This window comes from Pseudomonadota bacterium, from assembly GCA_039028155.1.
Taxonomy (GTDB): domain Bacteria; phylum Pseudomonadota; class Alphaproteobacteria; order SP197; family SP197; genus JANQGO01.
Genome location: JBCCIS010000038.1, coordinates 1 through 47608, shown reverse-complemented (window position 1 = coordinate 47608; position 47608 = coordinate 1). Strand labels below are relative to the sequence as shown.

General features: G+C 61.6%; 42 protein-coding genes. 27 read left to right on the top strand and 15 right to left on the bottom strand.

Annotated elements, in window-relative coordinates:
• A partial coding sequence (locus AAF563_18075) for a betaine/proline/choline family ABC transporter ATP-binding protein (protein MEM7123194.1) occupies positions 1-1006 on the bottom strand: 1006 nt, incomplete at its 3' end.
• Positions 1007-1222: 216 nt separating this feature from the next.
• Positions 1223-2113, bottom strand: a complete 891-nt coding sequence (locus AAF563_18070; GenBank protein MEM7123193.1) for an ABC transporter substrate-binding protein — start codon at positions 2111-2113, stop codon at positions 1223-1225.
• A gap of 274 nt (positions 2114-2387) precedes the next feature.
• Between AAF563_18070 and AAF563_18065 the strand changes: the two genes are divergently transcribed.
• The 7 genes from AAF563_18065 to AAF563_18035 all read left to right on the top strand — a co-directional run bounded on the left by AAF563_18065 (position 2388) and on the right by AAF563_18035 (position 9431).
• On the top strand, positions 2388-3149 hold the full coding sequence (locus AAF563_18065; GenBank protein MEM7123192.1) for a DeoR/GlpR family DNA-binding transcription regulator: 762 nt from the start codon (positions 2388-2390) through the stop codon (positions 3147-3149).
• Positions 3150-3255: 106 nt separating this feature from the next.
• Entirely contained in the window at positions 3256-4011 is a 756-nt protein-coding gene (locus AAF563_18060; GenBank protein MEM7123191.1) for an ABC transporter ATP-binding protein, read from the top strand.
• A 127-nt stretch (positions 4012-4138) separates the two neighbouring features.
• Positions 4139-5419 (top strand): MFS transporter, encoded by a 1281-nt coding sequence (locus AAF563_18055; GenBank protein ID MEM7123190.1) that lies wholly within the window; start codon positions 4139-4141, stop codon positions 5417-5419.
• 91 nt (positions 5420-5510) lie between these two features.
• The gene (locus tag AAF563_18050) at positions 5511-6803 is read left to right on the top strand and encodes an MFS transporter (protein MEM7123189.1); all 1293 of its coding nucleotides are present in this window, start codon (positions 5511-5513) and stop codon (positions 6801-6803) included.
• Between the two features lie 95 nt (positions 6804-6898).
• Positions 6899-7606 (top strand): ABC transporter ATP-binding protein, encoded by a 708-nt coding sequence (locus AAF563_18045; protein MEM7123188.1) that lies wholly within the window; start codon positions 6899-6901, stop codon positions 7604-7606.
• A gap of 38 nt (positions 7607-7644) precedes the next feature.
• A complete protein-coding gene (locus tag AAF563_18040) occupies positions 7645-8250 on the top strand; it encodes a hypothetical protein (GenBank protein ID MEM7123187.1) in 606 nt (201 codons plus the stop codon).
• Entirely contained in the window at positions 8250-9431 is a 1182-nt protein-coding gene (locus AAF563_18035) for a mandelate racemase/muconate lactonizing enzyme family protein (protein MEM7123186.1), read from the top strand. The genes AAF563_18040 and AAF563_18035 overlap by 1 nt, the downstream gene beginning before the upstream one ends.
• A 44-nt stretch (positions 9432-9475) precedes the next feature.
• On the opposite strand, the gene AAF563_18030 is transcribed toward AAF563_18035, so the two are convergent.
• The 3 genes from AAF563_18030 to AAF563_18020 all read right to left on the bottom strand — a co-directional run bounded on the left by AAF563_18030 (position 9476) and on the right by AAF563_18020 (position 12866).
• Positions 9476-10570 (bottom strand): branched-chain amino acid ABC transporter permease, encoded by a 1095-nt coding sequence (locus tag AAF563_18030; protein ID MEM7123185.1) that lies wholly within the window; start codon positions 10568-10570, stop codon positions 9476-9478.
• Complete coding sequence (locus AAF563_18025) at positions 10567-11448, bottom strand: branched-chain amino acid ABC transporter permease (GenBank protein ID MEM7123184.1); 882 nt, start codon at positions 11446-11448, stop codon at positions 10567-10569. The genes AAF563_18030 and AAF563_18025 overlap by 4 nt, the downstream gene beginning before the upstream one ends.
• 128 nt (positions 11449-11576) lie before the next feature.
• Positions 11577-12866 carry an ABC transporter substrate-binding protein gene (locus tag AAF563_18020; protein MEM7123183.1) on the bottom strand — a complete coding sequence of 430 codons (1290 nt, stop codon included), beginning with the start codon at positions 12864-12866 and terminating at the stop codon, positions 11577-11579.
• Between the two features lie 414 nt (positions 12867-13280).
• Here AAF563_18020 and AAF563_18015 point away from each other — a divergent pair, with 414 nt between their 5' ends.
• Entirely contained in the window at positions 13281-14687 is a 1407-nt protein-coding gene (locus AAF563_18015; protein ID MEM7123182.1) for an acyl-CoA dehydrogenase family protein, read from the top strand.
• Positions 14688-14771: 84 nt separating this feature from the next.
• Here the strand turns inward: AAF563_18015 and AAF563_18010 are convergent, their stop codons facing one another.
• The 3 genes from AAF563_18010 to AAF563_18000 form a co-directional block, all read right to left on the bottom strand.
• The gene (locus tag AAF563_18010; protein MEM7123181.1) at positions 14772-14909 is read right to left on the bottom strand and encodes an entericidin A/B family lipoprotein; all 138 of its coding nucleotides are present in this window, start codon (positions 14907-14909) and stop codon (positions 14772-14774) included.
• Between the two features lie 32 nt (positions 14910-14941).
• Positions 14942-17296, bottom strand: a complete 2355-nt coding sequence (locus AAF563_18005; GenBank protein MEM7123180.1) for a DUF1989 domain-containing protein — start codon at positions 17294-17296, stop codon at positions 14942-14944.
• A gap of 261 nt (positions 17297-17557) precedes the next feature.
• Positions 17558-18352 (bottom strand): ferredoxin--NADP reductase, encoded by a 795-nt coding sequence (locus AAF563_18000; protein ID MEM7123179.1) that lies wholly within the window; start codon positions 18350-18352, stop codon positions 17558-17560.
• Between the two features lie 240 nt (positions 18353-18592).
• On the opposite strand from AAF563_18000, the gene AAF563_17995 reads away from it, so the two are divergent.
• The 4 genes from AAF563_17995 (at position 18593) to AAF563_17980 (ending at position 25293) form a co-directional block, all read left to right on the top strand.
• Positions 18593-20026 carry an aldehyde dehydrogenase family protein gene (locus AAF563_17995; GenBank protein ID MEM7123178.1) on the top strand — a complete coding sequence of 478 codons (1434 nt, stop codon included), beginning with the start codon at positions 18593-18595 and terminating at the stop codon, positions 20024-20026.
• Between the two features lie 397 nt (positions 20027-20423).
• Positions 20424-20984: a bifunctional precorrin-2 dehydrogenase/sirohydrochlorin ferrochelatase gene (locus AAF563_17990; GenBank protein MEM7123177.1), complete on the top strand. Its 561-nt coding sequence runs from the start codon at positions 20424-20426 to the stop codon at positions 20982-20984.
• Positions 20981-21754, top strand: a complete 774-nt coding sequence (locus AAF563_17985; GenBank protein MEM7123176.1) for a phosphoadenylyl-sulfate reductase — start codon at positions 20981-20983, stop codon at positions 21752-21754. The genes AAF563_17990 and AAF563_17985 overlap by 4 nt, the downstream gene beginning before the upstream one ends.
• Before the next feature lie 65 nt (positions 21755-21819).
• Entirely contained in the window at positions 21820-25293 is a 3474-nt protein-coding gene (locus AAF563_17980; protein MEM7123175.1) for an FAD-dependent oxidoreductase, read from the top strand.
• A gap of 7 nt (positions 25294-25300) precedes the next feature.
• On the opposite strand, the gene AAF563_17975 is transcribed toward AAF563_17980, so the two are convergent.
• Positions 25301-26131 (bottom strand): phytanoyl-CoA dioxygenase family protein, encoded by an 831-nt coding sequence (locus AAF563_17975; GenBank protein ID MEM7123174.1) that lies wholly within the window; start codon positions 26129-26131, stop codon positions 25301-25303.
• 142 nt (positions 26132-26273) lie between these two features.
• Between AAF563_17975 and AAF563_17970 the strand changes: the two genes are divergently transcribed.
• The 4 genes from AAF563_17970 (at position 26274) to AAF563_17955 (ending at position 29141) form a co-directional block, all read left to right on the top strand.
• Positions 26274-26861 carry an NAD(P)H oxidoreductase gene (locus AAF563_17970; GenBank protein MEM7123173.1) on the top strand — a complete coding sequence of 196 codons (588 nt, stop codon included), beginning with the start codon at positions 26274-26276 and terminating at the stop codon, positions 26859-26861.
• Between the two features lie 369 nt (positions 26862-27230).
• Positions 27231-27500, top strand: a complete 270-nt coding sequence (locus tag AAF563_17965) for a hypothetical protein (GenBank protein MEM7123172.1) — start codon at positions 27231-27233, stop codon at positions 27498-27500.
• Between the two features lie 29 nt (positions 27501-27529).
• Positions 27530-27796, top strand: a complete 267-nt coding sequence (locus AAF563_17960; protein ID MEM7123171.1) for a hypothetical protein — start codon at positions 27530-27532, stop codon at positions 27794-27796.
• Positions 27797-27899: 103 nt separating this feature from the next.
• Positions 27900-29141 carry a glycosyltransferase family 87 protein gene (locus AAF563_17955; GenBank protein MEM7123170.1) on the top strand — a complete coding sequence of 414 codons (1242 nt, stop codon included), beginning with the start codon at positions 27900-27902 and terminating at the stop codon, positions 29139-29141.
• Here the strand turns inward: AAF563_17955 and AAF563_17950 are convergent.
• Positions 29138-29878 carry a sulfite exporter TauE/SafE family protein gene (locus AAF563_17950; protein ID MEM7123169.1) on the bottom strand — a complete coding sequence of 247 codons (741 nt, stop codon included), beginning with the start codon at positions 29876-29878 and terminating at the stop codon, positions 29138-29140. The genes AAF563_17955 and AAF563_17950 overlap by 4 nt on opposite strands.
• A gap of 120 nt (positions 29879-29998) precedes the next feature.
• Here AAF563_17950 and AAF563_17945 point away from each other — a divergent pair, with 120 nt between their 5' ends.
• The 10 genes from AAF563_17945 to AAF563_17900 all read left to right on the top strand — a co-directional run bounded on the left by AAF563_17945 (position 29999) and on the right by AAF563_17900 (position 40524).
• Positions 29999-30301, top strand: coding sequence for a hypothetical protein (locus tag AAF563_17945; GenBank protein ID MEM7123168.1), 303 nt, complete (start codon positions 29999-30001; stop codon positions 30299-30301).
• Positions 30302-30616: 315 nt separating this feature from the next.
• Entirely contained in the window at positions 30617-30847 is a 231-nt protein-coding gene (locus AAF563_17940; GenBank protein MEM7123167.1) for a Flp family type IVb pilin, read from the top strand.
• 176 nt (positions 30848-31023) lie between these two features.
• A complete protein-coding gene (locus tag AAF563_17935; protein ID MEM7123166.1) occupies positions 31024-31593 on the top strand; it encodes a prepilin peptidase in 570 nt (189 codons plus the stop codon).
• Between the two features lie 241 nt (positions 31594-31834).
• Positions 31835-33433, top strand: a complete 1599-nt coding sequence (cpaB, locus tag AAF563_17930; protein MEM7123165.1) for a Flp pilus assembly protein CpaB — start codon at positions 31835-31837, stop codon at positions 33431-33433.
• A 25-nt stretch (positions 33434-33458) separates the two neighbouring features.
• Positions 33459-34859 (top strand): type II and III secretion system protein family protein, encoded by a 1401-nt coding sequence (locus AAF563_17925; protein ID MEM7123164.1) that lies wholly within the window; start codon positions 33459-33461, stop codon positions 34857-34859.
• Between the two features lie 10 nt (positions 34860-34869).
• Positions 34870-35553: a CpaD family pilus assembly lipoprotein gene (locus AAF563_17920; protein ID MEM7123163.1), complete on the top strand. Its 684-nt coding sequence runs from the start codon at positions 34870-34872 to the stop codon at positions 35551-35553.
• A 132-nt stretch (positions 35554-35685) separates the two neighbouring features.
• Positions 35686-36783 carry an AAA family ATPase gene (locus tag AAF563_17915; protein ID MEM7123162.1) on the top strand — a complete coding sequence of 366 codons (1098 nt, stop codon included), beginning with the start codon at positions 35686-35688 and terminating at the stop codon, positions 36781-36783.
• A 261-nt stretch (positions 36784-37044) separates the two neighbouring features.
• Positions 37045-38487, top strand: coding sequence for a CpaF family protein (locus AAF563_17910; protein ID MEM7123161.1), 1443 nt, complete (start codon positions 37045-37047; stop codon positions 38485-38487).
• Positions 38484-39476, top strand: coding sequence for a type II secretion system F family protein (locus AAF563_17905; GenBank protein MEM7123160.1), 993 nt, complete (start codon positions 38484-38486; stop codon positions 39474-39476). The genes AAF563_17910 and AAF563_17905 overlap by 4 nt, the downstream gene beginning before the upstream one ends.
• Positions 39477-39558: 82 nt before the next feature.
• Complete coding sequence (locus AAF563_17900) at positions 39559-40524, top strand: type II secretion system F family protein (protein MEM7123159.1); 966 nt, start codon at positions 39559-39561, stop codon at positions 40522-40524.
• 111 nt (positions 40525-40635) lie between these two features.
• On the opposite strand, the gene AAF563_17895 is transcribed toward AAF563_17900, so the two are convergent.
• Positions 40636-42150, bottom strand: a complete 1515-nt coding sequence (locus AAF563_17895) for a tetratricopeptide repeat protein (protein MEM7123158.1) — start codon at positions 42148-42150, stop codon at positions 40636-40638.
• Positions 42151-42374: 224 nt separating this feature from the next.
• Here AAF563_17895 and AAF563_17890 point away from each other — a divergent pair, with 224 nt between their 5' ends.
• Positions 42375-42911 carry a pilus assembly protein N-terminal domain-containing protein gene (locus tag AAF563_17890; protein ID MEM7123157.1) on the top strand — a complete coding sequence of 179 codons (537 nt, stop codon included), beginning with the start codon at positions 42375-42377 and terminating at the stop codon, positions 42909-42911.
• Positions 42912-43273: 362 nt separating this feature from the next.
• Here the strand turns inward: AAF563_17890 and AAF563_17885 are convergent, their stop codons facing one another.
• The 4 genes from AAF563_17885 to AAF563_17870 all read right to left on the bottom strand — a co-directional run.
• Positions 43274-44602, bottom strand: coding sequence for a pilus assembly protein TadG-related protein (locus AAF563_17885; GenBank protein ID MEM7123156.1), 1329 nt, complete (start codon positions 44600-44602; stop codon positions 43274-43276).
• Positions 44603-44714: 112 nt separating this feature from the next.
• Positions 44715-45242, bottom strand: a complete 528-nt coding sequence (locus AAF563_17880; protein MEM7123155.1) for a TadE/TadG family type IV pilus assembly protein — start codon at positions 45240-45242, stop codon at positions 44715-44717.
• 11 nt (positions 45243-45253) lie between these two features.
• A complete protein-coding gene (locus AAF563_17875; protein ID MEM7123154.1) occupies positions 45254-45796 on the bottom strand; it encodes a TadE/TadG family type IV pilus assembly protein in 543 nt (180 codons plus the stop codon).
• Positions 45797-45999: 203 nt separating this feature from the next.
• Positions 46000-47608, bottom strand: a 1609-nt coding sequence (locus AAF563_17870) for a hypothetical protein (protein MEM7123153.1), incomplete at its 5' end; no start/stop codon positions are given.

Genomic DNA, 47608 nt, shown 5'->3' with positions numbered 1-47608 from the left:
GGACGTCGAGCACCGCGTCGCGGTCCAGCGCGCCGACGGTCGTGCCGTCGGCATCGACGACACCAAGCGGTTCGTCGTGATCAAAGACCATGGCCGCCACGTCGGCGATGCGGGCGTCCGACCTGATGGTCGTTGTTCCGTGCGGACCGGATTTCGCTATGGCGCCGGCGGACAGCACCTTGGCGCGGGGAATGTCGCGGGTGAACTCTGCGACGTAATCATCGGCCGGCGCGGTGACCAGTTCCTCCGGCGTGCCGATCTGGATGATCGCACCGTCTTTCATGATCGCGATGCGGTCGGCCAGCCGGATCGCCTCGTCGAAATCGTGGGTGATAAAGATGATGGTCTTGTGCAGCACATTCTGCAGGCGCAGGAACTCGTCCTGCATCTCGCGGCGGATCAGGGGATCAAGCGCGGAGAACGGTTCGTCCAGAAACCAGATCTCCGGTTCCACGGCGAGCGAGCGGGCGATGCCGACACGCTGCTGCTGGCCGCCAGAGAGTTCGCGCGGATAGTAGGTCTCGCGGCCCTTCAGTCCGACGAGATCGATCATCTCAAGGGCCTTGGTTTCGCGCTCGGCCTTGCCGAGGCCCTGGATCTCTAGCGGGAACGCCACATTGCCCAGTACCGTCAAATGCGGCAGCAGCGCGAAATGCTGAAACACCATGCCCATGCGGTGGCGCCGGAGCTCCATGAGCTCCTTTTCACCCATGTCGAGGAGGTTGCGGTCCTCAAACAGCACCCGGCCCGCAGTCGGCTCGATCAGGCGCGACATACAGCGTACCAGGGTCGATTTGCCGGAGCCGCTAAGCCCCATGATGATGAAGATCTCGCCTTCGCGAACGGTGATCGTGGCGTCGCGGACGGCGCCGATGACCTCGGCGGCAGCCAGATCGGCATCGCTGGGCGCGCCGCCGGTGCGCTGAAGCACGTCCCCGGCGTTCTGCCCGAACAGCTTCCATACGTTCTCACAGGCGAGTTTTATCGGACACGCGTCGCCGGTCATCGCTCCTGGCCCTGAAAAGACGGATGGCCGCCGGGATCTTCCCCAGGATCCCTAGAGCGGGTCACGGTCAGGTGGAACCGTTTGACGGTTCCACCTGACCGTGTGAATCCGCTCTCTATCTATGAATAGAGCAGATTCACCTGCCTTGATGGGTTCGCGAAGCGATTCCATTAAGGCAGGATCTGCTCTAACGGCCATCATCCTAGCACGATGGGATTACTCGCAGGACGTCCAGGCCTGCCAGGTATCCTTGTTGGCATCCATCCAGGCGCCAACCACATCGTTCAGGTCCTTGCCTTCCAGATCGACCTCGGCCACCAGGTTGCCCATGGCGTCGTTCTCGATGTGGAAAGCGCGCACGGCGGAATAGGCACACGGCCACTTGCCCTCGCCGTCCTTCCAACCGACCTTCTTGATCCAACCGCGCGGCTTGCCGCAGTCATAGGCCATGTCTGGGTTCACGCCCCATGCGGGATCGCTGTAGCACTCGTCGGCGTAGCTCGGGAATTCCACCCACTCGCCTTCGAACTTGGTCGGCGCCCAGTGCGGGGCATAGACCCAGCCCAGGAACGGCGCTTCACGCTGATAGGCCGACTGCAGCTCGGCGAAGAGCGCGGCGTCGGTGCCCGCGTGTACGACCTCGTAATCCAGGTCGAGCGCTTCGGCGCGTTCATCGTCATAGCCGCCCCAGGTGACCGGACCGCCCAGATAACGGCCCTTGGGCGCGGTCTCAGGCGTCGAGAATGCTTCGGCGCAGTCGTTCAGCGCCTGCCAGTCCGGCAGCCCTGGGCACTTCTCTTTCATATAGCTGGGGTACCACCACTCCTCGATGGCGAACATGCCGGTCTCGCCCAGATCGAGGGTCTTGCCGGTTTCGAGCGAGGCCTCCATCGCGTCCTTGCCGGTGGTCTCCCACATTTCCATCGCGATGTGCAGATCGCCTGACTCAAGGCCGGCGAACTGGGCGATGTAGTCGGCCTGAACGTATTCGACGTTGTAGCCCATCGACTTCAGCACCTCGCCCATGATGGTCGTGGTGATGTACTGGCCCGTCCAGTCGTGCAGGGTGAGTTTGATGGGGTCGTCGGATTCCGGCGCTGCGGCCATCGCCTGGCCGGTCAAGAAGACGCCAAGCGCACCCGCCAGCGCCGTCGTACGCAAACTTGTTAACATTTCTTACCTCCCCGTTGGTGTTGTGTTGGACCCGCGCGGCTTCACGCAGCCGTCTGGTCACCATGAAAGCGGCAAATCTCCTGTGAAACAAGACAAATCAACAGCATCCCACACAAATGCAGACGAAACGCCGTTTGATTCCACATGTCAGCATTTGTATTGATTCTAGGTATACTGTCTAGATTAGTGGCCTCTTCGGAGAAGTTCCATGCATGCAACGGAACGACAGTCGGCCATCGTCACGGCGGTGCGCGAGCGCGGCCTGTGCGGTGTCGGCGATCTCGCGGAGCGGCTGCAGGTCTCCGACGAGACAATCCGCCGTGACATCCGCCGGCTCGCCGCGCGCGGTCTGGTGCGCAAAGTGCATGGCGGTGTCGCCTTGCCGGAACCGCTGCGCGAAAGCGCGTTTCGCCAGCGCATGGACGAGCATGCCGAGGCCAAACGCGCGATCGCCGAAGCGACGGCCGGCCTGATCGAAAACGGCGAATCCGTCATGCTGGATACAGGTACCACGACAGCCTATGTAGCGCGGGCGTTAGCCGGCCACCGCGACCTCTTGGTCGCCACCAACTGCGCGGACATCGCGCGCACGCTTGCCTCGCGCAACGGCAATCGGGTCTATATCGCCGGCGGCGAGATCCGCGCCGATGACGGCGCCGTGCTGGGCCATGAGGCCATCCGCTTCGTCGAGCGCTTCCAGGTGCACACCGCCATCCTGTCGATCGCCGCGGTCGATCTGGATGCCGGCCTGATGGACTACTACGTTGACGAAGCCGAGTTCTCCAGCGCGGTCATCCGTCATGCGCAACGCGCCGTTGTCGTTGCCGATCACGCCAAGATCAACCGGCGCGCGCCCGTCAGGGTCGCCGGCTTCGAGGATATCGACGTGCTGGTGACCGACCAGCAGCTGCCGCTCGACTATGCCCGACGTCTCGAAACCGCCGGCGTCAATCTGATCGTCACGAGTTAAGCCCAAGCACGCTGCAAGCGCATCATTCCGTCGCCATGCAAGTTTGCTATAAGGACCGCGTGCCGATCGTCCGCCGACAAGGACGACGGAACCAGGGGGCACGCTGATGACATTACTTGAAGTCGATCGTCTGACGCGCCGTTTCGGCGGACTGACAGCCGTCAACAACCTGACCTTCCAGATCGAAGCGGGCGCCATTCATGGCCTGATCGGCCCCAACGGCGCCGGCAAGACGACAACATTCAATGTCATCAGCGGTTACTACAAGCCGAGCGCCGGACGCATCGTCTATGACGGGCGCGACATTTCCGGCATGAAGACGAGCGCGATTACCGAACTCGGTCTGGTCCGCACCTTCCAGGCGACGACGCTGTTTCACGAGTTCACGGTCTTCGACAACGTCCTGGTTGGCTGTCACCTGAAAGCGCGCGTCGATCCGTTCAGCGTGCTGCTAGGTCTGAAGAAGGACCGCGAGGCGGACGCCAGAGAGAAGGTCGACGAGATCCTCGCGTTCATGGACCTCGCCGATCTCAAAGACGAGCTGTGCTCCAATCTGCCGCATGGTCTGCAGCGCGCCCTCGGCATCGCTGTCGCGCTGGCCACCGAACCGAAACTCCTGATGCTTGATGAGCCGTTCACCGGCATGAACCCGGAAGAGACCCGGCGTATGATGGATCTGATCCGCCAGGTGCGGGACTCCGGCGTCACCATTTTGTTGGTCGAACACGACATGCAGGCGGTGATGGGTCTTTGCGAGCACATCACCGTCCTGAACTTCGGCAGCCTGTTGGCCGAGGGCGCACCGGAGGCGATCCGCGCCAATCCGGAGGTCGTCGAGGCCTATCTGGGAACACCCGTTTAGGCCGGCTTCTGGCAAGGATGCTGCCTCTTGTCGGCGCTCCAAAGCCTGCTCGTCGAACGTCACCAATGACAAAGCACCGGCTCCTCCTATAGCGTCTTAGCTGGGCGCGTTTGCTGGAGGGGGCGGTGTGACAGGCTCGTCAAACAGCAGGGTTCGGCTGGCCAGCATGGTCGGCAATGCGCTCGAGTGGTACGACTTTGCCATCTACGGCTATTTTGCCGCGACCATCGGGTTTCAGTTTTTCCCCGACGACGATCCGGCCGTCTCGGTGATCGCGTCATTCGGCGTCTTCGCCATAGGCTTCCTGGCACGTCCGGTCGGCGCCGTCCTGTTTGGACATTTGGGGGACAGGGTCGGCCGGCGTCGCGTCCTCGTTTTGTCGATTGTTCTGATGGCCGGTCCAACCACGCTGATCGGCTTCTTGCCGACCTATGACGACATCGGTTTTTGGGCGCCTGCCATCCTCATCGCGCTGAGGCTCCTACAAGGTCTTTCGGTCGGCGGCGAGATGACCGGGTCCATCACGTTCATGGTCGAAGGCGCACCGCCATCCAGGCGCGGCCTGGCCGGCAGTTGGGCCTATCTGGGCGTCGGCATTGGGTTCCTGCTGGGCTCGGCCGCTGGCTCCCTGGTGACGTGGCTCCTGGATGGTGCGGCGGTCGATGACTGGGGCTGGCGGCTGCCATTTCTTTGTGGCGCGATTATCGCGGTGTGCGGCTACGTGATCCGACGCCATGGCCTGTCAGAGACATACCATCCCGAAAGCAGCAGCGCGCCTTGGTACCAAGGCCCGTTGCGCCAGGCGCTGGCCACCCACGGCCGCCAGATGATTCAGGCCATCGGTATCGCGGCGTTCTTTGCCGGCGGCTTCTATCTGATCTTCGTTTATCTGACGACCTACATAACCCGGGTGGTCGGCGATCCGGCGGCGGACGCGTTCGATATCAACTCCATCAACATGATCTTCTATACCGCCCTCTCGGTCGTTGGCGGCGTGTTGGGCGATCGCCTCGGATTCAGGCGGATGTTGCTGGCGCTGGCGGTTTTGGGCGTGGTCCTGTCATGGCCGCTTTTCTGGCTCGTCGACCAGAGCGATCCGGTGTTGTCGTTCCTCGGCCAGTTCGGCTTCGTTCTGATTCTGGCGCCTTATGGCGGTCTCTTCGCCACCACCATGGCGCTCCTCTTCGCCCCGAACGTTCGCATGAGCGGCTTTTCCGTCTCGTACAATGTTTCGTTCGCCGCCTTGGGGGGAACTGCGCCACTGGTCGCCGCCTATCTTATCGATCGCAATGCCGGAGATATGTCACCGGCTTATGTCCTGATGGTCTGCGCGGCGATTTCAATAGCGGCAATTATTTGGGCATGGCGCGACCTTCCGACTCGATCGGACAGGCCGCCGGAGACCTGACATCGGCTACGATAGCCGCCGCACGGCCGGTTACTGACAGGCAATCAGGGCATCGTTACCGTTAAGCCGCCAAACACCGATGGGGAGAGGCGTGAGCCAGACATCCACGCGCCGCCGGGTCCGCGTTGCCAGCATGGTGGGCAATGCGCTCGAGTGGTACGACTTTGCCATCTACGGCTACTTCGCCGCCACGATCGGCCTGCAGTTTTTTCCTGACGACAATCCGGCCGTCTCGGTCATCGCGGCGTTCGGCGTCTTTGCCATCGGCTTTGTGGCACGCCCGATCGGCGCCATCCTGTTCGGCCACCTGGGCGACCGCGTCGGGCGACGGCGCGTGCTTGTCATTTCGATCCTGGTTATGGCGGTTCCGACGACGCTGATCGGCGTGTTGCCCACCTATGCGGACATCGGAATCTGGGCGCCAGTCATCCTGATCGCGCTCAGGCTCCTGCAGGGCCTCTCGGTCGGCGGCGAGATGACCGGGTCCATCACGTTGATGGTCGAGGCTGCCCAGCCAGCGCGGCGAGGGCTGGCCGGCAGTCTGTCCTATTTCGGCGTCGGCATCGGTTTCTTGCTCGGATCGGCCGCTGGATCCCTGGTCACCAGTCTGCTCGACACGTCGGCGGTCGCCGATTGGGGCTGGCGCATTCCCTTCCTGTGCGGCGCGCTTGTTGGTCTATGCGGTTACCTCGTTCGCCGCCAGGGTCTGTCGGAAAACTACCAGCCTCAGGACACCGATCTGCCCTGGTACAACGGACCGCTGCGCCAGGCGGTAACAACGCACGGTCGACAGATGATCCAAGCAATTGGGATCTCGGCGTTCTCCGCCGGCGGCTTTTATCTAACCTTCGTTTACCTGACGACCTACGTGACCCGTGTTGTCGGGGACCCTGCTGCAGATGCATTCGACATCAACACGATCAACATGGTTGCCTACACGATCCTTGTGGTGGTCGGCGGTGTGCTCGGCGACCGTTTCGGCGTTCGTTGGGTGCTGCTGGTGACGACGGTCGCGGGGCTGGTCTTTGCCTGGCCTCTGCTCTGGCTCGTCGATCACCACGATCCCGTTCTGTCGTTTCTTGGCCAATTCGGCCTGGTGTTGTTCGTTGCGCCCTATAGCGGCTTGTTCGCGACGACCATGGCGCTGCTGTTCGCCCCGAATGTCCGCATGAGCGGCTTCTCTGTGTCATACAACATTGGCCTCGCGGCGCTGGGCGGGACCACGCCCCTGGTCGCCAGCTATTTGATCAGCCAGGACGTCGGCGATATGGCGCCGGCCTACGTCCTGATGGTGTGTGCGGTGATATCGATCGCGGCGGTGTTATGGGCATGGCGCGACCTGCCGGCGCGGCAAAAACCGCGCGGCGCGGCTGTCGACACATAGACCGGCGTTGGCCGGCGCCATGGCGCTTGCAAAGATCTAGTAGAGTGCGACGGACACTGTATAAGACAAGGTGACACGATTCTGTTGGGGCGATCATGCTGTTCGAGGTCAAGGACCTGGAGGTCCATTACGGCAAGGTTCAGGCGGTCAAGGGCGTCAGCCTGCATCTTGAGACCGACAGCATTGTCACCCTGATCGGCGCCAATGGCGCGGGCAAGAGCAGCACCCTGCGCACGATCTCTGGCCTGGTGCGCGCGTCCGCCGGCGAGATCCTGTTCGAGGGCGAACGTATCGACCGGTTGCCGCCGGAGAAGATTGTCGCGCGCGGCATCGCACAGGTGCCGGAAGGCCGCCATGTCTTCCCCGAGCTCACCGTGCTTGAGAACCTCATGACTGGCGCCTATCTGCGCAACGACAAGGACAAGATCAAGAGCGACCTCGACGAGGTCTTCGATCACTTCCCGCGCTTGAAAGAACGCCGACCGCAATACGCCAAGACGTTGTCGGGCGGCGAACAGCAGATGCTGGCCATGGGCCGCGCGTTGATGGCGGCACCCAAACTTCTGCTGCTTGACGAACCCTCGATCGGCCTGTCGCCGGTTCTGGTGCAGGAGATCGCCAAGATCGTGGTGGAGATCCATGAGCGCGGCGTTCCCGTGGTGTTGGTTGAACAGAACGCGGAGCTGGCGCTGAAGATCGCCGACTATGCCTATGTCATGGAGACCGGCCGCGTCGCTTTGGAAGGACCGGCCGCCGAACTGCACGAGCACGAACACGTCAAGCGCGCCTATCTCGGTGGCTGATGGTCTGGTGTTTGAGCGACCATCTCTGGGAACGATGGATGGAAAGCGCACGCACCTTGCTCAGCTCGGGCGCGCTGGATGATGCGGGTCGCCTGTGGCGCGCCGCCCTTGACATGACAGACGCCTTCGCGCCGAACGATCCGCGCCGCGCCGCCAGCCTCGATGCGCTCGGTACGCTGGCCGAAGCCGAAGATCACCGCGATGCCGCCGTGCAGTTCTACGATAAGGCGCTTCAAGCCTGGCACGCCGCCGACGACTGGGTCGCCGTCATGGGGACGGCGCAGGCGGCGCGCAGCTCGATGTTTCACCTGCGCCTTGAGTCGAGATACCCGGGCGCCTATCCGGAGATCACCCGCAAGCGTCATTACAAGAGCGCCGCCGCCGGGCGCGCCGGATGCGCGGCGAACCTGGCGGTGTTGCGCGGCGACCAAGACGGCCTGCGCGAGGCGATGACCGCGCGGCGCGACGCCTTTGGCATGCGCGAATCAGGTGCTGCCGCCATGGCCGCGGAACTTGTTGAACCCGTTGACGCCGATGTACTCGATCGGTGGAATGCGCGGCCGCCTCAACGCTTTGACGATGAGCGCCGCCTTTACGCCGCCGCGCTGCTGGCGCCCGTGCTCGCAACAACGGACACTCGATAATGAGGATCACCGCGATCCGCACCACTCCGGTCAACCTGCCGCTGGAAGCACCCTATATCTGGGCTTTGGGTGAACATCCCGGTTTCTCCAAAACCATCGTCGAGGTCGAGACCGATGAAGGCCTCGTCGGCTTGGGTGAGGCACCGTCCCACAACGAGGCCGCGACGATTGAGGGCTTCGCCGAACGCCTGATCGGCACCGACGCGCTCGACATCGCGGGCGCGGAGGCTCGCTGTTTGCCGGAGGTCAGAACCAGCGCCAACACCGATGACGCCAGTGCGCTGCGCGCGTTCGGTGCCATTGAGGTCGCGTTGTGGGACCTACGCGGCAAATGCTGGAATGTGCCGGTGTCGACCCTGCTGGGCGGGATCGTGCGCAGCGAGATCCCGTTCACCGAGTACTTCGCCTTTCGCGCCACAAAAGACGGCAAGGGCGGCGAAGCAAGCCCGGAGGCGGTCGCCGACTATTGCGCCGCCATGCACGACGCCCACGGCTCGACCTGGTTCGAAGGCAAGATCTCGTTTGCGGATCCCGCGCTGTCGGTCGCTGTCGTCAGGACATTGCGGGAGCGTCTGGGCGACGACGCCATGATCCGGCTTGATTCGAACATGGCCTATTCGGTTCCGACGGCGATCCGCATCGCGCAAGAGATCGAGCCGTTGAACATCCGTAATTGGGAAGAACCAGTCGGCAGTTTCGAGGAGATGGCGAAACTCAGACGCCACACCGCGATCCCGTTCTCGGCGCACCCGCCCGACCTGCGCCGCGCCGCCGCTCTTGGTTCCCCTGACGCGCTTGTCGTCAACATTGCCGCGCTCGGCGGTATCGCGCGAACCCAGCGCTTCATCGGCGCCGCCGAGCAGATGGGCATCGACGTGTGGTTCTACAGTGGCGACGGCGGCATCATGACGGCCGCTTATCTGCACATGGCCGCCGCGCTTCACCACGTCCGCGAGCCCAGCCAGTCGTTGTTCGCTTGGCAGGCGCTTGACGTGATAGAGGGCGGACCGTTCCGGCAGAAGAACAACGTGGTGCCGGTCCCGAGAGGCCCGGGACTGGGCGTCACCCTGGACCGCGACCGGATGGCGCACGCCCACCAGCAGTTCGCCGATGACGGTCCGCTGAGTTACTATATCGATCCCGCGCTCGGCGGACGCTATCGGCGCTTGCCGCTCGCCTGACTATCGCGTTAACCCAACGCCGCCACGCCGGCGCAGGCCGTATGTCATTGGGATGTCGTCAACTCCACAGCATCGGCTGCTTTCTTGTCTCGGCTGAAGCGCTCCTTGATCTTGCGCGGCAAGGTTTCCAGGCCGGAGGGCAGGAACAGCATGGCGAGGATCAGGATCGCGCCATAGAACAGCGGGCGCAGTTCATCAACATTCAGCTCGCGCAGAATGACCTCGTTGATGACGGTCAGAACGATCAGGCCGACGATCGGACCCCACAGCGTCGCCGTGCCGCCGACGATCACCCAGATGAGGACATAGACCATTTCGTCGACGTCGAACCGGTTCGGATTGATGGTGCCCAGATAGTGGGCCAGAAGCGCGCCCGCCAAGCCGGCGAACACCGAGGCGATGACGAATGCGAGCGTACGGTAACGCCGCGTGTTGACGCCCAGCGAGTCGGCGAGCTGGTCCTGCCAGTGGACGGCGTGAAAGGTGAGGCCGATGCGCGAGTTTTCGATGCGCCACAGAAGCCACAGCGACAGTCCGACGATAATCAGCGCGAAGTAGTAGAACGTGACGGGTTCATAAAACTCAAACGGGATGCCGAAGAGTTCAAACCCCGGGAACTCCGGGATCAGCTTGATGCCCTTGGGCCCACCGAAGGGCTCGCGAAAGCGCTTCCACAAGAGCCGGATGACCTCGCCCGCGGCGAACGAACCGATCAGGAAGTAGAAACCCTTCATGCGAAACAGCGGGAAGCTCAGGATGAACGCGACGAGACCGGCAATCGCCGCGCCCAGCAGCATGGCAATTGGCACGGGAACGCCGACTTGCTTGGTCAGTAGGGCCGAGCCGTAGGCACCGACACCGACGATGACGACATGGGCGAGTGAAAACTCGCCGGTCAAGGTCAGCAGCCGATAGCTGGCGACGATCAGGATGTTGATGACCAGAAAGACCAGCAGCTCCTGCTGGGAATAGGTCACCAGATGGGGCGCGATCATGAGTGCCGCGAAGCCGACCACGCCGGCGATCCAAAGCCACATCGTGCGCTGCGGGCCGCGGCCCGCCACCGCGCCGCCGGCCTGACTCAAACCCGCAAGCAGCAGCGGGGCGAGGATCAGGAGAGCCCAGATCAGATAGCTCATGCCCGCTCCGGTTTGCCGAACAGGCCGTGCGGCCTGACGATCAGCACGGCGAACATCAAGAGCAGACCGACAATGTCGGCGATGACGCCATCGGCGAAGGTGGTGACGAACGTCGCGACGAAGGCATAGAGGATCGAGGCGATAACGGCGCCTTCAAGGCTGCCGACCCCGCCGACGATGATGACGATGAAGGCGGCGATGATGACCGAGTGGCCCATATAGGGGCCGGTCGGCACGATGGTGGCGGTCAGCGCGCCGGCCGCACCGGCCAACGCCGCCCCCAGCACCATGGCGAGCATGGAAATCTTGCCGATCGAAATGCCCTGCAGCGAGGCGGCTTCTGGATCCTGGGCGACCGCGCGCAGCGCCCAGCCGAGTTTGCTACGCTTCAGAAACGCCCACAGCGCGCCTAACAGCACAACGGCGAAGGCGATCACGACCAGACGCTGGGCCGAGATCGTCAGGCCCTCGATGCCGAAGAGTTCGATGCTGCCGTGATAGGGCCCGGGTATGGATTTCTTGCGGACGCCAAAGGCTTGGACCGCGAGCGCCTGCAGCATCAACAGGACACCGATCGACATGATGAGGCCGCCGAGCGGGTTATCGCGCATCGGGCGGAACAGCGCGCGCTCCATGATGAGCCCGATCAGACCGACACCGACGATAGCGACCGCGACGCCCAGGAAGAACGGCAGCTCGTTCTGAGAGAACACCCAGAACAGCGCGTACGCGCCGACCATGTAAAGTTCGCCGTGCGCGAAGTTGACGACGCGCATCACACCGAAGATCAGCACCAGGCCGACGGCGATCAGCGACAGATAGCTCGCCGCATAGATCGCATTGAGACAGGTCTGAAGCAGCAGTGCGCCGTCAAGCATAAGGCATCACTCGGATTTGTTGGTGACAGGACCGCCACGATGACAACGGACCCTCCCCCGACACGCCGGAGGAGGGTCCGATTTGGTCAGTCACATAAGGTCAAGATGCGCGATGGTGCGCCGGCGCCCTAGGAGCGCTGGTACCACATCTCACCCATGTCCTCGAACTTCTTGATCATGATGTCCTTATGCTGGTCCCACCAATCGGGGATGCTCTTGAACTCCACGATCACGGCCTTACCGTTCTGGATCTGCACAACCGGCCAGTTGCCGACCAGCGCGTTGTCGATGCCGAACAACTCCTCGCCCCACCAGTTGGCTTCGCCGAAGGCATGGGCGCCGATGCCGCCGTCCTTCATGCCTTCCAGCACGGCTTCCGGCTCGACGCTGCCGGCCTTCTGGGCGCCGGAAAGCCAAAGATCCAGGATCGACGCGTACTCCCACGAGACCGCGCCCCATTCGCCGGGGTGCTTTTCGTTATAGGTTTTGAAGAAACCGTTGGGGTCGCCGAAGTTGATGCGCGGATCGTTCAGTGCCGGATCGTCGAAATCGGGGAACTGGAAGATCATGCCTTCCATGAACTCCTCCGACGTGTTGGCAATGATGTCGGCATAGAAGTCGGCCGTGCAGGAAATGATCTTGCCCTTGTAGCCTTGCTCATAGGCCTGCTTGCACAACTCGTTGACGAACTCCGCATAGGCCGTATCGAGGCACAGACAGTCCGGATTGGACGACAGCATCGACGTCACCACCGGCGCGAAGTCAGTGGTCGAGATGTCGAAGAAGATGGTGTCGTTGACGGTGATACCGTGGGCCTCGAACGCCGCCTGATAGGTCGCAACGGACGGACGGCCGATGGCGTCGTCCTGGCCGCAGATGACCGTGGTCTTCACGTCCGGCATGTTCTCTGCCATCCACCACACGCCGGTGACGTTGTAGATCGGATGCACCTCCGCCGGGGCGACCAGATAGGGTGTATCCGGCGACAGGTCCGACGGCAGCAACGTGGACACCAGCATCTTTTCGCGGTTGGCGATCGGCTGCACGGCGGGCCAAGTGTCGCCACCCAACATCTGGATGAACTTGACGCCGTCTTCCTTGATCAGCTTGGTAGCGCCGGTCTTTGCCTTATCGGGCAGGTACTCGTTGTCGAACGAGACGATCTCGATGTTGTACATGGTGCCGCCGATTTCGACACCGCCCATGGTGTTGTGGTCGTCGGCCCAGATCTCACAGCCGTAGAGGCCGGGCAGCCCCCAGGCGGCGACGTCGCCGGTCAGTGGCGCCAGGAACCCGATCTTGATTGTTTCGTTATCCGCGTTCGCCTTGCCGGGACGGCCAACACCGGTCAGCGCCGAGGCACCGACGGCAGCCGACGTGCCCAGGAAGTGACGGCGGTTCAGATGTCTCATGGCCATTGTTACGTGTCTCCCCAGATTTCATGAAGCCAAGCACCGCCATTATAGGCAGGAGATTGATTGGTTGGCGATTCCGACTTCGCTGCTGGGCCGGCACAGAACCAGCCCAACCAATTCGACGCCGCGACTCCAGCAGCGCGGCTCCGTTCGTTCCACAAAATCTGACGCTAGAGACCACCCAGAGTGAAAAGGTGCGTCGACCGGCGCATCGAACCGACGGTGGGAACGCCAAATGCATGATTCACAAGGCGTTCGAATTGGGCTTCCGCGGCGCTCAATTGGTATGGAATTGGTCTGGCCTCATTCACCACGGCACGTTGGTTGCGCGCGTCGTCGATGCGGTGCTATGCAGGATGCAAGGCCTCGTCGAGCGAGGCCAAATGGGCGGTTACCACGAACATCGGGGTGGGACAAATGAGCGATACCAAAATGTGGGGCTCGGAAGAATTCCAGGGCCTCGGCTACGAATTCGATCCGCAGTTTTTGCTGACCGACGCGCAGAAGGAACTGCAGGAAAAAATCATCGCGTTGAGCGCATCGACGCTGCGCGACAACGCCGTTGATTCCGACAAGACGTTTACCTTCCCGCGCAAGAACTTCGAGGCCCTGGCCTCGATCGGCGCGCTGGGACTGCTGGTGCCGAAGGAGTTGGGCGGCATGGGCGAAAGCCACGTCGCGTCGGCCATGGTCGTCGAGACGGTCGCGCGCTACGGCTGCCCGTCGACGGCAATGTGCCTGACTATGCACTATGGCGCTGTGTCGGCAGCCTGCCTGCGTCACCACGACAACGACACGATCAAAGACATCCTGTCGCGAATCGACAAGGACGTTCTGATCGGCACGCTGTCCTATTCGGACCCGGAGACCGGCTCTCACTTCTGGTATCCCGTCTCATCCGGCGCCGAGAAGACCGATAACGGCTGGAAGGTGCTGAAGAAGTCGTCCTGGACGACGTCCGGCGGCTTCGCCGACTGGTACATCGTACAGACGACCAGCCCGGATTTCGGTGGCGATTATTCGGACCTATCCTGCTGGCTGATCCTGGCCGACGAAGTCGACGCCGATGTCGCCGGTTGGGACGGCATGGGCATGCGCGGCAACCAGTCGGGCGCGCTCCTGGTCGACAACATCGAGATCCCCGCCGACCGCATGGTCGGACCGAAGGGCGACGGCGCCTATTCGAACGACGAGTCGGTCGATCCGTTCTTCCTGATCAATTCGTCCAGCGCCTGGAACGGGATCGCCATGGCGATGATCGATTTGACCAAGCAGCATACGACGCGCAAGAAGCACGTTGATGTGGGTTTGCGGGTTTGCGACTACCCGACCATCCAGGACTATGTCGGCGAAGCGATCATCGGCACCAATGCCGCCCGCATGTTCGTCTACAGCATGGCGCGTGCATTGGACGACGTGACAAACAACTGCGATTGGTCGATCCACAAAGGCGACCAGCTGAACCTGCCGCGTTCCGACCTTCTGCCGTGGATGTGGCAGATTAAGTTCCAGGCCGCGAAGAACGTGCATGAGGTCTCCGACAAGATGCTGCACGCCTGCGGCGGTTCGGCCTACAAGGCCTCTCTCGGCATGGAGCGCTTGTTGCGCGACGCCAAGGCCGGCTGGGTCATGGGCCCGACCAACGAGGTGCTGCGCCAGTTCGTCGGCAAGTACGCGTTGCTCGGCTTCGACTCGCTGGACTACTGGAACCAGGCGATCAACGAACGCGCCATCGACAACGAGGTAAAGAAGATGGACGCCGCGCAAAAACGCGCCTTGGCCGAACGCCTGATGAGCGAGGCAGGGGCCGAAGCGGCCGAGTAGCGACCGCTTCATCCGCACTTAAAGAAACGGGCCGGCGCCTTACCAGGCGCCGGCCCATTTTTTGTTCAGATGACTAGCGGCAGTTTACGAATCGTCTTCCGCCTGATCCTGAATCCACTCGCCGGAATCCTCGACATCCTTGCCGGCGCCCTCGACCGTGTTGCAAGCGGTGATGCCAAGCGCGAAACCGATAATCGCCAACAACGACAGAATACCCTTCATGCTTTTTCCTCCTCGATGAATGGGGTGATGCATTATGACCGCGGCCGTTCCTTTTTGGGATCATAGAATGGGAAGGGAACGACGGTCGCTGGAATACGCTTTTGATGGCCGTCGAGCTTTCCGACCTCGACCTCGGTGCCGGGCTCAGCATGCGCCACGTCCAACCGGGCCAAGGCGATGTTCTTCTTCAATATGGGCGATTTCATGCCGGATGTGACAACGCCGATCTGCGGGCGGCCGATGTGAACGCAGTCGCCATGGCCGGCGGCTTCGCCACCTTCGAGCTCCAGACCGACAAGTTTCTTCTGCGGGTTTTCCTTGCGCCGGACCAGCGCGTCGCGGCCGACGAAGTCCTCGCCGTGTTTCAGCGCGACGGTGAAACCGATGCCGGCTTCGAACGGATCGGTCTGATCGTCGAACTCGTAGCCCGCGAAGATCAGACCGGACTCGATGCGCAGCATGTCGAGGGCGTCGAGCCCGAGCGGTGTCAGGCCATGGGGTTCGCCCGCCTGCCACACGGCATCCCAGACCTCGGTCCCGTGCTTGGGATGGCACCAGACTTCATAACCCAACTCGCCGGTATAGCCGGTGCGCGACACGACGACCGGCACGCCGTTGTGGCCGCCGATCCGTCCGATCGCGAAGCGGAACCACGCGATCTCGTCCATCGACGGCTGCGTCGGCGGCGTCCAGATGACGTCGCGGAGGAGATCGCGGCTCTTCGGTCCCTGGACGGCGAAGTTATGGAGCTCGTCGGTCGACGACTTAACCCAGGCGCGCAGGCCCCATTCGACCGCCTTCTCGCGCAGCCATTTGCCGCCATAGTCGCTGCCGCCGACCCAGCGGAAGTTGGTGTCGGACATGCGGAACAGCGTGCCGTCGTCGATCATGCCGCCGTGTTCGTAACACATGGCTGAATAGACGACTTCGCCTTCGGCCAGCTTCCTGACATTGCGCGTCAGGGTGCGCTGCATCAGTTCCTCGGCGTCGGGACCGGTCACCTCGAACTTGCGCAAGGGGCTAAGGTCAAGCGCCACCACGCCCTCACGGCAAGCCCAATACTCATCGACCTTGCCGTGGTTGTTGTAGTGGGTCGGCAACCAATAGCCGTTGTATTCGGTGATGTTGCGGGTCAGTTCGGACGTGCGTGCGTGGAACGCGGTTTCCTTAGTCATTTCGGGTTCGGCGTCGGGCGTCATGCGGAAGGCGATCGCTTTCTTGAAAACGTTCTCGGGGGCGTAGACCCGGGCCATGATGTCGGTCGGGTTCCAGCCGTTGGCAGCGGTAATGTCGTCGGGGCAGGCCGAGGCGATACAGACCATGTCTTCCAGCGCGCGCACGATGACATGGTCGCCGGGCCTGGACCACGGATCGTCCAGATAGAGCTGGTGGTTGTCGTCGATGTTGGTGTTGTAGAAGAAGTTGATAGCCTGCCAACCACCGCGCGGCGCGATACCGTAGGGCGCCAGCGCGTTGTTGAAACTCTCCGTGCAGTTGACGTGACCGGGATAGCCGTTGTCGTCGTAGTACTTCGCCGTGCAGGCGAAGCCGAACGTGTCGTGGCGTCCGACCATGTCCTGGATCAGCTCCAGCTTGGGCTCGAGGTCGGTGTCGTAGAACTTCGAGAACAGGCCCGGACCCGGATAGATGGCGCCCATCAGCGTGCGCGTCGCGGTCGGATCGATGTCGCGCTCGATACCCTTGTCGAGTTGGCGGGTCGCGAAAGCCTGAAAGTCCGAACACTCGCGCCCCTCGATATCCATGATCTGGATGAACTCGCCCGCGCGCACTTCAAAGGCGTGCGCGGTGCCGGCGAGGATCCGGTGCTCGTGACGCACATCGGCAAGCGGGTCGGGCAACGTGGCTTCGGCCGCCCGTTTGGGATCGGCCCGCTGAATCGTCAGCTCAAGCGCCGTCGCCGGATCGTGCGCATCGACCGCCATGTCTTCGCCCGGTGCGGCAACAATGACGAGACCGTCGTCGTCGACCGTGAACGCGACCGTTTCGAATGCTGGCGTCTCCGCGCCGAAACAGTGAATGGCGCGATCAAACGCAAGGTCAAGGCCACGCTTTTCGAGCGCCGCCAGCAGATCGGCCCCGTTGGCGCCGCCGGCTTTGACCATCTGTCGCAAGCCGTGGCCGGGCCCGCCATCGTCAGCGCCCAACAGGCCGGGCGCCTCGCGGCCGTCAGCGGTGACGGCGACGACTTCGCAGGCCTGACGGCCTTCAGGATCCATGATGTGAATCTGGTCGCCAGCGAACACCGGCACCGTCACCGAGCCGCCCCCGGCGACGCGGTACTGTTCTTGTCCCGGCTTTGAACGGGCCAGACCCGGCAACAAAAGTCGCGGCCGGACTGGGCTGGTCTGGGATTCGGCCAAGGCCATAGTCATCATCCAGCAGTTTGTCGTCCGGGGGGTCGCGGCGACGAGCTTACTGCGCAAGACCGCATCGCCGCAACCGAGGCGGCACGGCCCACGATAGTCAGTAAAAATTGGAAGTCGGTTGCTGTTAGAGCAGATCCTGTTTTGATGGAATCGCATCGCGGCTCCGTCAAGGCAGGTGAATCTGCTCTATTCATAGATAGAGAGCGGATTCACAGGGTTAGGTGGAGCCGACAGACGGTTCCACCTAATCATGACCCGCTCTCAGTCCGCGAAGGCCTTTTCAACCACGTAGTCGCCCGGCGCCGCGTTGGAGCCTTCTTTCAGACCCGCGGCCTCGACCAAGGCCCGCGTGTCCGAGATCATGGCCATGGAACCGCAGATCATCACCCGGTCGCTGGCGCAATCGAGCCCGTCCATGCCGATATCCTCGAAAAACCTGCCACTTTCGATCAGGTCGGTGATGCGGCCACGATGAACGTGGTCCTCGCGGGTTACGCTGGGATAGTAGGTGAGCCTTCCCTGCACGACGTCGCCGATCAGCGGATCATGGACCAAGCTCTCAATCAGATCCGTACCGTACTGAAGATCCGCCACGTTGCGGCATGTATGCGTCAGCACGACGTGCTCGAACATATCGTAGGTTTCGGGGTCGCGGATAAGGCTGGCGAAAGGCGCTATACCCGTTCCAGTGGAGAACAGGAATAGACGGCCGCCAGGCTTGAGCGCGTCGAGCACGAGCGTGCCCGTCGGCTTGCGCCCCAGCAGAACGTCGTCGCCCGGTCTGACATGACACAGGTGGGATGTGAGCGGTCCGTCCGGCACCTTGATCGAATAGAAGTCGAGGCCGTCATCCCATGACGGGCTGGCGATGGAATACGCGCGCAGAAGCGGTCGCCCGTCGATGATCAGGCCCAGCATGACGAATTCGCCGGACCGGAAGCGGAAGCTGACCGGCCGCGAGACGCGGAGCGAGAAAAGTTCGTCGGTCCAATGGTGGACGGTCTCAACGCGTTCCTGCGTGACCGACTTGGGCAGGGTCAGGTCTTCGATACTCACGCAACAGGCTCCTCACAGTCCGGATCGGTCACATTCGGGCGTGGAGTCTGCGGGCGACGGCAGTCTCAGACTCAATCGCGCAGGCGTTCTATAGCGCACCGTAGCGTATTGCAAATAATAATCATTCGCATTACATAGACTCTCTTTTTCGGCCGTTTCGTGGGGCTATCTCGAGTCGACAACTCGCGACCCCGAGGCGTTGGGATCACCTGAGGGAACACACCGTCAAAGGAGAAGGATATGCTGGACGCACGCCAGTTTTACATCAACGGCGCCTGGGTAGCGCCGATCGAAGGCGAAGAACTGACCGTTTTGAACCCGTCTAACGAGGAACCGTTCGCGACGATCTCGCTGGGCGGTCAGGCCGATACGGACATGGCCGTCGCCGCGGCAAAGTCCGCCCTGCCCGCTTGGGCGCAAAGTCCCAAGGATGAACGGGTGGCCGTGTTGGAGCGTTTGTTCGCTGCCTACAAGGATCGTGCCGAGGAGATGGCCCAGGCGATCAGCCAGGAGATGGGCGCGCCGATCGCCCTGGCGCGCAGCGCACAGGTCGGTGCCGGCATCGGCCATATGAAAGACGCGATCGAGACGCTGAAGACCTTCCAGTTTGACCGCATGCTGGGCGACCACGCGCCCGGCGACCGCATCCTGATGGAGCCGATCGGGGTCTGCGCGCTGATCACACCGTGGAACTGGCCGATGAACCAGGTGGTGCTGAAGGTCGCACCGGCGCTTGCCGCCGGCTGCACGGTCGTCTTGAAGCCGTCTGAGGTGGCGCCGCTCTCGTCCTACCTGTTTGCCGAGATGGTCGATGCCGCCGACATTCCCGCCGGCGTCTTCAACCTGGTCAATGGCGACGGCCCGGGCGTCGGCACGCAGCTCGCCGTCCATCCCGATGTCGACATGGTCAGCTTCACAGGATCGACCCGGGCGGGCCGTTTGATCACCAAGAACGCCGCCGATTCGATCAAGCGCGTGACGCTGGAACTGGGCGGCAAGGGCGCGAACATCATCTTCGCCGACGCCGACGAGAAGGCAGTGACACGCGGCGTACGCCATTGCTTCAACAATTCTGGCCAGTCCTGCAACGCACCGACCAGGATGCTGGTCGAACGCTCCATGTACGACAAGGCGGTCGAGACGGCGCAGTCTGTCGCCCAGCAGACCGAGGTCGCGGCCGCCGATGTCGACGGCAGCCAGATCGGCCCCGTCGTCTCGGAAGTGCAGTGGGACAAGATCCAGGGTCTGATCCAGAAGGGCATCGACGAGGGCGCCCGGCTGGTCGCTGGCGGCACCGGCAGGCCAGAGGGCCTGAACCGCGGCTGGTTCGCGCGGCCGACCGTGTTTGCCGATGTCGATCAGAACATGACGATCTGGCGCGAGGAGATCTTTGGTCCGGTTCTCGCCATCACGCCGTTCGACAGCGAAGACGAAGCCATCGAGATGGCCAATGACACCGCCTATGGCCTGACCAACTATGTTCAGACCCAGGACCTTGATAGGGCCCACCGGGCAGCCCGCGTGCTGCGCAGCGGCATGGTCGAGATCAATGGCCATTCACGTGGTCCCGGTGCTCCCTTTGGCGGCTACCGCCAGTCCGGGAATGGCCGCGAAGGCGGCGTTTGGGGCCTCGAGGACTTCCTGGAAGTAAAGTCGGTGAGCGGCTGGCAGTAAGCCCAGCGCTTTCCCGTTCGAAACCTTTCGGCCTCCCCGCACATCCGTTGCGGGGAGGCCGATTGGCTTTATTCCCTAGAAATTCTTATCAATCGCCCTAGCATTTCTCGTTTGCGCGTCCGCCGATCGCCGCGCATATTCTCCCCCACAGCGCCGATTTGATCATCAGCTTGCGGGCGCTCTAGAAATACGGCTAAAGCGGTGGGCAGACCGCCCATCACTTTGAGAGGGCGGCATTTTTTTGCCCGCGCCACCGTCGGCGACCCGCAAGCAGAAGATCCGGCCAACAGGAACTCGGATCTGCGGAGACCGACCATGGTGATGTCCCTGACCAGCCCCCAGACACCCAAATCTGGCTTGTCTTTAGAACAAGTCCGCCGTGCAGGAGGGGCTTGATATGCTACCCGTTCAGCTCGACGTCACCCGCCTGAAGATCGCGATCGTCGGGCGTGGCGCGGCGGCGGCGCGCAAGCTCAAGTTTTGCGAAAACGCAGGCGCGCGCCATATCACGGTCTATTCCGACAAGACCGGCGATGCCCTGTCGGCCGTGGCCGGCGCACGTCTGGTGGCGCGTCTGCCGGAAACCCGCGACCTCGCCCAGGCCGACGTAGTGTTTGTCGCCGGTCTGAGCGACGCCGTCGCGGGGCCGATCGCTGACGCCTGCCGGGCGCTGAAGGTCCTGGTCAATGTCGAGGACCGCAAACCCTATTGCGACTTCCACCTGCCGGCCCTGGTCCGGCGCGGCGACCTGACCCTTACCATCTCGACCGCCGGCCGCGCGCCCGGTCTGGCCGGATCGCTTCGACGTTATGTAGAGCGGCTGTTCGGACCGGAATGGGCCGGACGCCTTGACGAACTGGCCGAGGTGCGCGACGGCTGGCGCGCCGACGGCGCCGACATGGCGGCGGTCAAACGGCGCACCGACCGCTACATCGACGAACAGGGGTGGCTCGGATGAGCGGCTGGCGTCAGCAGCGCCGCGACCGCGCAAAACGGCGAGCCGCGGAGTTCGCCCTGGACCACGGTCATCTGTCGGGTCACGACCTGCTGCGAGCAGCCATTGAAGGCCCGTTCGCCGGCGAGATTGCCGTCGCGTCCTCGTTTGGCGCGGAGGCGGTTGCGCTCCTGGCGCTTGCCGCCGAGATCGACCCGGCCATCCCGGTGATCTTTCTGGATACCGGTAAGTTGTTCCCGGAGACACTCACCTATCGTGACGACGTGATCGACCGTCTGGGTCTGACCGGCGTGCGTTCCGCCGGTCCCGACATCGTCGATATCGCCGCGACCGACCCTGGCGGCACGCTGTGGCGCGACAATCCCGACGCCTGCTGTTTCCTGCGCAAGGTAACGCCGATGGTCCAGGCGCTGACGCCCTTTGCTGCCTGGGTCACCGGTCGCAAACGGTTCCATGGCGGCGGCCGACAAAGCCTACCGTCGGTCGAGGCATCCGACGGCTGGGTCAAGATCAATCCGCTGGCCGATTGGGACAAACGCGATGTCTTTCAGTTCATCGCCCGCCACGGCCTGCCCAAGCACCCGCTGCTGGAGCGCCACTATGTGTCGATCGGCTGCACGCCGTGTACCCGTCCGGTAAGCGGCGACGAGGCTATCCGCGACGGCCGCTGGGCTGGCCGCGCCAAGGCCGAGTGCGGCATTCACCTGATGGAATCGCCGACGCCGGTGATCAAGGAGGCGGCCGTCCCAGACGTTGCCCAACAGGCAGGATGATATATAAGGCCGACGCGCCGGTGCCCGCGACGTCCGGCGCACCTGTTCCGTTCCCCAAGGTGGCCATGACCGAGCTTTCCCTGGCATTCGGGTTTTCCTTCGACGACCTCTATGACCGCGAGGGTCTGGTGCGCCTGGACCGCTGCTTCGTCGATCGTCTGAAGGAAAACGACGCCGAGTTGTTCAACCGCCTGATGGCCGCACGCAGCGAGCCCACTGGCCTCGACTCCAAGACCCATTCCGATCTGCTCACCGACCTCGGGCCGACGGTCGAAGACTTCGTAACCGAGCTGTTCGGCGTCGGCGACGAATTGGCGACGCTGCGCGGCGAGCGCGACCGGCTCAACCCGATTTACGAATGCAAGCGCATCTTCGTGCGCCGCCGTGCCGCCAAGGCGTTCAAGCCCGACGAACTGGCCGCAGCCGATGGCGCTGAGCTGCGCCGCGTCGTCGAGGCACTGATCGGCGAGATACTGACCGAGCTCTCCTTCGCCCGCGCCGTGATGGCCTGGCTCGACGACGAAGAGGCAAACGCCGAGGCGCTTGATGCCGCTGCCCGCTTCGCCGCCTGGGCGGCGTTGTCGGACGAGGGCCGGCACCGTTACCGCAAGAGCCCGCTGTTTCATCTGCCGGAGAAGCTGAACCCGGACCACCTGGTGCCGGTCGAGACGGTCGAGATCGGCGGCGTCACCATGTTGCGTCTGCCCGAGCACGATCTGCGCCGCCGCGAAGGGTTCGCGCTGACCGATCACGGCATGGACCTGGAAGCAGCGCTTGATCACGCCAACTACTGCATCTGGTGCCACAACCAGGGCAAGGATAGCTGCTCGACCGGACTGAAAGACAAGGAGGGCGCGTTCAAGCAGAGCCCGCATGGCGTGACGCTGGCCGGCTGTCCGCTGGACGAGAAGGTCTCGGAGATGAACCTTCTAAAGTCCTCCGGCCTGTCGCTTGCCGCCCTTGCCGTCGCCATGGTCGACAACCCGCTATGCGCGGCGACCGGCCACCGCATCTGCAACGACTGCATGAAGGCCTGCATCTATCAGAAGCAGGAACCGGTCGACATTCCGCAGATCGAGACGCGCACGCTGAAGGACATTCTGGAGCTGCCCTGGGGATTCGAGATCTACAGCCTGATGTCGCGCTGGAACCCGCTGAACATCGAGCGGCCGGTGCCACGCGAAAAGACCGGACGACAGGTGCTGGTCGTCGGGGTCGGGCCGGCCGGCTTCAACCTGGCGCATCATCTGATGAACGACGGCCACACGGTGGTCTGCGTCGACGGCCTGAAGATCGAACCGTTGGAGCCGGAGATTTCCGGTGTCGATCTGCTCGGCAACCGCCACGCGTTCCAGCCGATCCACAGTATTAACCAGCTCTACGAGGACCTCGACGACCGGGTGATGGCCGGATTTGGCGGCGTCGCGGAATACGGCATCACCGTGCGCTGGAACAAGAACTTCCTGAAGCTGATCCGCCTGCAGCTGGAGCGCCGCGAGAGCTTCCGCATGTTTGGCGGCGTTCGTTTTGGCGGCACGCTTACCATCGATGGCGCATTCGCCGCCGGCTTCGACCATATTGCGCTTGCCGCCGGCGCCGGCAAACCGACCTATATCGATATGCCGAACGCCATGGCGCGCGGCGTGCGCATGGCGTCTGACTTCCTGATGGCGCTGCAGCTGACCGGCGCGGCGCGCCAGCCGTCAATCGCCAACCTGCAGCTTCGCCTGCCCGCCGTCGTCATCGGTGGCGGCCTGACCGCCGTCGACACGGCGACCGAGTCGATGGCGTACTATCCCGTGCAGGTTGAGAAGTTCCTGGCGCGCTACGAGGCGCTCGCCGCCGACGGCCGGGAAGCGCACCTTCGCGCGACATGGAGCGCGGAAGAAGCTGCCATCGCCGATGAATTCATGGTTCATGCCTATGCCATACGAACCGAGCGCATGGAGGCCGCCGCGGAAGGCCGCGAACCTCGAATACGCGAGCTCGTCCAGTCCTGGGGCGGCGTTACCATCGCCTATCGCCGCGACATCGCGGACTCACCGAGCTACCGGCTGAACCACGAGGAGGTCGCCCTGGCGCTGGAAGAAGGCATCAGCTTCGCGCCCGGCCTGACGCCGACGCGTGTCGACATTGATGAGTACGGTCACGCCAGCGCCCTGGTCACGACCGATGGGGACGGCAACGAGGTGACGTTGCCGGCACGCGCCATCCTGGTCGCCGCCGGCACCCAGCCGAACACGGTTCTGGCGCGCGAAGACAGCGCCCATGTCTCGCTGGACGGCAAGTACTTCCAGGCGTTCGACGAGGCGGCAGAGCCGGTCGCGCCGGAACAGGTCGCCAAGCCGGCCGAGACCGACGTCCTCATGCACATCGCGCCGGACGGCCGCTCGGTCAGCTTTCACGGCGACCTGCATCCAAGCTTCGCCGGGAATGTCGTGAAGGCCATGGGCGGCGCCAAGCGCGCCTATCCCGTCATCACCCGCATGCTGGAGAAGCTGGACGCGGCGGCAAATGTTGGCGAAGCCGCCTTCTTCGATGACCTGACCCAACGTCTGGTCGCGACCGTCGCCTGGGTCGAGCGGTTGACGCCGACCATTGTCGAGGTTGTCGTCCACGCGCCCGAGGCGGCGGCGAACTTCAAGCCCGGCCAATTCTACCGCCTGCAGAACTACGAGAGCTTCAGCGGCAGGCCCGCCGACACCCTGCTCGCCATGGAGCCGCTCGCCATGACCGGCGCGTGGACCGATCCCGAGCGCGGCCTGTTGTCGCTAATCGTCCTGGAAATGGGTGGCTCGTCGGACCTGGTCGCCAATCTGCGCAAGGACGAACCGGTCATCGTCATGGGCCCGACCGGCTCGCCGACCGAGATCCCGTCGGGTGAAACGGTCCTTTTGTTCGGCGGCGGTCTGGGCAACGCCGTTCTGTTTTCCATCGGCCGCGCGATGCGCGAGGCCGGCAGCCGCGTGCTCTATGTCGCCGGCTATCGGAAGGTCGAGGACCGCTACAAGGTCGCGGAGATCGAGCAGGCCGCCGACACCATTATCTGGGCGTGCGACGAACAGCCGGGCTTCGAACCGAGCCGGCCCCAGGACCGCAGCTTTGTCGGCAACATCGTCGATGCGGTCACCGCCTATCAGGCGGGCGAGTTGGGTGAGGTGACGATCGGCCTGGACGAGGTCGACCGTATCATCGCCATCGGCTCCGACAAGATGATGGCCGCGGTCAAAGCAGCGCGCTTTGGCGCCTTCTCGCCCTGGCTCAAGCCCGAGCACACGGCGATCGGCAGTATCAACAGTCCGATGCAGTGCATGATGAAAGAGGTCTGCGCCCAGTGCCTGCAGCCACATGTCGATCCCTTGACCGGCGAACGCCGGCCGCCCGTCTTCTCCTGCTTCAACCAGGATCAGATGCTGGACTGCGTCGACTTCCCTGGCCTTGCCCAACGGCTCGCCCAGAACGGCGTGCACGAAAAGCTGACCCGCTTCTGGATCGATCGGTCGCTGCGTGAAATGGCGTTAAGGCCGGCTGCCGAATAGGCGGCTTTCAGTTCGCCCACACGACGGGGAACACCGTGTCGTCATGGGCGGGATCGCCGGATTCCAGATTGACATCGTCTTCGCTGACCGTTGGATCGGTACCGTCGTGGGGAAACCAGACGGCGTCGTCGCCTAGCCAGCGGGTGGAGATCGCCGCGCGGCGATGATCAGGCGAACTGTTGCCCGGCGCGCCGTGCAGCGTCCAGGCCGAAAACACCAGGGCATCGCCAGCGTGGGTGTCGTAGCTCACGATGTCATAGGCATCGCGGTTGGCTTCAATGTCGGGCACCGGTTTGCCACCGCCATCGGCTTGCCATGCGGAGGGATGATTGTCGCGCGCACCGAAGACCTCGGGCTTGAAGATGGTGCGGTCGGCATGGGAGCCGCGGATGAACTCCAGCCCGCTCGAGCGCGCGTCACAATCGGTCAGCGCCAGCCAGACCGAACAGATTTGGTGACCCATGAACGGCCAATAGGGAATGTCCTGGTGCCATGGCGTCGGCGTCGCGGTGCCCGGCTCCTTGACCAGTAGATGATCGAAGTAGAAACGCATGGTCACGCTGCGCGTCGCCTGGGCGGCCAGGGCCCCCATGCCGCCTTCGAAGACAAAGGCGTTGATCGCCGCGTTGTCGCGCCACAGATAGCGGTCGGTGAAGAAGCGGTCGCGCTCGGCACCGGGGTTCGCGTCATTGACCCAGCGGCTGGGTTCGGCGAGCTGCGTTTTGACGACGTCGTTCAGACGGTCAATCCACAACATGTCGGCGGCCTCGCGCACCAGGACCACGCCGTCGCGCTCGAACGCGTCGATCTCGTTATCCGTCAATGTGCGTGACGCCATGGTCGTGTCGCGTGCAGAATCGATGGAACGGACATCATGGCACGTGCCGCGAACCCGATCGATGGTCAAGTAATGTCAACAAGTGATGGCGCGGGAGACGCCGGCACCGTAAACAGGATGCGGATCACGATGGGGGCGTTCCATGAAGGTGCTGGTCGTTTTTTGTCATCCACGCCGGGACTCGCTAACGGGTCAGGTCGCTGATGCCGTTGTCGCCGGTCTTGGCGATGCCGGTCACGACGCCGAGCTCGCCGATCTCTACGGCGAGGGCTTCGATCCGGTCTTAAGGGAACCCGACGAGCCGGACTGGGAACGCGAGGACAAGGTCTATTCGGCGGCCGTCCAGGACGAGATGGCCCGCATGGAACGCAACGACGCCGTGATCCTGGTGTTTCCAATCTGGTGGTGGTCGATGCCGGCGGTGCTGAAGGGCTGGATCGACCGTGTCTGGAACAAGGATTGGGCCTATGGGTCGGCGTTTCTGCCTCACAAGCGCGCGCTGGCCATCGGGTTGTCGGCCTCCGACGACCCAACCTATGCCAAACGCGGCTACGACACGGCGATCGAAACCCAGATCGTCACCGGCATCTTCAACTACTGCGGCATCGAGGACGGGCGTTTCGCCTATTTGCACCACTCTACCGATGGCGGTGAGCGGCCGGCGGCCATGATTGCCGAGGCCCGCGAACTGGGCCGCCACTTTGCCGACGGTCTCACCGAGGGACGGTAACAGCCAACCATAAGCAATCGTTATGGTGACGTGAAAAGCCGCTGCTCATAGGCGGCAATGAACCGGCCTCGCGGCCCGAAACTGGCGAAACTCCCCGTTTCGCCCGGCTTCCCTGCGCTACTGAGCTCCGCAGTGCCGATTTGCTCTAAGGACCGGTTCCTGGGCCCTGCGACGATTTGAGCAGTGCTCAGATGACGAAGTGGCCAATCCTTATTCTGAATGCCTTCTCACCTGACGTCATGCGCGACATGGCTTCCAGCATGAGCGGCAAGCATGCTTGGTCCGTGCCATATCGGTAACCACGCAAGATCAAGAAAACGGCCCGGGACGAATGGCCGCGGGCCCACAGGATTAGGTCAGAGGATTAGGATGTCACAGAGCCACATCGCCGCAGCCACGCCAACACCTGCCGAGGTCGTCAGTTTTGACGGCGCCGTGACGCGACGCCGTTCGGACCGCGAGCTCGCCGATGCCGCGTTGCTGGCCGCGAAGAAGCTCCAGGACGCCATGGACGACGCGATCAAGGCCGGCCTGATCGTCGAACCGACGGTCAAGATGGTCGAGAACCGGTTCGCCAGCGTCGGCGTTTCGTCCGACTCCTATCTGTTGAACCTTAATGTATGGCGGAAGCTCTCCTGAGCGCGGTTCCGCCGACTGGTAACGTTAAGATGCTGTCCACGCCCAAGCCGATACGACGCTTCCTCGCGACGGTGAAGTCCGTCCTGGTACCTGTCGTGACCATCCTGGCGTCGACCGCGCTTGGCGTGTTTATCGTCGAGGTGTTCTTTTCCGCCGAACACCAAGCCCGTTCCGTACGCGCCGAAGTCTACGGCCTGATCAACTGGATCGGCGGCTTCGACGTCTATATCGCCACCGGCATCGGCGCGGTGATTGGTCTGCTCGTGCTCGCCTTCACCGTCAAACGCATGGTCTGACGGTCAACGCGGTCCCGACCCGCCGGCGGGACGAACCTTGTCACATTGTAGGTCATGAGGTAGTCGACCCTCCGTCTCGTCTTTCGGCGGAGGGGGTCGATCCGTGCCGAACACGACCAAACCGACAACGCCGTCAGGAAAACTGGAAAGCCGCACGCTTCTGGTTCTGGTCGTTGTCCTGGCGCTGGTTACCCTGGCCGCCGTCTACTTCATCGTCACAATCCTTGGGACCGTAGACGGGCGTGTCGAAGCGTCGGGCTACCCGCTTGGGCGCGACTACATCAACTACTGGACCGGCGGTCGGGCCGTCATCGAGGGCAACGTCGAGTGGCTGTTCTTGCCTGATGACTATCTCATGAGACTGCGCGCTGATTTCGGCGAAGCGCTCCCCAAACACAACTGGTCCTATCCGCCCCACTTCCTGCCCTTGCTCGCCCCACTCGGTCTGACGCCCTACATCACGGGCTATGTTCTGTGGTGCCTGGTCGGCGTTGGCTGTTTTGTGGCCGCGCTTCGGTCGCTCGACCTTTCGCTACCGTTGGGTCTGATCGTCCTGGCGATCGCTCCGGTCGTGCTCGCGAACATCTTCCTAGGACAAAACGGCATGCTGACCGGCGCGTTGCTGCTTGGCGGTCTGGCGCTACGCGATCATCGGCCATGGCTGGCGGGCATCCTGTTGGGCATTCTCACCATCAAGCCGCAGCTGGGCATCCTGGTCCCGATCCTGCTGCTGGTTCAGCAGAACTGGCGCACCATCATCGCCGCAGTCTTGACGACCGCTGTCTTGATCCTGGTTTCCATCGCTGCCTTCGGCTGGCAGCCCTGGGTCAGCTTTATCGACATCACGCTGCCCTATCAGACCGATATCATGACAGAATGGTCAGGCTTGTTCACCGCGATGATGCCGACCGGTTTCATGGCGAGTCGCGATCTTGGGGCTGAGACACCGTCGGCCTTTCTGGTTCACGCGCCCTTCGCCATCGTTGGCGTCGCCGCGGCCTTGTGGGCCGCTTGGGTGACGCGCCACGACGCCGATCGGTGCGCTGCCGCTGCCGTGACGATCGTCGCAACCATCGTGGTCTCGCCTTACGTCTTCAACTATGACATGGCCGCCCTCAGCGGCGCGGTCCTGATGTGGATGTCATCCGGTCGGGCCCGGTTTGGCGTATTGCGCGGCGCGCTGGCGGCAGCCGCGCTGTCGATGCCCGTGATCGGACCTGCGCTGGCGCTATCGGGATTACCGGTTGCGCCACTCGTCGTCCTCGCGGCGCTGATCGTCATGACCGCCGACATCGGCGTTAAGCGATGGCAACGCATCGGCGCGGCAGCCGACGGAACCGATTAGCCCAGGACAACGATGACGGCTGAGACGACCAGCAGGAAACCCAGGGTTATCCGGCGATAAGTCGGCGCCGTGGCGGTGCTGAAATGGCGCATGCCAAACCATGTGCCGATCAGGACGAGCGGCGCCAACAGCGCCGATCGGCCCAGGGCGACTTCATCCATGGCGCCGTTGATGACGAACATGATGATGGTGACAACCGCCAGGATGGTGAAAAAACCCACCAGGTTGGCGCGTCCGACCGCCGGGTCGCCGTCGCGCGAGAGTTGGTAAAGCACGACCGGCGGGCCGCCGATGCCGACGCCGCTGTTCAAAATGCCCGAAAGCGCGCCGACCGCGGCATGGGTCGCCGTCGTTCTGGGCCCGCGGTAACGCCAGCCCGCCAGCAGGATCAAGGTGAACACGATCACGACCGCGGCGATCACGCGGCGCATCAGGACCGCATCCGCGTTGACCAGTATCCAGGCGCCTATCGGGACTGTCAGCACCGAGACCAATCCCATAACGACGACCTCGCGCCGGTCCATCCAGCGCCAGGTGCCGCCCAGCATGCGCACCGCGTTGACGAGGCCCAGGATCGCCACCACCGGCACCGCCTCGACCGGGCTCATGACGACCGCGAGGATTGGGGTCATGACCAGATTGAGGCCGAAGCCCGCAAAACCGCCGATCAGCGCGCCCGTGAAGGCAACGCAGGCGGCGGCGGCTAAACTCCACGTTAAGAGTTCGGTAAAGAACATCTCGGTTTCCGGATCGAAACTCCCGCATCCCATCCCATGGCGCCGCTACAAAAGGCAAGCGCCGGTTGACATGCCGGCCCCGAAGGCCGATTTGCTGGCCACGGAATGCCAAGGAAATCGATGGCCGGCATCAAAACGTATCTCGACCCCCAAAAACTGCTTGATGGCCTGGATCGGTTCGAGGCATGGGTCGCGCGCCAGCCTAAATGGTTGCGTATCAGCCTGGGCGTCGCGCTCTGTTTGGGCGGTTTCCTCTGGTTCTTTCCGGTTCTGGGGCTTTGGATGTTGCCGATCGGCCTGATCGTCCTCGCCCAGGACATTCCCTGGCTGCTCAGGCGGCGCGAACGAATCGAATCGTGGCTAAGGCGCGCCCTCAATCACAAAAAAGACAAAGAAAACAGTGGATCTGCGCCGTCTGGGTAAGGCCTCGGGCAAGTGGCGATTCGTCGGCAGCCAGCGCGAATCTGCCATATCTTTGATTGATATTCTCGACAGCCATTATCGCTAAGATAGTATTTGAGCTGTTCAAATGTGGCGGCTGTCACAGTCGAAGCGATTGTCGGCGTTCAGGCTCTCGACGTTTCCGAACGTAACGATTTATTAAGCTTTCGAATTAATACTTTCGATCAACCGGGGCGCTGGGTGACCCCACGAGGGTTTCCCAGCTTGGGTACAGGATCTACGCGGTCAGCTCGTCCCGGCGAGCCTCTCCGCGAAACAATCCCTCAGGAGGGACATATGCTTAAGCTTTACACGCACGTTCTTGCCAACATTACCGCTCTCCGTAAGAACATGGAGGGCGTCACCGCCATTGAGTACGGCCTGATTGCCGGCGCCATCGCCGTTGCCATTATCGCCGTTCTTCTGGCGTTGGGTGGCGACATCAACAATCTGTTCACCAAGACGTCCGGCGCCCTGCAGCAGGCGGGCACGACCGGCGGCAGCGGTGGCAGCAGCAGCGGCGGCTAAGACCAACTGTCGCTCGTTCTGTAATCGTAGCGAGGGTGCGTGGGAAACCGCGCACCCTCGTAGCATATGTCGGGTCCACTTTGCGTCGACGACTTACCGCTCGTCCTGACGCCTATTCGCCACCTGTTCACTGAAGGACTGTCCAAGGGAGCCTAATCCCTCGCGATCGGCGGGGCTTGCTCAGCGCCGTCTCGGCGATCCACACTCTAAGGATGGATGTATTGGGAGCCGACTCGTTCGAACTTCTGGTAGTCGTTATTGCGTGTACGTTTCCGGCATTGCTGAGCCTCGCTGCCGTCGGTGACGTGCTGCGATATCTGATTCCTAACACTCTCTGCCTGGGTTTGGCGTTGCTTGCTATTCCCGCCATGGCACTGTCTGGCGCCGATGTGACAACAATTCTCTGGCATGGCGTCGTCGGTATGCTGGTGCTAGTCGTTGTCAGTCTGCTCTTCTTTCGAGGGATGATTGGCGGTGGCGACGTCAAACTACTCGCCGCGGCTGCCATATGGACCGGATGGCCACTCATTGTTCCACTTTTGATCTACACTGCCTGCGCTGGCGGCTTGATCGCCGTCGCGCTGCTTCTGGCAAGGCGCTGCACACGCAACCGGGAGTTTCAGCAAGCCTGGCTTGGCAAGCTCCTTAACCCGTCATCCGGACTTCCCTATGGCGTCGCCATCGCGATCGCGGGCTGGATCGTTTGGTTTCGCTTGCCAATCTTTTCAACAGCTTTTCCTACCTAAGCCCAATATCTTGTGGAAAACCCGTAGCCTTTAGCTGTGGACAACAATATATTGCTTGCGGGTGTACTGTGAAAACGGTTGCATACTGTCTGAGTGATTGGGGTCACAGCTATCACAATGGTGTACCTCGTTTGGTTGACGTAGCTTAACAGCGGTCGAGAGGTACCTTCGTGGATAGGGGCAAAATCGCGACTCAACTATCAATTAAATTGGACGGCTGACACTCTCCATGCGTCCCATCATGATCATCTTGATTGTCGTTGCTCTGGCGATCGCAGGTACTGTTGCTTTTTTGGTTAGCCGCTTCCTGTCGGAAACTGAAGAAGCAGCGCGCAATGTCGAGCCTACGGTGGTCTCGGAAAGCACGGTTGATGTTCTGGTTGCCGCGAAGAGCCTTCCAATCGGGCGTATTGTCCGCGATGACGATCTGCGGTGGCAATCATGGCCTGAGCAGTCAGTCAGTGCCGACTACATAACTAAGGGTAGCGAAGACGGTCGCGCTGAGATTGGTGAGTTTGTCGGCTCTGCGGTTCGCGTCGAAATGGTCGGGGGCGAACCGGTTTTGTCCTCGAAAGTGTTTCATCGCGGCGACGCTGGATTCCTTTCCGGCGTTCTCACTCCCGGTATGCGTGCGGTCACTATTGCTGTGACGGCCAGGAGCGGCACAGCAGGGTTCATTCTGCCCGGTGACCGGGTCGATGTGCTGATGGTCTTCGACATCCCGACCCAGGATCCGGTGACCGGCGATACGGCCAATAGAGTGATCAGCGAAACGGCCCTTGAGAACATCCGGGTGTTGGCCATCGACCAAGCCGTTTCCATGGGGACCGGAGAGGAGGGCTCCAACGAGACGTTGGCGGATGTCGCCGAAACCGTCACTTTGGAAGTCACGCCCAACCAAGCACAGGCCCTCGCGGTGGCCAATCAGATGGGCGCACTTAGCTTATCCCTCCGCAGTCGCGTCGAAGGCGCTTTAAGCGAGATTCCGCGCAGCTTTAGTCCCGACTTTGCAGTAAGCAGTTACCTGGGCCGGAACATGCCGGAAGGGACCCGCGTTCTGGTCGCCAGCAGAGACCTAGCTGAAGGTACGCTGCTCAATGATCAGGATTGGCAGTGGGCGAGCATGCCAGCGGATCAGGTCCAATTTGATTGGATCGTTGAGGGCGTCAGCGATCCCAATGCTCTGCGGAGCGGCCTTCTGCTACAGGACCTCGAGGGTGGTCAGCCAATAACAGCGGCCGAACTCCTCTTGCCGAACGAAGACCGCTACATTGAGACGGCGTTAGAACCTGGAATGCGTGCCATTACGGTTCCCGTCGACGAAACACGCGGTGTTTCGGGCTTCGTCATGCCCGGCGCCTACGTCGATGTCATCTATAACCTCGAGCTAGAAGACCAATCCGACGAACCCATCAAGGATCCGCGCAGATTCAGCGAGATGTTCTTGGAGAACATTCGCGTCCTCCATATCGAACGCGTTTTCGATAACGCAACTGGCGTACCAGCTATCGATCCGCAGACCTTGAGTGCGACGCTCGAAGTAACGCCGTCACAAGCGGAGCTGATTGCGTTGGCATTGTCGGAAGGAACACTGACACTTGTCCTGCGTGGCGATGAACCTGGCGGCGAGACAAGGTTGGCGGATTACACGTCTGACTTCGAAGCGAGTCGCGCGATGGTGGACCTTCTATACGGCCTAACGTTACCGCCACCGCCAAAGGGTTTCGGCAATGACAGTGTCCTGATCTATGACGAGACACTAAATGGCGATGCCGGCCAGGTGCGAGTGTACCGCTCAACAATACCGCAGGATCTCATCTTTTCCGGCTCGGGAGGATAGCCTCCTAGAGGGAACTTAGAAACGTATGCGCGAACGTCTCCAAACTATCCTCCTATCCCTATCGTTGATGACAACGCTGGTGTTGGTTTTTTTGACCGGTTCCGCACGTGCCGAGCAAATCGACGGACAATCAACCGACGCGGTGGTCATCGAGCAGCCCAGTGACTCACTGATCCGCGTCGGCTTGCCGCTCAACAAGGCGCGGCTGGTCAGCCTGCCGGTCGATGCGCGCGATGTCTTGGCATCCAACGCTGAAGTCGCCGACATTATCTTGAAAACACCGCGCCTGGCTTATCTGATCGGCAACGAGATCGGCACAACGAACGTCCTGTTCCTGAACGCCGCTGGCCAGCAGATCGCGCGGTTGGATGTTTCGGTCGGTATCGACCTGCTGGAGCTGAACGAGACGCTCAACATTCTCATCCCCGATGAGAGCATCGATGTCGTCGCAGTCAATGACAATGTCGCATTGACGGGGACGGTGTCGACACCTGAAGTGGCCGCCAGTGCGGAACAGATAGCCCTTCGCTTCGTGCCCGACGACAACATCGTCAATATGCTGACCATCCGCAACGAACAGCAAGTTCTGTTGAAGGTGCGCTTCGCCGAGGTCAATCGACAGGCAGTTAAAGAGTTTGGCTTCGACACCAACCTCAACCTCAGCTCAGGCAATTTTCTGTTCGGTTTGGCGACGGGCGTCGGTCCATCCGCCAATACGTTCGGCACCCTTGATCTGTTCAAGGGCGGCGCCAACAATAACATCGACACATCGATCAATGCGCTGGAACAGAATAACTTGGTAAGAATCTTGGCGGAACCCAGCGTGACCGCGATCTCCGGCGAGCCCGCAAGCGTTTTGGTTGGTGGCGAGTTCCCGATTCCGGTGCCCGGGCAAAACAATCAGGTGACCATCGAGTTTCGGCCCTTCGGCGTAACCCTTCAATTCACCCCAGTCGTGTTGAGTGATGGCCGCATTAGCCTACGTGTAAACGCTGAGGTTTCGGCTACCAGTCAGGAGGATGCCGTCACCATTCAGGGATTCAACATCCCCAGTTTGGTCGTGCGACGTGCGAACACGTCGGTTGACTTGCCTTCGGGTGGCAGTTTGGTGATTGCCGGTCTCCTGCAGAACGATATCAACGCGACGATTCAAGGCTTACCGGGTCTGAAAGATATTCCAGTTCTCGGCACGCTTTTCCGAAGCACAAACTTCCAACGCGACGAGACCGAACTCGTGGTCCTGGTTACGCCGTTTCTGGTCCGTCCGATCGAGCAGAACGAAGCATCGCTACCAACCGACGGCTTGTTGCCCGCAACGGATCTGGAAATGTACTTCCTGGGACGTATCAACGCAGTTTACGCGGATCGATTGCCAACGCCGACGGGCGAGGAAATTGCAGGGCCTATCGGCTTCATCGTGGAGTAAGGGAATTTAAATGAAACAGCTTCCGCTCCTGCTGCGCCAAATCGTGGTCGCCCTGTTCGTTATCGGCCTGGCTGCTTGCCAATATGAGGATTCCGATGTGCAGCTGGCGGACTACGACTATCGAGCGAAGTTCCCCATTCGCGTCGAGAGTGATCTAGTCCAGGCAAACTTTGTTGGCACCGAAGCCGGGACCCTGTCGCTCGACGAGCTGGTTCAGCTCGACATGATGGTCAGCGACTATCTGGCCAATGGCCAAAAGCCTATCTTGATCGTCATGCCTGGTAGCGCGCTTGAGTACTCAAACCTAGCAAGTGAGATCCAACGTCGTGCCCTGGAGCACAGCCTAGCCAAGAGCGAGGTGCTTGTCGGCGTGGACCCGCAGGCCGCGATGAATGGCCAAGTCACCGTTTCCTATCTTGTCCATACAGCGATTGCGCCCGATTGCGGTTACTACCAGGAGGAGTCTTGGAACTACGACAACATTAACTCATCGAACTTTGGCTGCTCGACCCAACGAAACTTGGCGGCAATGATTGCCAATCCAGGTGACTTGGTGGCGTCAAGGACCTTCACCACCCGTGATGCACAGCGCACGGCCAATATCATTCAAGCCTACCAGTCCGGTGAGAACCCGCAGGCAAGTTGGCCGACGGCCGGCGGCGACGCCGCGCTCGACGTCGCGTCGGACAACTAACGATCGAGTACGAGTAAAGGGAGACAGACCATACTTCGCGTTTCCATCAATGCATTCCTGACGGACCCGGAAACCCGGGAGACAGTTGAGAAGGCTGCTCAGGATCGCCGGCTGCAAAAGAGCCGCATTGACATGTTCGAGGGCTCCCTCGACGAGGCGACCGCGTACTATGGCGAATCCCCGACACCGCAGCTGATTCTGGCCGAGACCGAAGATTCCGGCGAAGACCTTTTGCGTAAGCTCGACCAGCTCGCGGAAAACTGCGACGCCGGCACCCATGTGCTCCTGGTCGGCTCGCAGAATGACATCGTTCAGTACCGCTCGTTGATCACAAGCGGCGTGTCGGACTATCTGTTGCGACCTTTGACGATCGGCGCGTTTATCGACTCTGTCGAACGCATCTTTGTCGACCCCAATGCACCGATGATGGGCAAGACGATCGCGGTGTTCGGCGCCGAAGGCGGCGTCGGATCAAGCACGATCGCCCATAACATCGCTTGGTCGATTGGCAACGATCTGGGCGAGGACGTTGTCATCGTCGATCTGGATCTTTGTTTCGGCACCGCGGCCTTTGCCTACAACCAAGAGGTAAGCCAGGGTATCGAGGATATGCTGGCTGCGCCGGAGCGTGTCGACGAACAGCTCTATCGCAGGTTCGTCCTGCAGCACAATGAACAGATTGGCATTCTTGGGTCGCGCTCATCGCTCGGCAACGTCGCCGATATCGATGGCGATGCGCTTGAGCAAGTCTTGAGTTTTGTCCGACAGCAGGCCGCCTTTGTCGTGCTCGACATTCCGCACATGTGGTCCGGCTGGGCCCAGCAGTTGTTGGTCGACTCCGACGAAACTGTTATCATTGGGACACTTGACCTAGCAGCGTTACGAGACACAAAGAACATTGTCGAAGCCGTGGAAGCACGCCGCGGCGAAGATAGCAAAGTGCGTGTCGTGCTGAATCACGCCGGCGCATCCAAGAAGACGGAAGTGCCGGTCAAGGAGTTCGAAGAAGCCGTCGGCAGTAAGCCGGTTGCCGTCTTGCCTCATGATCCCACCGTGTTTGGCGAAGCGTTGAACAACGGCCAGATGATCGGTGAGGCAAGCGGTAAACATAAAGCGGTTGAGGTGTTCGGCGAGCTGGCGATGCTCGTTACCGGACGCACCGGAACGGCGCTGAAGAAGCGCAAAAAGAGCAGAGGGGGCTTGAACCTGTTTAGTAAGGAAAAAGCCTAAGGAAAGCTCCACGTGTTTGGTCGAAGACAAGGCCCACCTGATAAGAAGGCACCCCCGCCGGTCGCCGATGAGCCCGCGCCGGTCATGCCGAAGCCCAAGGCGCAGGCTGACATGGCGCCTGTGGAATCAAAGCCCGCGCTGAGCGTCGTTGAGACGGACGACGTCGATACGCGCGACATGGTCGATGACGCGCCACTGGGTGACATGACGGACGATCTGCCGAGTGAGGCACGATCGACGGATACGCTGGATGATCTTGACATGACGCCGGCGGCCGACGTGGTGCCGGAGGTCGTTGAACAGCCGGCGCAACCGGCCGCGAAAGCGCCGCCCAAGCCTAAGTCGGAACCCAAACCCCAATCGGACAACGAGACCGATTGGCAGGGCAGCGCGCCTACCAACATGGCGCCGACTATGACGCCCGAGGAGGAGGCGCGCCACAACGATACCAAGGTCAGTGTCTTTAACACGCTCATTGAGTCCGTCGACCTGACCGAACTGGCCAAGATGCCGGCCGCGACCGTGCGCGAAGAAATCGGCGACGTGGTCAGCGAAATCGTCAGCATGAAGGCCCTGGTGCTGAGTGCCGCCGAGCAGCAGCATCTGATCGAGGATATCTGTAACGATATTCTTGGCCTGGGACCGTTGGAGCCGCTGATCGCGCGCGACGACATCGCCGACATCATGGTGAACGGCCCCAACAACATCTATATCGAGGTTGACGGCAAGATTGAGCTGACACCGATACGCTTCCGCGACAACGCGCAGCTCATGAACATCTGCCAACGCATTGTGAGCGCGGTCGGCCGACGGGTCGACGAAGCAAGCCCGATCTGCGACGCGCGCCTGCTGGACGGCAGCCGTGTCAACGTCATAGCGCCACCCTTGTCTATCGATGGTGCTGCGCTCACCATTCGTAAGTTCAAACGCGACCGCTTGACCTTGGACAATCTGGTCGATTTCGATTCCATTTCGTCGGCCGGCGCAGACATAATCAAGCTGATCGGCCACTGCCGCATCAACACATTGGTGTCCGGCGGCACGGGTTCGGGCAAGACGACCTTGCTGAACTGCCTGACGCGCTACATTGCCGGCGACGAACGCATCATCACCTGCGAGGACGCCGCTGAGCTGCAATTGCAGCAGCCCCATGTCGTTCGGCTGGAAACCCGCCCACCGAACCTGGAAGGCATCGGCGAAGTGACGATGACCGACCTGGTCAAGAACTGCCTGCGTATGCGGCCTGAACGTATCATCGTCGGCGAGGTGCGCGGCAAGGAGGCCTTCGACCTGTTGCAGGCCATGAACACCGGCCATGACGGATCGATGGGCACGATCCACGCGAACAATCCGCGCGAATGCCTTAGCCGTATTGAGAACATGATCGCGATGAGCGGCTATAACTTGCCGGCCAAGACCGTGCGCGAGCAGATTGCCGGCTCGGTCAACGTGATTATTCAGGCAACGCGCCTGCGCGACGGTTCGCGCAAGATCACCCACATCACCGAAGTGATCGGCATGGAAGGTGACGTCATCACCTTGCAGGACATCATCGTCTTTGACTTTGAAGGCGAGACAACCGACGGAAAGATCGTAGGCCGTCACAAGTACACAGGCCTGCGGCCAAACTTCTACGACCGCGTGCGGTACTTCGGTAAGGAGCAGGAATTGGTCGAAGCACTTCAGGAGTTGGCAGTCGAATGAACGATACCGTCCTGATGATCATTGTGGTCGGCACGTTGCTGCTATTCTGCGTCATGGCTGGCGGCGGCATCTTCATGGTCCGCGCAAGCCAGGCCAACTATCGCCGGCGGCTCGCCATGGTAACGGGCGCCGCCCAGCGCGAGCGCCGACAGCGCGGTGGCGGCAAGGATACGTCCGTGGCGCGCCGCCGCCAGATTCAAGGCAAAATCAAGGAGCTGGAGGAACAGCGCAAACAGACGGTCCGCAAGCGGGCCTTGGCCGATCTGCTGGTACAAGCCGGCTCAAACCTCACGGTCAAGCAGTTCTATCTGATCAGTGCGGTGTTTGCCCTTGTCGTCACCGGCCTTTATCTCGCACTGGGTTACACATACTGGGGCGCGCTCCCGGTGGCGCTGTTCGCTTTTCTCGGACTGCCGCGCTTTTACATGAAGCGCAAAGCCAAGAAACGCCAAAAGCTCTTTACCAAACACTTCGCCAACGCCGTCGATGTCATTGTTCGCGGCGTGCGTTCGGGCCTGCCCGTCAACGAGTGTCTCAACATCATCGCACGTGAAACGCCGGAGCCGGTGTGTAGCGAGTTCGAGCAGTTGGTTGAAGGCATCAAGGTCGGCCGACCATTGGATGAGGTCATGGATCGCGGTCTCAGACGCATTCCGACCATGGAGTATCGCTTCTTCGCCATCGTGCTTGCGATTCAGCAACAGACCGGCAGCAACCTGGCCGAAACGCTCTCTGGCCTTTCCAGTGTGCTACGAGAGCGCAAGAAGATGGCCGATACCGTTCGCTCGATCACGGCGGAGGCCCGGACCACGGCGATGATCATCGGCGCCCTGCCGTTCTGTATGGCGGGCATCATGACGTTGACCAGCTACGAGTACATCGCCCTGCTTTGGCGAGAAGAGATGGGAACGTACATGATAGCCGGCGGCTGTGTGCTGATCGCGATGGGTACCCTTATCATGTGGAGGATGATCTCGTTTGAGGTCTGAGTTCGCTCACGATCCAATCGTGACGTGTATTGCGGTCGAACCGCCAAAGTGACCGCGCTGACCAAACGAGCTAGAAAAAGACATGCTATCGACCCAGAACATCATCATCGCGCTTTCGACGTTTGGCGCTTTCATTGCGATTATCGCGATCGCGATGCCGTTTATGGAGCGCGACAGCTTCGGCAGCCGCCTTAAGGCCGTCTCGCGGCGGCGCGAAGAACTGCAGTCCGCGCAGCGTCAGAAGTTCGCAAAGTCACAACAGGCCAGCCTGCGGCATCGGCAGCGTCATGCCGGGTGGATGAGCGAGGTTCTGAAACGACTGAACCTGATTGAAAAGGCGCGGTCGCCTGAACTCCGCATGAAACTGATGCAGGCCGGCTTCCGCGGTCAGGGGCCGATCGTCGTCTATCTGTTCATGCGCATCGCGCTGCCGATCGTATTTGCATCGGTCGCGGCGTTGCTGATGTTCTCGTCCAAGAACCTTGAGCTGGACACGCTCGTCAAACTCCTGATCTGCGGCATGGCGGCGACGTTCGGGTACTTCATTCCCGGCATCCTGGTGATCAACACCGCCAAAAAGCGTCAACAACAGATCATCAAGGCGTTTCCCGACTCGCTGGACCTCATGGTCATCTGTGTTGAGGCCGGTATCTCGCTGGAAGCGGCGTTGACCCGAATTTCTCAGGAAATCAGCGAGATTTCGCCCATCCTCGCAGAAGAGTACGCGCTGACCACCGCGGAACTCGCTTACCTCGGCGACCGCCGCCGCGCGCTCGAGAATCTGGCGGCGCGCACCGGCGCCGAGCCCGTCCGGGCCCTAACGGTCTCGCTGTTGCAGTCAGAGAAGTACGGCACGCCGTTGGGCGTCGCGCTTCGCGTGCTTAGCCGTGAGAACCGTGACGATCGCATGGCTCGTGCTGAACAGAAGGCCGGCTCGCTGCCGGCGGCGTTGACGGTCCCGATGATCCTCTTCTTCCTGCCGGTGCTGTTCATCGTCCTGATCGGCCCCGCCATCATTCAGGTGGTCGGCACGTTCGGTGAGAAGTAAGGCTAAGCGGGAAGCACCGGACACACCTTCACTTCGGACATTAGCCTTTTGGAATAGCTGAAACGCTGCGCGCCAATCCGGCGTGACTGTCAGTCCGACAAGCCACCGTCGCTAGTTGTCGGTTGGCTCCTCGGAATCATCCGAGAGATCGAAGTACTGGAAGTCGAATGCGTTGTCGGTCGGCAGATCGTCATCGCGGGCGTTTGCGCGTGCGTCACTGGCCGCCTCTCCCCCCGAACCAGCACCCGGCGCGGGTGCGGTTATCGATCCGATCATCTCCAGGATCGAGAGGTCATCACCGTCATCGTCCGTCGCGATAGTTTCGGCTGTCTCGGCGGGTTCGACAGCATCGACAGTCTCCACAACCTCGGCCTCGACTTCGACCGGTTCCGGCTCAGCTGCGGGTGCGGGCTCTTGCACCACTTCCGGCGCCAAGGCAAAAGCGGCATCGCCCTCGTCGCTTTCAGGTGTCGTCGCGACAACCTCCTCGGTCGTGGACGTGGTCACGATGGTCTCAGGCGGCAACACGAACTCGTCACTGTCGCGTCCCGTGTCCAACTCCGGCAAATCTTGCGGTTGATCGTCATACGTCATGGTTACGGTTTCATCGGCAGGCGCCTCAACCCCGATATCGCTGCCCGACGTTTCCGTCGCCGGCGCCGCCTGCACGTCGACAATATCAGCCGCCGGCACGACGACCTCCTCGACCGGCTCAACAATCACCGTCGTCGGCTCCGTCGGCTGCGCTGTCGCCGTCGACTGGTTCAAGGCCAGCGTATCCCCCTCATCGACGGGAGGCAGTGGCTGAGCTTCGACTCCCAGGTTCGATTGAGCGACCAACTCCTCCAGATTCTGCAGGTCGTTGCCGGCAAGGGACCGGAAGAACGCGATGTTCTGCTCTGCCTCCTCGCCGCTCAGCTCTTCGCGGACCAAGCCTTCGGCCTCCTCAATGTCACCGCGATAGGCCAACAACAACGCCAGGTTCAGGCGGATCTTGGAATCCGCCTCATCGCCTCGACTGGCGCGTTCCAGAAGTTCGATGGCGCCGTCAAGATCGCCCTGCATCGCCGCCTGCAGGCCCATGTTGTTCAGGACCTTCGGGTTGTCGGGCGACGCGGCAAGGGCGCGCATATTCGCTTCGTTCGACCTGGCGAGCTCACCCAACATGCCATAGGCGACCGCCAGAGCGGCCTGGGTTTCCCACATACCAGGCTCAATTGCGACCGACCGTTGGAGCGGGTCAAGTGCTGCCGTCGCGTTACCATCGGCCACCAGTGTCCGGCCCAGCAGACTTAAGAGCCTGGGGTCATCGGGATGTTGGCCAAGCGCGTCGTTGAGCACGTTGATCGCGTAACCGTACTGGCCGAGCCGACGCAAGTTGTCCGCCAGGCCGATCGCTGCTTCCAAGTCGGTCGGATCACGGTCGAGCAAGTTCTGCCAATAGCCGGCCGCGCTGACGTAGTCGCCGGCGTCCTCTGACGTGCGCGCGGCGGAAACAAAGGAATCGGAGATTTTGGCTTCGGTCTCGGTGGCCGGCTCGGTATCGACATTCCCCCCGCTGACACCTTGAACCGGGAGCGATTCGCACGACGCCAGCATGATTCCAATGACTGTTGCGCCAGCCACGGTCACGCAGCGGTGGCCCTTTGCCACGGCAGGTCGACGTGTCGAAATAGGTCCTTCCCCTACCCCAGAGTCTGCGACGAGTAGCGGCTGTCACTATATCAAGCGAGTTATCCACCGGGCAAAGCGAATCGGTGACCTCGCGGCAATAAAACGGTATAATTTCTAAGAGAATCAGGTATTTCCTGCCTGTAGCGAAATTCGGCAGAACGCTGGGAAAGAACGATATGATGATCAAGTTCCCCGTCGCAGTCCGTTACGCCGCCGGTGCCGCCTTGTGCATGGTGGCGACCGCCTTCACCACCGCAAGTGCCGAGACAATTCGAGTTGAAGTGAACCAGGCTGAGATTCTTCGACTGGAAGCAGATGCCCAAATCGTCCACATCGCCAACCCGGCGATTGCCGACGTGGTCGTCGAGTCGCCGCGACTTCTCTTCGTTGTCGGTCGGGCCCCTGGTCAAACCGGTATTTTCATTCTCGATGCGAACGGCAAGGAAGTCATCAATGCCGACTTGTTGGTGACACCAAACAACAATCACGAAGTGACACTGAACCGCAACGCCGTGGAGCTGACCTACAGCTGCTCTCCACGCTGCGTTGCGACCAATGTGTCTGAACTTGCTGCCGCCGGAACCAATGCGGCCACCGGAGCCGCGGCGGCGGGCACGACCACATCCGCCTTGGGCGGCACGGCGACCGGCGACGACGCGGCGGCCAACGAGACGACGGCAACGGTCAACATCACCACCGACGCTACCGAGTAGAACGTAAGCGCCGCCACGGGCGCATTCGGTCTTCTTTGCCATCGCGCTGACTAAGTAGGAGCGGTGGGGCGACGTCCTCGCCCAGCCTCGGCCTCTCAATGCAGGTCGACCGGATGGGAGCCTCTCACCTTCATGCATGCCGACACGACCCCACATCGACACGGTACGTCACGGGTCTCCGCATTTGAACGGCCGAGCCTAGCGATACGACATCATCCAATGCTGACAGTTACGGATCGCAGGCAAGACCGGGTCTGAGGTCTATTCTGCACGGCAGCCTCAAAACAACAGCGGGCCACATATCGTGTGGCCCGCTGCCTGTACTCTGCGCGCCCCATCGACAGGGGCTGCTGTTTTCCTGATTAGCCGCCGATGCGGAGGTTGCTCAGCTCGCGACCGATTTCGCGGAACGATGCCTCAAGCGTCGCGGCGTCTGGCGAGTCGAAGTAGTTGCTCTCGTCAGTCGCACAGTTACGCATCAGGTTCCTGACCGTGCTAGAGCTGACCTGGAACGTGATGGTGTAGACGATGATGTCCTGTGCCTTGACCGCGTTACAAACTGCTGCCGTGCGCAGGTTCAGCTGAGCGATCGCCGTGCTCGAGCTCGAAGTCGTGCCCAGATTGCCGTCGGCGATACGGCCATAGGCGCCATAGGACGACGTGCCGATGTAGTTTTCACCGTCGGTCATCAACACGATCGCCTTCTCGAACTCGTCGTTGTCGTACTCAGTCGCCGTGGTGAACGGTTCGGTGTTCGACAGCGTGCGCCAACCCCAGACGAGGCCGAAGTTGATGTGCGTGATCCCGCGTGACTCCATCGAATCGATCTTGCTCTCGACCGTCGACTTGACGTTGGTCAACGGCAGGACAGGCCGCGGACAGTCCTTGTTCGGCCCCTTCCGCTGGCCATAGCTGCCGGAGATCGGCGGCCACCAGTTGCCAGAGCCGCTCGGCCGAAGATAGGCCTCCCAGCGGGTGTCGTCGTTGGTAGGCGCCGCATCGGTCTGATCTTCACCATCCTCACGCGCCATAACACAGCCGCGCCAGATATCCGGCGCAAAGTCGGCCGCGTCATAGTCGCTGTTCAAGTGACCGAAACCGGTGTCGACATTCACCGTTCCCGCAAACGGCACGACGGAGATATAGAGCAGGTCACTCTCGGCATTGGCGCCGAAGAGAATGTCAAGGAAGCTGTGCGCAGCACTCTTCAAATTATTCATCTTCGTGGTGCCCATGGACCCGGTGTTGTCGAGCACCAGGGCGACTTCGAGACCCTTCGATTCACGGATAATGACCGTCGTCGCCGTGACCGTGATGTCATGAATGCCGATGACGTTCATCAACGTCGTATCGAGTGTTGCCGACGCGCTCAGTCGAACTTCCTCATCGGAGATCTCCATCTCCGGCTCGGCAGCGACACCCAGCTCTTCGACGGGATAATTCGCCTCGAAGTAGGACAACATCAGCTCTTCGAGCTCGTCGTCGCTCAGTTCGGTCGCGCCGCCGGCGGCAAGGCCCGCAGCATCAAGCGCGTAGCCAAGACGCGATTTGACGAGGTATGCGCGGCCCATGTCGATCGCGGCCCCGCCGGCCAGGCATATCGGCAGCAGAGAGAGGGCGAAGACGACCGCAACGGCGCCCTTGCGCTCTTTGACCAAGCGTCGCCACGGCGCCCAGTTAAACCAAGTCATGGTTGTTATCCGGCTTTTCATGGTTGTCGATCTCATTTGGTTGAGCATGATCTCATCCTGCCTTTGCGCATCACTCGCGCTCATCTTTGGAATCGTCAGGCCGCTCGATTGTCTATCCGCTGAACTCGACCGCGATAGTCGTGCGCGGACGCAGATAGGCCATGTCGGTGATGATGAACGGCTCAAAGATCAGTTCACCAAACACGGGGCTGTAGCTGTAGGTCACGAGGGCGACGATCACGCTGTCGTTCTCGCTCAACAGGCCTTCGGGAAGGTCGAATTCTTCGATATCCTCACCGCCGCGGTGACGTTGCCATTCGATCGTGACCGCCCCATCCTCATCGGCAACCAGGCTGGCGACCGTATAGGCGGCGTCGCCGGATGAGTACGGCTGCAGAATGCTGTCGACGGCACGAAAGATGTTGTTCACGTCACCCGCGGAAACCGATTTCTGCTGCGCGACCAGGTCGGCTGCGGTCTGCGCGCCGGTTGTGATCTTCTTGTCCAGAAGAAGCACATAGCCAAGCTCTGCCGTGCCGAACAGCAACAAGATCAAGATCGGCAATATCAGCGCGAACTCCGATGCCGCGACACCGCTGCGGTCACGCCAAAGCTTCAGAAGTAGGTTCGCTTTCATCATGTCGCTTCCACCTAGAAGAGGCTCTGGAAAGGCTCGTTCTGGAACGCGGCCGCGGCTTGCAGCATGAGCGTGTCCTGATTGGGCGGTGCCAGGAATTCCGCCAGGAACGGCGTGATGATCTGGTACTTATAGGCAATGCGAACCAACACCACTTCGCCGGCCTCGCCGATATCGAACAGGTTGCCTTCGGCTTCACCTTCGTCGTTCAAGAACTCGTCGAACGCCATGTCGTCGAAGTCCGCATAAGTCCGGATGTCGACGATTACCTTGTCGCAGTCCAGGACGTTGTCGAGGTTCTCACACAGCAGTTCGTAGAACTTGTCCTCGGGGTCGTCTTCCAGCTGAAGGTTGCCGGTTCGAATGGAGCGCGCGACAGAGGACACTTCGCCGTTCATCACCGTTGCCGTGAAGAACAGAAACGACGTCTCCAGAATGGCGAAGATCAGGAAAAAGAAGACGGGCGCCACGAGGATGAATTCCATCGCGACAACGCCGGAACGGTCTTCGGCCAGGCGCCGTGCGCGTCGTCGATACCATGTCGCAATCCGATACATGTGTGCCACCCGTGCAAGAAGCGTTCCAGATCGGCTTCCCAGCCATCGTGCCGTAGCATGTCAGGCGCCCACCTGACCTAGCAGTGACGCTAGACACAATCGCCGGACGGTTGCGGTCATGACGCCTTGCGCAGTGACCGTGGTCACAGCATTGACCCGGGAATTTGGTTAATGGCGTTAACGAACGCCATGCGGCGCGCGTGCTAGGGCACGCGGTAGACGAGGAACCCGTCGAGTCGCGAGTCGTCGGTGCCAAGACGCACGGCCCACGAAGGCGGATCGCCGGCGGCCAACCGTCCGTAGAGGCTCTCTGTTCCACCTTCCCTGACATACCAATCGTGCCCGCCCTTGCCCTCCTGTGCCGTGCAAAGGATCACCAGACCGACGTCGCGGGCGGCCAGCATGTCCTTGGCCATCAACGGTTCGGCGAGAAAGGCGCGATGTGCGTCGACGATGCCGTGCTCCATGCGGTGATAGGGCGCGGCGACCACGCCATAGCCAGTACGCAAGGCGATTTCTGGACCTGGATAAATATAGGTCAGCACCGTGCCGTCGATGTCGGCATCGCGCAGAAAGCGGCCTGCTGAGCGCCAATCGCATTCTTCAACGCCAGCGTCGGCGTTCGCCTTGACATCAGCCGGTATCATGACGATTGCCGCAACGATATGACTCAGCAATAGGGCAACGAACCCGGCCGCACCAATCAACACACGGCCCGGCAGCGTGGCCAGGCGACCGACGAAGCGGGCAAACGCGACAAGCACCACCGTCCAGATAAGGACGAGAACAATTTCGGCATAGGGCAATACGCGCACCTGATAAAGCGCGCCGACGATGTAAAAGGTTAACGCTAGGCCCAAAATGACGTAGGTGCCGCGCTCGACTGTATCGCCACGGCACAGGCGATACAGCACGAAGGGCAAAACAAAGATAACGGGCCCCAGCGTGAACATCGCATCGGCCCATGTCCTTGGGTCGGCGGTCAGCAGCGGCTCGGCCTCACGAACGTTTGCCAGGAAGACCTCCCGCACTTCCGGCGCCACCTGGCCGTAGGGACCTTCAAAGAACGCCGGAAAACTGAAGCCCATGACACATGCGGGAATGAGCGCGGCGACGATACCTGTCAGAAAGCGCACGACAAGGCCTGATCCGGGTGTGATCCGAGCGGCACCAAAAACCAAACCGGCGGCAGCCAGCATGGCCAGAGCCAGGACAATATACACCAGCGAAAGCCTATCAAGTTCGACGGCGAACCAATCGACCGGCGGCCGTTCGATCATCAGAGCGACGACAAGACCTGCAGCAAAGAAAACGGCGAAGCGCCACAACGCGGTCGCGGCGTCAGCACGACCGAACAGCCACATCACGCCGAATGACGTGACGGCGACCAGCAGCAGAAGCAGGGTCTCGGTACCGACCCAAAGGCTGAGCGCCGTCGCCAGTCCGGCCAGAATCGGATAGATCATGCGCTCTGGCGTCTGGTTCCATCGAAGCATCAAGGCCAAGACGCAGGCGGCAAGCGCGGCAAGCAGGCTGTGGTGATCGGGCCTTCCCAACTGGAACACCGCATAAAGGCCGGGCTGGGCAAGGAACAGCACGGCCATCAAGAGCGCGCCCCAGCGCGGCAGCACGGTGAGCGCACCCCAAGCCAGGAACATCAACGTCACGGCGGCGAACACCGGACTGATCACCACGCCCCACCAAAACAGCGATGTCTGGAAGTCGGTGACCAGCATGCCGGGCAACGTGCCCGCCAGCATCAAGACGTCGAAAGGCCGGGTCCAATGCATGACCAGGCCATCGGGCGCGTTC

Excerpts from the sequence above, each read along its gene's own strand:
- AAF563_17960 (MEM7123171.1), top strand. The coding sequence starts at position 27,530 with ATGCTGTCCACGCCCAAGCCGATACGACGCTTCCTCGCGACGGTGAAG.
- AAF563_17900 (MEM7123159.1), top strand. The coding sequence starts at position 39,559 with ATGCTATCGACCCAGAACATCATCATCGCGCTTTCGACGTTTGGCGCT.
- AAF563_17980 (MEM7123175.1), top strand. The coding sequence starts at position 21,820 with ATGACCGAGCTTTCCCTGGCATTCGGGTTTTCCTTCGACGACCTCTAT.
- AAF563_18010 (MEM7123181.1), bottom strand. The coding sequence starts at position 14,909 with ATGAAGGGTATTCTGTCGTTGTTGGCGATTATCGGTTTCGCGCTTGGC.
- AAF563_17925 (MEM7123164.1), top strand. The coding sequence starts at position 33,459 with ATGCGCGAACGTCTCCAAACTATCCTCCTATCCCTATCGTTGATGACA.
- AAF563_18025 (MEM7123184.1), bottom strand. The coding sequence starts at position 11,448 with ATGCTTGACGGCGCACTGCTGCTTCAGACCTGTCTCAATGCGATCTAT.
- AAF563_17905 (MEM7123160.1), top strand. The coding sequence starts at position 38,484 with ATGAACGATACCGTCCTGATGATCATTGTGGTCGGCACGTTGCTGCTA.
- AAF563_18005 (MEM7123180.1), bottom strand. The coding sequence starts at position 17,296 with ATGGCCTTGGCCGAATCCCAGACCAGCCCAGTCCGGCCGCGACTTTTG.
- AAF563_17950 (MEM7123169.1), bottom strand. The coding sequence starts at position 29,878 with ATGTTCTTTACCGAACTCTTAACGTGGAGTTTAGCCGCCGCCGCCTGC.
- AAF563_18015 (MEM7123182.1), top strand. The coding sequence starts at position 13,281 with ATGAGCGATACCAAAATGTGGGGCTCGGAAGAATTCCAGGGCCTCGGC.
- AAF563_18040 (MEM7123187.1), top strand. The coding sequence starts at position 7,645 with ATGGAAAGCGCACGCACCTTGCTCAGCTCGGGCGCGCTGGATGATGCG.
- AAF563_17885 (MEM7123156.1), bottom strand. The coding sequence starts at position 44,602 with ATGACTTGGTTTAACTGGGCGCCGTGGCGACGCTTGGTCAAAGAGCGC.
- AAF563_17920 (MEM7123163.1), top strand. The coding sequence starts at position 34,870 with ATGAAACAGCTTCCGCTCCTGCTGCGCCAAATCGTGGTCGCCCTGTTC.
- AAF563_17990 (MEM7123177.1), top strand. The coding sequence starts at position 20,424 with ATGCTACCCGTTCAGCTCGACGTCACCCGCCTGAAGATCGCGATCGTC.
- AAF563_18065 (MEM7123192.1), top strand. The coding sequence starts at position 2,388 with ATGCATGCAACGGAACGACAGTCGGCCATCGTCACGGCGGTGCGCGAG.
- AAF563_17875 (MEM7123154.1), bottom strand. The coding sequence starts at position 45,796 with ATGTATCGGATTGCGACATGGTATCGACGACGCGCACGGCGCCTGGCC.
- AAF563_17945 (MEM7123168.1), top strand. The coding sequence starts at position 29,999 with ATGGCCGGCATCAAAACGTATCTCGACCCCCAAAAACTGCTTGATGGC.
- AAF563_18060 (MEM7123191.1), top strand. The coding sequence starts at position 3,256 with ATGACATTACTTGAAGTCGATCGTCTGACGCGCCGTTTCGGCGGACTG.
- AAF563_17940 (MEM7123167.1), top strand. The coding sequence starts at position 30,617 with ATGCTTAAGCTTTACACGCACGTTCTTGCCAACATTACCGCTCTCCGT.
- AAF563_18020 (MEM7123183.1), bottom strand. The coding sequence starts at position 12,866 with ATGGCCATGAGACATCTGAACCGCCGTCACTTCCTGGGCACGTCGGCT.
- AAF563_17910 (MEM7123161.1), top strand. The coding sequence starts at position 37,045 with ATGACGCCGGCGGCCGACGTGGTGCCGGAGGTCGTTGAACAGCCGGCG.
- AAF563_17970 (MEM7123173.1), top strand. The coding sequence starts at position 26,274 with ATGAAGGTGCTGGTCGTTTTTTGTCATCCACGCCGGGACTCGCTAACG.
- AAF563_17890 (MEM7123157.1), top strand. The coding sequence starts at position 42,375 with ATGATGATCAAGTTCCCCGTCGCAGTCCGTTACGCCGCCGGTGCCGCC.
- cpaB (MEM7123165.1), top strand. The coding sequence starts at position 31,835 with ATGATCATCTTGATTGTCGTTGCTCTGGCGATCGCAGGTACTGTTGCT.
- AAF563_17880 (MEM7123155.1), bottom strand. The coding sequence starts at position 45,242 with ATGATGAAAGCGAACCTACTTCTGAAGCTTTGGCGTGACCGCAGCGGT.
- AAF563_18030 (MEM7123185.1), bottom strand. The coding sequence starts at position 10,570 with ATGAGCTATCTGATCTGGGCTCTCCTGATCCTCGCCCCGCTGCTGCTT.
- AAF563_17995 (MEM7123178.1), top strand. The coding sequence starts at position 18,593 with ATGCTGGACGCACGCCAGTTTTACATCAACGGCGCCTGGGTAGCGCCG.
- AAF563_18045 (MEM7123188.1), top strand. The coding sequence starts at position 6,899 with ATGCTGTTCGAGGTCAAGGACCTGGAGGTCCATTACGGCAAGGTTCAG.
- AAF563_18035 (MEM7123186.1), top strand. The coding sequence starts at position 8,250 with ATGAGGATCACCGCGATCCGCACCACTCCGGTCAACCTGCCGCTGGAA.
- AAF563_17965 (MEM7123172.1), top strand. The coding sequence starts at position 27,231 with ATGTCACAGAGCCACATCGCCGCAGCCACGCCAACACCTGCCGAGGTC.
- AAF563_17915 (MEM7123162.1), top strand. The coding sequence starts at position 35,686 with ATGTTCGAGGGCTCCCTCGACGAGGCGACCGCGTACTATGGCGAATCC.
- AAF563_18070 (MEM7123193.1), bottom strand. The coding sequence starts at position 2,113 with ATGGCCGCAGCGCCGGAATCCGACGACCCCATCAAACTCACCCTGCAC.
- AAF563_17985 (MEM7123176.1), top strand. The coding sequence starts at position 20,981 with ATGAGCGGCTGGCGTCAGCAGCGCCGCGACCGCGCAAAACGGCGAGCC.
- AAF563_17975 (MEM7123174.1), bottom strand. The coding sequence starts at position 26,131 with ATGGCGTCACGCACATTGACGGATAACGAGATCGACGCGTTCGAGCGC.